Genomic DNA, 54,411 nt, shown 5'->3' on the forward strand with positions numbered 1-54,411 from the left:
AGCTCACGAACATCCTGCGGGACGTCGGCGAGGATCTCACGCGCGGCCGGGTGTACCTGCCCTCGGAGCTGCTGGCCGAATTCCACGTGAGCCGCGCCGATATCGAGCGCGGCGTGGTGACGCCCGAGTACCGCGCGCTGATGCGCCACCTGAGCGCCCTGGCCCGCGAGTGGTACGCCGAGGGCCGCCAGGGGATCCCCTGCCTGCACGGCAGCGCCCGGCTGGCCGTGGCGACCGCCGCCCGCGCGTACGAGGGGATCCTGGACGACCTTGCCCGGAACGACTTCGACAATTTTGGCCGCCGCGCGCACGTGAGCGGCCCCCGTAAACTGCTGATGCTGCCGCAGGCCTGGTGGGAACTGCGCACTGCGCCCGCGCCCCTCTCCTGAACCCATGCCCCCATACCGCGCCGCCCGCAGCACTGGGGCGGCGGGAGGTTGCCACGAATGACGCCTGACTCCACTCCCCTGCCCTCTGCCGCCCGCCGCAAGACAGCCCTGATCGTCGGGGCCGGAATCGGGGGCCTGTCCCTGGGTATCCGCCTGCAGTCGCTGGGTTTCGACACGACCATCGTCGAGCGCCTGGACCAGCCGGGCGGGCGCGCGTACCAGAAACGCACCCCGGACGGCTACGTGTTCGATATGGGCCCCACCGTGATCACCGTGCCGCACTTCATCGAGGAACTGTTCGCCCTGGAACGCGATAAAGGAATGCTGGGCGAGGCCGATTACCCCGCGCAGGTCCTCGCCCCGGACGCCCGCGTGCGTGAGGGCGAGAGCGGCGGCGAACGCACCCGCGACTACGTGAAGCTCGTGCCGATCCTGCCGTTCTACCGCATCTACTTCGATGACGGCACCTTCTTCGACTACGACGGCGATCCCCAGAGCACCCGGCGCCAGATCGCGGACCTCGCCCCGGAGGACCTTGCGGGTTACGAGCGTTTCCACGCGGACGCGCAGGCGATCTTCGAGCGCGGCTTCCTGGAACTGGGGTACACGCACTTCGGGGACATGCCGACCATGCTGCGGGTCGTGCCGGACCTGATGCGCCTGGACGCGGTCCGGACGCTGTTCTCGTTCACCAGCAAGTATTTCCAGAATCCCAAGATGCGGCAGGTGTTCTCGTTCGAGACGCTGCTGGTCGGCGGGAATCCCCTGAGTGTCCCGGCGATCTACGCGATGATTCACTTCGTGGAGAAGACCTGGGGCATTCACTACGCGATGGGCGGCACCGGCGCGCTCGTGGACGCCTTCGTGCGCAAGTTCGAGGAGCTGGGCGGCACGCTGCGCCTGAACGCCGGCGTGCAGGAGATCCTCGTGACCGACGACCGGGGCCGCCCGGTCCGCCGCCCCGGCGGGAAGCGCGTGGCGCGCGGCCTGCGTTTGGAGAGCGGTGAGGAGCTGCACGCGGACATCGTAGTCAGCAACGGCGACTGGGCGAACACGTACATCAAGCGCGTGCCGGCCGCCGCGCGCCTCGTGAACAGCGACGTGCGCGTGAAGGCCGCCCGCCAGAGCATGAGCCTGCTGGTGATCTACTTCGGGTTCCGCAAGGAGGGCCCGGCGCTGAACCTGCGCCACCACAACATCATCCTGGGGCCGCGCTACGAGGAGCTGCTCACGGAGATCTTCGGGAAGAAGGTGCTGGGCCGCGACTTCAGCCAGTACCTGCACGTCCCCACCCTGACCGACCCCACCCTGGCCCCCGAGGGGCATCACGCTGCGTACACCCTAGTGCCCGTGCCGCACAATGCCAGCGGCCTCGACTGGAACGTGGAAGGCCCGAAACTGGTGGAGCGCGTGTTCGACTTTCTGGAGGAACGCGGGTTCATTCCGAACCTGCGCGAGCGGCTGACCCACAGTGAGTTCATCACGCCCGACTACTTCGAGGGAACGCTCGACAGCTACCTCGGGAACGCCTTCGGACCCGAGCCAATCCTGGTGCAGAGCGCGTACTTCCGCCCGCACAACCGCAGCGAGGACGTCCGGAACCTCTACATGGTCGGCGCGGGCGCGCAGCCCGGCGGCGGGACACCCAGCGTCATGATGAGCGCAAAGATGACCGCCCGCCTGATCGCGCAGGACTTCGGCATTCACCCCAGCGTCCGTGACGGCGTCCCCGAACGGCACACGGCCGACCTGGCCGCCGACTGAGCCGGCCCACCCGCACCGCGCCGCCGCTGGGCTCCCCGGGCGGCGCGTGCGTTATGGTGGGCGCGCGATGACCCGACCCTCCGTCACCCCCGACTGGTCCTATGAACGCGAGCACTGGCGGCGCGGGTACTTCCGCGTGGCGGGCGTGGACGAAGCCGGGCGCGGCGCGTGGGCGGGTCCGGTGACGGTTGCGGCCGTGATCCTGCCAGGCACGGCGGCGGAGCACGCGTTCCGGGACAGCAAGCAGTTGAGCGCCGCGCAGCGTGAGGCGTTCGCGGCGCAGGTGCGCGAGGTCGCGGTGAGCTGGGCGGTGGAGCACGCCTGGCCGGACGAGATTGACCGCCTGAACATCCTGGGCGCGACGCACGCAGCGGCTCAGCGAGCCTTGGCGCGACTGGACCCGGCCCCGCAGGCGCTGGTCACGGACTACCTGAAGCTGCGCACGGACCTGCCCCTGACGGCCCCACCCCGGGCGGATGCGCTGAGTTACTCGGTGGCCGCCGCGAGCCTGCTGGCGAAAACGGAACGCGACCGGCTGATGCTGGACCTCGACGCGCAGCATCCCGGCTACGGTTTCGCGGGGCACAAGGGGTACGGCGCGCCCGCCCACCGCGCGGCGCTGCGCGACCTGGGCGTCAGTGAGGTGCACCGCCGGTCTTTCGCGCCGATCCGGGCGCTGTTGAACGAGCCCGAGCGGCTGCTGTAAAGCGCAGGGTACGCTCGGCGCATGACGATCCAGCAGCCTGAGGTCATCGCCGTCGCGCGGGACGGCACGCACCGCTTCAGCAAGACGCCGCAGCCGGGAATCACGCTGCTGACGGGGCTGGGTGTGCAGGGCGACGCGCACGCGGGCGTGACGGTGCAACACCGCTCGCGCGTGTGTGCGGACCCCACGCAGCCGAACCTGCGGCAGGTGCACCTGATTCACGCCGAACTGTTCGATCAGGTTGCGGCGGACGGCTTCCGGGTGCAACCGGCCGACCTCGGGGAGAACATCACCACGCGCGGACTGGACCTGCTGGCCCTGCCGCGCGGCACGCGGCTGACCTTCCCGTCCGGCGCGGCGGTCGAGGTGACCGGCCTGCGCAACCCCTGCGCGCAGATCGACGCGTTCCAGTCGGGCCTCATGCGCCGCCTGATCGGCACGGACGACGCGGGCGCCCCGGTGTTCCTAGCCGGGGTGATGGGCGTCGTGCTGGAGGGAGGCGAGGTGACGCCCGGTGACGCGATCCTCGTGACGCTGCCGCCGGAACCGCACGAGGCCTTACGGCGAGTGTAGTCACGCCGGAATCGCCCGTCTGAGGGTAATTCCCGGACGCGGCGCGGCTTCCTGCTGTGGATTGAGGTGAGGGTCAGGCGGTCAGGAACCCGCTGACCTGCTCCGGCAGGTCGCCCGCGTCCATCAGGAACGCGTCGTGCCCGTGGATGCTGTTCAGCTCTACGTACTGCGCGTGGGGGAGGAGCGCCGCGCTGGCCTGCACCTCGGCGGCCGGGTACAGCTGGTCACTGCTGATCCCGACGGCCAGGACGGGCGTGCGGATGGTCCGCAGTTCCGCGTCACTGGGCTGGAAGGCGTCCATCGCGCCCGTCAGGGCGACGTACGTGCGTTCGCAGAAGCGCGCCTGAAGCTTCTCGCCCTGGTGGTGCAGGTACGACGTGATGGCGGGGACGCCCGGGGCGCGCTGCCCGGCCTGGGTGGCGGCGAAACTCTCGGGGCTGCGGTAGGAGAGCATGGCGATCTGCCGCGCGACCTTCAGCCCCTCTCCGCCGGGCGCGGCGCGGATGGCGCTGCGGGCGGCGGTGTTCAGGCCGATGGCCCACGGGGAGTGGCGGGCCGGGGCGCCGATGATCACAGCCTTCTCGATGAGGTCCGGGCATTCGAGCAGCCACGCGTACGCGAGCATGCCGCCCATGCTGCCGCCCACGATCCGCACACGCTTCACGCCCAGCTGCTCCAGCAGGGCGCGGCCCGCGCGGGCCAGGTCGCGCAGGGTCAGCGGGGCGTCCTGGCCACCCAGGGGGGGCAGGTCGGCGGGGCCGCTGCTGCCCGCGCAGCCGCCCAGAACGTTCGCGCAGATCACGTAGTCCCGGGTGGGGTCCAGGGGTTTCCCGTCACCCAGAAAGTCCGGCCACCACTCGTGCACGGCGCTCGTGCCGGTCAGGGCGTGCAGGACCAGCGTGGCGGTGTCCTGCGGCGTCCCATAGGTGTGGTAAGCGAGGCGCACGTCACTGACGGGCACGCCGCAGTCGAGCAGCAGCGGCTGGGTGCGGAACAGCCGCGCGACCCGCAGGCGGGGGCGCTCCGGCACCTGACATCGTTCGGGCGTGTCGTCCGGCGCGGTCAGCAGGAAGGGGGTGGGGGCGGGGTGCGTCAGGGCGGTCACGCGTCCTCTCCGACGGTGTCGCCTGCTTCAACCAGCGCGGCAGCCAGGGCCTGCGCGAAATCCTCGCGGATGTCGTCGATGTGCTCGATGCCTACCGACACGCGCACTAGTCCCGGCGTGACCCCGGCGGCGCGCTGCGCGGCCTCCTCCAGCTGGCTGTGCGTGGTGCTGACCGGGTGGATGACCAGCGTGCGGGTGTCCCCCACGTTCGCCACGTGCTGCGCCAGCGCGACCGAGCGGATGAACGCCTCGCCCGCCGCGCTCCCGCCGCGCAGTTCGAAGGTCAGCACGGCGCCCCCACCGCGCGGCAGGTAATGCTGCGCGCGGTCGTAGTGCGGATGGTTGCTCAGCCCGGGGTAGGTGACGCGGGCCACGTCCGGATGCGACGCCAGCCAGGAGGCCAGCGCGAGCGCATTGTGCGCGTGCCGCTCGGCGCGCAGGCTCAGGGTTTCCAGGCCCTGCAGGAACTGCCATGCCTGCTGCGGCGCCAGCGTGGGGCCCAGGTCACGCAGGCCCTCGGTGCGCGCGCGGATGATGAAGGCCACGTTTGGCAATCCCAGCGCGTTGCCCGCGCCGAAGGTCTCCCAGAAGTTCAGGCCGTGGTAGCTGGGGCTGGGTTCGGTCATCAGCGGGTAGCGGCCGTTCCCCCAGTCGAAGGTGCCGCCGTCCACGATCACGCCGCCGATCCCGTTGCCGTGCCCGCCGATCCACTTGCTCGCCGAGTGCAGCACCACGTCCGCGCCGTGCCTGAGGGGCTGGCAGTAGTACCCGCCGGCGCCGAAGGTGTTGTCCACGATCACCGCGACGCCCTGCGCGTGCGCGGCGGCCGCGATCGCCTCGAAGTCCGGGATGTTCAGCGCCGGGTTTCCGATGGTTTCCAGGTACAGGGCGCGGGTGCGGTCATCGATCAGTGCAGCGAACTCCTCGGGCCGCTCGTCGCGGCTGGTGAAGCGCACCTCGATACCCAGGCGTTTTAGGGTCACGCGGAACTGGTTCACGGTCCCGCCGTACAGGTTCGGGCTGGACACGATGTTGTCCCCCGCCTGCGCGACGTTCGTGATCGCCAGGAACTGCGCGGCGTGCCCACTGGCGACCGCCAGCGCCCCTACGCCGCCCTCCAGCGCCGCCACGCGCTCCTCAAACACGGCGTTCGTGGGATTCATGATGCGGCTGTAGATGTTCCCGAACTGCCGCAGACCGAACAGATCCGCCGCGTGCTCCGGCGACTGGAACACGTAACTGTTCGTGGGGTAGATGGGCGTCTGCTGCGCGCCCGTGGTGGGATCGGGCTTCTGCCCCGCGTGAACCTGCAACGTCTCGAATTTGTGCGCCATGACTGCGCCTCCTCAGTGGGGTGCGTCGGTGGGGCGCGCAAAAGAAAGCGCCCCTGCTCGGATGGACTCGAGAAGGGGCGCTGACATATCACCGCGTGACCTTCCCTCTTGCTCCCCGGCGGCGGTCATCGTCGACCCGCCTGCGGGGCTGGCCTTGGCACCGTGACGTGATGAGGTCCGGTTGCCGCGCCGTCAACGAGCCAGGTCTCTCGGGCGCTCTGAAGTGGGTCACTCCACGCGGGAGCTGCCTCGAAGGGTAGCGCGCACTGGCAAGCAGGGTCAAGGCAGCTGTCCAGACCCGGGCACGGGCTTATCTGCACACCCAATCAGGGGATAAGGGCTAAGATGTGGAAGTCATCCCAGATTGATGTGTCACTCCCAGAACGGGACGGGCATGACTCTGTTTCCCTTGATCCTGCGCAGATCGCCCTTTCACCTCGCACCCTCAGGAGTTTCATGAACACGAAGCTTGTTGCCACTGCGCTGCTGGGCGCGGCTCTCCTCGCCGGCTGCACCAAACCCAACATCACCCCCACGCCCACCCCGGGCACGCAGACCGAATTCGGCCGCCTGCAGACCCTGAAGCCCGGCACGCAGGACACCATCAACACCAAGCTCAAGGTGAACATTGTGTTCGTCGGGTACCGCCAGACCCTTCCCGGTCAGGTGGCCACCGCACGCCAGGTCAGCACGGACGACTTCAACCAGATCCTGCCGGCCACATACGACGCCGTGAACCGCATTCCCAGCGCGTACGGCCGCACCGAGAAGACCGGCACCTCCTTCGACTTCGATTACAACTACGTGTTCGCCAACCAGAGCTTCGAGGATGACTTCTTCAAGTTCGTACAGACCGAGGGCGTCAGCCAGAAGGCGCCCCTGACCAGCCGCGAGAAGTTCTTCAACTGTCAGGGTGCCCCGACCTGCACCGTCCCAGCCGGCAACATCACGCGCGCCATAGACGCTAACAACAACATCGTCGTTGACGCGCTACGAACCGAGAACTGGCTGGCGGACAACGTGTCGCGTGTCGGCGTGAAACCCGGCGAGTACACGATTTACTTCGTGAACTGGTATGACCGGCCAGACTTCAAATTCCACAGTTATGCCCGACTTGATGCCAAGGACACTGATACTGGCGCGCCGTTCGGTACCTACTCCTCGCGGCGCCTGATCGCCTGGGGCGGCAGCGCCCGCCAGAATGCCCCCGCGCAGCGCGTGTGGTTCTATGACCTGTCGGCCAACCCCGACCCCTGGACGGACGCTATCGACGTCACGAATCCTGACGTAGACGGTGACGGTACCCCCGACTACCGCATGCCCCCCATCTGGGAATACGGCACTCGCAAGGCGAACATTGGCTACGGTCGCAAAGTCAGCCCAGACCTCGCGTTGGTCGCCCGCTACACCGCAATCAACCTGCTGTTCACGCCCAGCCCGATCTACCGCGCGGCCCTCACGCCGCCCGACATGCCCGAGAAGATCAACCTAGATGTTCATGTGGAGCAGGGGGACGGAGCCGCCGATCCAACCAAACTGCTGAAGCCCGCGCTCCTCCAGGACCGTGTGAAGGTTCTGCAACCCTTCACCGCCTTCACCCAAACCGTCAAGCAGACGGCCCTGGACGGCAACTTGGCCGACGTCTACAAATGCTTCTTCCCTGTCGAGGCCGAGGACATCTGCTCGCCGGACTACGCGGACTTCAGTGGTGAGCAGCTCTTCCAGTTCGGCGTCAAGGAACTGCGTGCAGAGTACAAGACCACCCCTGCCGGAACATACCAGCTGCCCATCTACGCGTTCAATGACAACGCCAACAGCCAAGGTGGCCTGCTCGGCGTCGCCTATGATGACGGCGAGACCGGCACCCAGAGTTTTGTGTACTCCTTCCTAACTCCTGACCTGATCGGTGACGCTGACGTCCCGGGCTACGGTTTCACAGACACCACCGTGCACGAAACCGGACACCACCTCAGCCTGAGTCATCCGCACGACGGATACGACAGCGAACAGAATATCTCCTACGGTCCTAGCGGCGACTTCCACTTCGTGAACACTGGAGATGAGAGCGCCACGATCATGGCCTACAACGACCTCTCCCGCGAGTTTGGACAGTTTAACCTGGACAGCCAGTACCGGTACCTGACAGCCGCGTACCTGAACAACACCAACGCCGTTCTAGAACTCGTGCGCCACGCGCAGAAGGCGGGCAGCGTCAGCAGCGCCGCGCAGAGCGCCGACAGCAAGTTCGGGCAGGCCAAGGCCAAGTACGACGCTCTGGACTACCTGGGTGCCGCGCAGCTGGCCCATGACGGCTACCGCAGCGTGCTGAACGCCGCAAAGGCCGCGGGCGTGCCTGTCACCGCGTACAAGTGGTACGAGAATCTCAATGGCCTGGACGGCCTGAGCGTCACGCCCGGCGCGAAGATGCGCTTCAGCCCCACCTTCAAGGCCCAGACGGGCGTCGTGGTATTCCCCGAGGAAACTGCTTACCAGCGCAAACTGCGCCTGTCGAAGTAAAGTTTCGCGTACCAGAACCCGGTCCATGCGGCCGGGATCTGCACTGTTGCGGCTGTTCAGGTCTGCTTCTGCCGGAGCAGTTCCATCAGGCGCAGGTAGGCCTGCGCGGTGACCTGCACGTCCCCGAAGGAGCGGTGCCGGCCGCCGGGCGCGAAATTCAGGCCCAGCCGCTCGGCCAGCACGGTCAGGTTGTGCGCGCGTTCTTTCGGGAAGGCGCGGCGGGAGAGTTGCACAGTGCAGTACTCCGCCTGCGGGTTCCAGTTCAGGCCGCTGCGGGCAGCGTTGGCGCGCATGAATCCGGCGTCGAAGCCGATGTTGTGCGCCACGACCGGCCAGCCGTTCACGAACTCCAGGAATTCGGGCAGGACTTCCTGGATGGTGGGCGCGGCGCGGACCATCGCGTTGCTGATGCCGTGGACCTGCTCAGCGCGCCAGGGGATCAGCATCGCGTCGCCGCCCGCGGTGGTGGGGCGCACCAGCGTCTCGTAGCGCTGCGTTTCGTCCACCTGACCGTCCACGATGCGCACCGCGCCGATCTCGACGATGCCGTCTCGTTCCGGCGAGAGGCCCGTGGTTTCCAGGTCGAACACAACAACATTCACGCCCCGCAGGGTAGCGCGTGCGGGGCGTGGGCAGCGTGGGGACCTACCGGACGAGCAGGGGCTCGTACGCGGTTTTCACGGCGCCGTTCGCGAAGGTCAGGCGCGCAATGGTGTTCACGCTGGTCACGGTGCGGCCCGGGACCTTCTTCACGGCGAGGCTGACGTTCAGGTCGATCACGCGGCCCTGCTGACTCAGGCGCGGGGCGAGCGGGCCGGGTGTGCGTCCGGGCAGCCACACTTCCTTGTCCGGCAGGAGCTTCTTGACGTACTGTCCGCCCTGCACGTATTCAATCTCGTACTGAAGCTCAGCTTTCACGACCGCGCTCTGCTCGCCCTTGGTGGTGACGCGCAGAGTGCAGCGCGCGGCCTCGCCCATGGTCAGGTAGCTGTTCGTGCCGCCCGAGCCCACGCAGGTGGTGAAGGCCCAGGTGTTCAGCTTGGTGGGTCCGCTGCTGATCGTCATGGGGGCGGGCGCGGTGCGGGTCAGGTAGGCCGGGTCAGCCCTGACCGTGAAATCGGTGGTGCTGTCCCAGAGTTCGCAGTTGACGTCCGAAGCGCGTTCGTCCGGAGCTCTGACCAGGGTGCGGGTGCTCATGGCGGCGTAGCAGGGTTCGACCGGGCCGGTGTACGGCACGTAGCCCAGAGCGAGTTTCTGCATCTGCTGGAAGGCCTGCCGGTCAGAGGCGGCGTTCAGGCCGTCGTTCCGGACCCACAGTTGCACGCTGACGACGCGGCTGCCCGGTTCGCCGGATTCGCGCGTGACCGTCAGTCCCTGGTATCGGGTGAACGGGTACTGCCAGTCGCGACCCCGCACGAACGGTTCGCCGCAGCTGTACTGCTGGCAGAAGGCCGACTGCTGAATCTGGGTGGTGGTGACGCTGCTGCCGATGATGCCGGCGGCGCTGGCGGGGGCGAGCAGCAGGGAGGGGAGGAACCTCAGGAGTCGCGGCATGTCCGCAGCGTAGGTCGCGGGGTCAGGCGGCGCTGCCTCAGGTGACCTTGAGTGCGGTAAGGGCGTGTGCTAGGAGCTGTTCGGGGGTGTCGCCGGGCGTGACCGAGAGGATGTGGAGGTCGTGCTCATCGGCCTGCGGGGGCTCCAGCGTGGCCAGCTGGGAGGGCAGCAGGTCCGCGCCCGCGTAGTGCCCGGCGCGGTGCACGAGGCGTTCACGCAGGAGGGGCTCAGGGACATTCAGGTACAGGAAGTGCGTGCCGGGTGCGCGGAGCGTGTCGCGGTAGGTGCGCTTCAGGGCGGAGCAGGCCAGCACGACGCGGCTATGCTCATCAAGCTGGGCGCGCAGGGTCCGCAGCCAGGGCGCGCGCTCCTCGTCGGTCAGGCCGTGTCCGGCGTGCATGCGGGCGCGGGCTGCGGGGGTGTGGTAGTCATCGCCGTCCAGGAATGGGGCGTGCAGCGCGGCGCCCAGCGCGCGGCCGAGGGTGCTCTTGCCGCTGCCGGACACACCCATGACGACCACGCGCAGGGGAATGGGGTGCAGGGTCACCCGGTCAGTGTAGGCGTGCAGGCGCCCAGGCCGGCCAGGGCTTCTTCCTTACCCTTGGCTTCCACTTCGATCCACGGGACGTCGTGGTAGGCGCTGGGCACCTGGTCGATCAGCCAGCTGTGGCGGCGGTCCTGCGGGCCGTCCAGGCCGTTGCTGAGGTGAACGACCTGCCACTCCGGGGGGGTCCAGGTACGGCGGGCGGCGAGGACCCACTGGCGCACGCTGGGGTCCTCCTGGTCGGGCAGGCGGTCGTGCACGACGTGGTGGTGCGCGTCGAAGATCAGTGGGGTGCCGGTGGCCTCGCAGACGGGCAGCAGGTCGCGGGGGCTGTAGGCGCGCTCGTCGTTTTCCAGGCCCAGGCGCAGGCGGACGCTGTCGGGCAGGTCGGGGATGATGGCTTGGAGTTCCTGGGCGCGGCCGCCCTTGCCGCCGTGCAGGAGAAGGAGGTTCCAGGTGCTGCGCTGTAGGTGCAGGGCGTCCATGACCTGCGCGTGGCTCAGGATGGCGTTCAGGCTGCGGGCGCGTACGTCAGGGGAGTCGCTGTTCAGCACGATGAACTGTTCGGGGTGCATCAGCACGCGGATGCCGTGGTCCTGGAAGGCGTGCCCGGCCTCACGCAGTTGCGGGGCGAGGTGCGTGAGGACCAGCGCGCCGGTGTCGTCGCCTTCAAGGTCGAGCATGGGAAAGAGGCTGGAGCTGAGCCGGTAGAGGCGGATGCCGCGCGCGGCGCAGTAGTCGGCGGCGCGGCGCACGCGAGCGACGTTGTCCGCGTAGAGTTCGAGGAGTTTCTCGGCGCGCTGGTCTGGGGTCAGGGCGCGGTAGCGGGTGAGGGTAATGGTGCGGAAGCGGATCTCGGGTCCGGTGGTCAGGCACACGAGGCCGTAGGCGGGCGTCCTCACTCGCGGGCCCGTTTGGCGGCGGCGCGGCAGCGGTCCGAGCAGTATTTGACGGTCTCCCAGTCGCGCTCCCATTTCTTGCGCCACATGAAGGGGAGGCCGCACTGGGCGCAGGTTTTGCTGGGGCGCTGGCTGGGCGGGCGTCCGCCTCCGAAGGTGCGTTCCTGGCGGGGCATGGGGTTCAGCATGGACTGGCTGGCGGCGGGGTTCCGTAAGCCGGGGTGAAGTTCCCTTCACGGGAACCCTGACTGCCTTTTGGTTTTTTAAGAAAACGTATTCAGAATGACGCGGCGTGAAATGAATTCATGGCTTGCCGAGCGTCGCACCCTATCAGCAACTGTAGAGACCACCACCATGCCGTGCAGCAGGGCCTTCTGATCGGTTGCACCCCCTGGCAACGTGATCTGACACCCTGAGGGAGAGTCAACTGTCCGATCGGCCGGTCCGTCCAATAGGGGCGCCACCAGCACAAATTGAGTGACCATCTCATCCTTGACAGCGCTTTCAGCTTGTCTTACGCTCCGGCTAACCCAAGGTCCGCCGACCCCACCCAGCCGGGGTCTCCCCTCCCGTCACGCCCCACCGGGCGCGGCGCGCCCTGTCCCTGCGCCTGCGTGCGCCAAGGAGTTCCCATGCCCCGCTTCGCCATGCCCCTCCTGCTTCCCCTGACCCTGCTGCTCGGCGCGTGCAACCTCACCAACGCCAGCACCACCAGCCCCGTGTGGCAGGACGAATTCAGCGGCTCCAGCCTCGACCCCAGCAAGTGGAGCCACCAGACGGGCAACGGCTTCATCGCCGGACCTGATTACATCGCCGGATGGGGCAACAACGAACTCGAGTACTACACCGACCGGCCCAGCAACGTCACGGTGCAGGGCGGCAACCTCGTCATCACCGCCAGGAAGGAGACCTTCACCGGCCCGGCCGGGACCACCACGGGCACCTTCGACTGGACATCCGGCCGCGTCCGCACCGCCGGGAAGTTCAGCCGCACATACGGCCGCTTCGAGATCCGCGCCAAGTTCCCCAGGGGCCGCGGCCTGTGGCCCGCCATCTGGATGCTGCCCGAGGAACCCAGCCCCTACGCCAGCTGGGCGGCGAACGGCGAGATCGACATTGCCGAGGGCTGGGGCAGCAAACCCACCGAACTGGCGCACACCATCCACTACGGCGGCGTGTGGCCCAACAACGTGTACGCCAGTCAGGCGGTGAACTACCCGAACGGCGGCACGATGGACCAGTGGCACACCTACGCCCTGGAGTGGACGCCCGGCAAGATCCAGTGGTTCATTGACGGGCAGCTCACCAGTGAGCGCAGCCAGTGGTGGAGCGCGAAGAACAACCCACCCAGCAGCGATGCGGACCTGAACGCCTGGCCCGCGCCCTTCGACCGGCCCTTCTACCTGCTGCTGAACCTCGCCGTGGGCGGCAACTTCGACGGCAACCCGGACGCGACGACCCCGGCCCAGGCGCAGATGCTGGTCGATTACGTCCGCGTGTACGGCATGCAGAACGAGACCGGCAGCGCCGGGCCGCGCCCCGACATGACCTACCCCTGGACGCCCAAACCGGCCCGGGCCGCGCTGCCCGACGGGAACCTCGTGTACAACGGTTCGTTCGACTGGGTGGACAGCGATCCGCACGTGACGCCCGACACGAGCTCACTGCCCGGCGTGACCAGCAGCAAGTTCTGGACGATGTATACCGGCGGCGGCGAGGCGACCTTGAGCAACGACACCACGCAGGGGAACGCCCTGAAAGCGGACGTCACGAACCCAGGCAACGTCAACTACGCCGTGCAGGTGCGGCAGGATGGCCTGAACATCGAGCAGGGCGGCAAGTACGAGGTGTCGTTCGATACCTGGGCGCAGGCGGCCCGGCCCATGATGCTCAAGGTGGGCGGCGGGCCGGACCGCGGGTACGCCGCGTACTCCGGCGAGCAGACCGTGCAGATCGGCACTACTAAGGAACGCAAGACCGTCACCTTCGACATGAAGGCCACGACGGACGCCGCCGCCCGCCTGGAATTCAACCTGGGCAACGCCGGCACCGGCCCGGTCTGGATTGACAACGTGGTCGTCCGGCGCCTCGGGAACGCCGCGGGCGCGCGCCCACCCGCCCCGGACGGCAACCTGCTGTACAACGCGGCGTTCACGCAGGACGCCACAGCCACCACTCCGGGCATTGCGGGCGTGCCCGGCACGGCCTACTGGACCACCTGGAGCAACGACGCGACCGGCCTGAACACCAGCGTCAGCAGCGGCGCGGTCACGCTGAACGTCACGCACGTGGACCCCGCGAACAACTGGCACGTGCAGCTGAACCAGACCGAGGTGCCGCTGACCGCCGGGAAGTCCTACACCCTGACGTTCAAGGGCCGCGCCAGCGACGCCCGCGAGGTCGCCGTGGTCATCGGCGAGAACGGCGGCAGCTTCGCCCGTTACCTGGACGCCAAGGCCGCCCTGGGCACCACAGAGCAGCCCTTCACATACACGTTCACGGCACCCGTCTCGAACGTCGCCGCGCAGTTCCAGATTCTGGGCGCGGTGGGCGCCACGGGCAGCGACTACAGCCTGAGCTTCCGGGACTTCCGCCTCGTGCAGAACAACTGATCGGGTAGGCCGCTCTCCCCCGCCCCAGCCTATGGCCGGGGCGGGGCTGAACATGTCGCGTCAGCGTCTGGCCCCCTGGGCGGCCCCATCCACGCCCGCGGCTCAGCCGCTGACGGTCTCGCGGCCCAGCGCGGCGTGCGCTTCGAGCAGCAGGGCCTCGGTTTCGTCCCAACCGACGCAGGCGTCGGTGACGCTCAGGCCGGGCACGAGGGTGCTGAGGTCCTTGGGGATGCCCTGCTTGCCGGGGCGGAGGGTGCTTTCGATCATGAGGCCCTTGACGGCGCGCTGCCCGGCGGCGCGCTGGTGCAGGACGTCGCGCCACACGAGGCTCTGGCGGGTGTGGTCCGAGCCGCTGTTGGCGTGCGAGCAGTCCACCATGACGGCCGGGGTGAGTCCGGCTGCGGTCATGAGCCCCGCGGCTTCCTGCACGAACTGCGGGGCGTAGTTGGGTCCGCCGCGGCCGCCGCGGAGGATGACGTGCCCGTCGGGGTTGCCCAGGGTGTGGACAATACAGGCCTGCCCGTCGTCGTCGATGGTGAAGAACGCGTGCGAGGCGCGGGCGGCGACAATGGCGTCCACGGCGAGTTTGATGCCGCCGCCGGTGCCATTCTTGAAGCCCATGGGGGCGGACACGGCGCTGCTCATGACGCGGTGCGTCTGGCTTTCGGTGGTGCGGGCGCCCAGGCAGGCCCAGGCGACCGCGTCGAACACGTACTGCGGCGCGAACGGGTCGAGGAGTTCGGTGGCGACGGGCAGACCCAGCTCGCTGACCTGGACCATGAGTTTGCGGGTGAGTTCGAGGCCCTTGTTGATGTCGTTCGTGCCGTTCATGTCCGGGTCGAGCAGGTAGCCGCGCCAGCCGACGGTGGTGCGGGGTTTGTCCACGTACACCCGCATGTGCACTTCCAGGCGGTCTTTCACGCGTTCACGCAGATCCGCGAGGCGGCGGGCGTAGTCGAGCGCCTGCTCGTGGTCGTGGATGGAGCAGGGGCCCACGACCACGAGCAGCCGGTCGTCGCGGCCGTGCAGGATATCCTGCGCCGCGCGGCGTCCGGCGAGCACGGTCGCTTCGGCCTGCGGGGTCAGGGGGTGCAGGGCTTTCAGGGCGCGGGGGGTGATCAGGGGCGTGAAACCGCTGACGTTCAGGTTCTCGGTGCGGCCAGCGTGGATGGTGGGCTCGGGGTGCGTCATGGCGGGGCTCCTGGGGTGTAAGGCAGCGCCCGGTGGCTTGTGGGCTCACCGGGCGTCGGGGGGTGGGATGCAAACGCGACTAGGCCCGGTGGGAACCGAACCAATAAAAGAAGCCGCGCGTCGTCATGGGGTGAAGTGTAAGCCGGTATACCCGGGGGGGCGGGCCGGGCGGTCTAGGGCACCGGCAGACAGGCAGCCCGGGGCGCGAGTTGTGCGCCGGGTGGCGCGTGGGCGGCCGTCCTGCCCTGACGGTGGGGCGCCTGGGGTGGGCTGATCCGCTCAGCTGGCGTCTGGTTCAGGCGTCGGCGATGCGGCGCAGGTTCTCGACGCGGGTGGCCAGGTCGGGCAGTTCAAGGGCGCGCAGGGCTTTGGTGGTGCGGGTCAGTCCGGCGTCGTCCACGCGGCCCTGGTTCCAGCCGGCGATCAGCATGGCGCAACCCTGGAGGGCGTCTGTGACGGTTTCCTTGTGGAACATGGCGGCCAGAGTGCCGCTTTGGGATGGGGCGGTCTGCTGGGCCTGGGCCTGGACGTCCAGCACGACCTGCATGAACACCTGGTCCAGGCGGGCGCGGTCGTCGGGGGCGATGGGGGTTCCGGTCATGGGGGGCAGTGTAGCCCGGGGCATGCGCGTTTCTTCACGTCCGCTCTCATGTCGCGTGGCGGCATGTCGCTTCAGGGGCGGTTTCCGTATCTTGGTTCATCTCAAGGGATGCATGGGAGCGTGGAACGCGATGGAGTATGAGCCCGGGAGCAGGTTTTTCGATGAGATGTTCACCGCTGATCGCGCCGCCCGTCCGCATTACGCGGGCGTCAAGGCGTATCTGGATCAGCTGGGCGTGGCGGAGTTTGAGCGTCGGCATCAGTTGCTGGACCTGGCGTTCCGGAATCAGGGCATCACGTTCACGGTGTACGGGGACGCGCAGGGAACCGAGCGGACCTTTCCGTTCGATCCGGTGCCGCGCATCATCCCGGCGTCCGAGTGGGCGCACATTGAGTCGGGGCTGACGCAGCGGGTGCGGGCGCTGAACGCGTTCCTGACGGACATCTACAGTGGCGCGCAGATTCTGGGGGACGGCGTCATCCCGCCGGAACTGGTGTACACCAGCGCGCACTTCCGGCGCGAGGTGCACGGCGTGCTGCCTCCGGGCGGGGTGTTCACGCATGTGGTCGGCACGGACCTGATCCGGAACGAGCAGGGCGAGTACCTGGTGCTGGAGGACAATCTGCGGTCCCCGAGTGGCGTGTCGTACCTGCTGGCGAACCGGCAGGCGATGACGCGGGTGTACCCGGGGATGTTCGAGGGTCAGGGCGTGCGGCCCGTGCAGCATTACGCGTCGGCGCTGCTGCGCCTGCTGCTGGCCAGCAGCCCGCGCGAGAATGGGACGGTGGTGGTCCTGACGCCCGGCATGTACAACAGTGCGTACTTCGAGCATGCGTACCTCGCGCAGCAGATGGGTGTGGAGCTCGTGGAGGGCCGGGACCTGTTCGTGGATGGGGGGCGCGTGTGGATGCGCACGACCGGTGGGCGGCAGCAGGTGGACGTCATCTACCGCCGTGTGGACGACGATTTCCTGGATCCGCTGGCGTTCCGGCGGGACAGTGCGCTCGGCGTGGCGGGGCTGGTGGAGGTCTACCGGCAGGGGCGGGTGGCGATTGCGAACGCCATCGGGACGGGCGTCGCGGATGACAAGGCCGTGTACGCGTACGTCCCGGACATGATCCGGTACTACCTGAACGAGTCACCGATCCTGAACAACGTGCCCACGTACCTGGGCTGGAATGCCGAGCATCTGGAGTACATGCTGGCGAACGCGGCTCAGCTGGTGTTCAAGTCGGTGGGCGAGGCGGGTGGCTACGGCATGCTGATCGGTCCGGAAGCCACGGCGGATGAGATCACCACGTACCTGCACCGGGTGCGGCAGGACCCGCGGGAGTTCATTGCGCAGCCGGTGGTGGGCCTGTCGCGGCACCCAACGTTCTACCCGGACAGCAGTGGGTTCGAGGCGGCGCACGTGGACCTGCGGCCGTACATCCTGTTCGGGGAGGACGTGACGATCGTGCCGGGCGGGTTGACGCGGGTGGCGCTGCGGCGCGGCAGCCTCGTGGTGAACAGTTCGCAGGGGGGCGGCAGCAAGGACACCTGGGTTCTGGATCACGATGGGCCCAGCGCGCCGCTGGGCATGACGCAGCTCCTGCATGGGGACGCGGCGCCCGGTGGACAGGGGCAGCGGCAGGGGCAGCGGCAGGAGCAGTCGGCTGGTGGGCAGAGTCAGTCGCAGTGGCAGAGTCAGTCCCCGTCGCAGGGGCAGGCTCAGTGGCAGGGCGGCTTCGGCGCGGTACCACTGGATGCCGGGCCGCTGACAGAGTCGGTGCGCCGCGAGTTGGACGAACGGGACTGGCAGGTGCGGGCGCGCGCGGCCGACGACGCGCAGGTCGCGGCGTACGGTGAGAGTCAGGCGCCGAGCGCCGCGCCGGCCGATGGGACACCCGGGCCGGAGGATGGGCCGGGACCGCATTCCTTCCAGCAGCAACTTGAAAAACAGCAGCTTGAGGGGGGTGAGCGCTGATGCTTCTTCTGTCGCGACTGGCCGAGAACCTGTTCTGGATGGGCCGCTACATGGAGCGGGCGGAGAACACGGCGCGGCTCCTGAGCGTGAATTACTACGCGACGCTGGAGTCCGCCGGAAGCACGCGTGATCACTGGCGGCCGCTGCTGGACCTCACGGGGGGTGAGGGGGCGCTGCGGGAGCGCTACGGCCGGGTGGATGCGCGCAGCGTGGGGTCGTGGCTGGCGTTCGACCGGGAGAACCCGTCCAGTATTGCCAGCAGTCTGGCGTTCGCACGGTCCAATGCGCGGGGCCTGCGCGACCGGATCCCGAGTGAGATGTGGGAGGCGATCAACCGCGCGTACCTGAACCTGTGCTTCGAGACCGGGTCGCTGCTCGACCGGGACGGGCTGTATGAGTTCTGCGTGTCGGCGCGGGACGCGTCGCAGTTCTTCTTCGGCATTGCGTTCGCGACCCTGCCGCGCGATGAGGGGTGGTCGTTCATGCGGGCCGGGCAGATGCTGGAACGCACCGACAACACGCTGCGGGTGTTACAGGGGCGCCTGACGCCGGAGGCGCTGCGGCCGTCGATAGATCCGGCGCGTTCCATGCTGCTTGAGCAGCGCTGGGTGCAGGTGCTCAAGGGGGCAAGCGCCTACGAGGCGTTCCGCAAGCGCCGGCATGAGGGGATCGAGCCGCGCAGCATCGCGGCGTTCCTGCTGCTGGATGAGTATTTTCCGCGCAGCGTGCGGTACGGGGCGCAGAACCTGCATGAGGCGCTGGAACAGATTGACCGCTGGCATCCGGGGGATCATCAGGACGTGACGCGCCTGTCGCGGTGGCTGGTGGCCCGGCTGGAGTACGCCCGAATTGAGGACATCCTGGACCGGCAGGACCCAGCGCTGCCGGACCTGCTGGTGGACGTGAACCGGGTCGGCGCGGCGATCACGGCGGCGTTCTTCGAGAAGGAATGAACAGGCCCGCGTGGTGCTCGGCGGCCGGGAGGGCGCGGCATGCGGTGTGAGATCCGGCACATCACGGAATACCACTACTCGCAGCCGGCGTGGGATTCGTTCAATCAGGTAAGGCTGCACCCGACGCAGGAGGCGCGGCAGTCGGTGCGGTCGTTCCACCTGCATGTCGTGCCGGAGGCGCAGGTCTCGTCTCACAAGGATTATTTCGGGGCGCTGGTGCATCAGGTGCATGTGCACGCGCACCACACGCACCTGCGGATTGAGGCGCAGGCGATGGTGGACACGCACGCCCTGCCGGATCCGGGTCCGGTGCTGGTTGCGGCGCTGGAGGGCGCGCGGTCGTCCCTGACGGAATTTCTGGTGCCCTGTCCGCGAGTGCCGTCCGGGCCGTGGCCAGAGGTGTTCGGCGTCACCCGGCCCACGCCGCGGGATGATCTGGGCCAGTACCTGCAGAACCTGAATTCGTTCCTGTACAGCCAGTTCCAGTACGACACCGAGGCGACGTCGGTGAATACGCCTCTGGCGGAGTTCGCGCAGAGTGGGCGGGGGGTCTGTCAGGATTTCACGCACGCGATGCTGGGCGTGACCCGGCAGCTGGGCATTCCGTCCCGGTACGTGAGCGGCTACCTGTACAGCGGTGGGGAGATGCGCGGTGCGGAGGCCACGCACGCGTGGGTGGAATGCTTCATTCCGGGGTACGGGTGGCTGGGTCTGGATCCCACGAACAACTGCGTGGCGCGCGAGAAGCACATCAAGATTGCGCACGGGCGGGAGTACAGCGACGTCTCCCCGGTGCGCGGCACCTACTACGGGGGCGGTCAGGGGAGCATGTCGGTTGCGGTGTACGTGTACCGCCAGGACTGACGGTCCGGCTGAGTCGCGGTGATGCGTCCTCCGCGCAGACAACAGAGCCGTGCGCCTGATCTGACTTCCGATCAGGCGCACGTTCAGGGAGCGTTCAGTTGCCGCTGATGACGCGCCCGGCGACGAAGAGACCGCCGATGATACTGCCGATCACGCCGGCCACGACCAGCTGGGCGATCCACGCGAGGACCAGCGTGACGATGGCCTGGGTCTGGTCGCGCAGGTTCATGCTGCTCTGGACGGCCAGGAAGCCGAAGTAGATCATGATCAGGCTGACGGCCAGCATGATGAGCCAGCCCAGGATGGGAATGATGCCCAGGAGGGTGCTGACGATACTGAGGGGCACGTAGAACAGCGCGAAGCTGTAGGCGACTTCAGGGTACGTGCCGGTGCCCTTGAAGAGGCCGCGGCCGATCAGGTAGACCGCGCCGGTGAAGGCCGCGAAGCCCAGGGGGATGGTGATCAGGCGGCTGAACAGCTGACCGAAGAAGGTCACGTCACTGTGCAGAAACGAGAAGAGTGCGGCGATCACGGCAGACACCACGGCCGCGATCATGACGTAGGTCAGGGCGCTGGTGAGGCCGCCTCGGCGCTCGAAGCGTTCGAAGGTGGCGGGGCTGGGTCGGCTCAGGACGGCGACGCTCTGGGCGAACATGTCCTGCACGTTGCTTTCGGGACCGCTGGTCACGGGGCTTCTCATGGCACGGAGTACGGGGGGCCTGCCAGCGGAGTTGCCCGGCAGGACCTTCATGCTTTCTTCATGTCTTCCCAGGCGTGCGGCACCTTTGTATCAGCCGGGGCGTGTCACAATGCGGCGCGATGACGGAACCTTCACAGACCTCCGGCGAGCAGACCCACTCTGGCTTTGTGGCCATCGTGGGAAAGCCCAACGTCGGCAAAAGCACCCTTCTCAACGCCTTCCTGGGCACCAAGGTCGCCCCGACCAGCCCGCGCCCCCAGACGACGCGGCGGGGCGTGCGCGGCATTCACACCAGCGGCGAACGCCAGATCGTGTTTGTGGACACCCCGGGCCTGCACCGGCCCAAGGACGCGCTGGGCAAGTACATGAACCATGAGGTGCACAGCGCCCTGGCCGACGTGGACGCGGTCGTGTGGGTCGTGGACCTGCGCCACCCCCCCACCGATGAGGACCAGCTGGTCGCGCGTCAGGTGCGGGAGCTGCCCAAACCGCTGTTCCTGGTAGGCAACAAGACCGACGCCGCGAAGTACCCGGACGAGGCCATGAAGCTGTACCGCGCGCTGCTTGAGGGCCGCGAGGGTGACCTGAGCGAGACGATGCTCAGCGCGCAGAACAACCCGAACGCCGTGGCCACCCTGCGCGAGCAGCTGCTTGAGGGGCTGCCCGAGGGGCCCTTCTTCTTCCCGGTTGGGCCCGCCAGTGACCAGAGCCGCGAGCAGTGGGCGGCCGAGATCATCCGCGAGGAGGCCATGAAGAAACTGCGGGACGAGCTGCCCTACGCAGTCGCAACCCGCGTGAACCGCTGGAGCGAGCGCGAGGACGGCCTGCAACGCATCGAGGGCGAGATCGTCGTGGAGAAGAACGCGCACAAGGGCATGGTGATCGGCGCGGGCGGCAAGCAGCTCAAGGAGATCGGGCAGGCGGCCCGCAAGCAGCTGGAAGTCTTCCTGGACCGCAAGGTGTACCTGGGTCTGGAAGTCATCGTGATTCCCGGCTGGCGCGAGGATGAGGAAGCGCTGCGCGAACTCGGCTACGAGTAAAGCACCCAGAGTGAGCGCCGCCCCCACCATCCAGGGTGGGGGCGGCGTTGTCCCTGCGTTCAGCTCGCCTGGGCGCAGGCCGGGCACTGGCCGTACAGGGTAACCTCGTGCGCCTCGACGATGAATCCGCCGGGGTACACGGTGCCGCTGGGCAGCGCGACCGGGCAGGTGTGCAGCGTGAACACGCGCTGGCAGCGGGTGCAGGCAAAGTGGTGGTGGTGCCCCTTGCCGCTGGCCTCGTACAGGGTTTCGCCGTCCAGGGTGACGGGGTGAATGCGGCCCTGGTCGGTCAGGAGTTTCAGGGTGCGGTACACGGTGGCTATGCCCAGGGCGGGCAGGTCGCCGCGGGCGCGGTCCAGCACGTCAGCCACGCCCAGGGGTCCCTCGGCGTCGTGCAGGACGCGGGTGATCACGTCACGCTGGCGGGTGCTGCGGGTGGCGGTCATACCCGTCAGTCTACCACTTCTTGAGAGTGGCCGATCAATAGTGACCGTGTCTCACTTCATGTCCGCCCGAACGGAACTCAGACAGACCCCACCCCCTACACTGAACGGTACCGGACGAGACCCGCTCCGCCCCCGGGGGACCCATGCTGCGCGAACTGTTCATCAACCTGTGCCTGCTGATCAGCATTCACTACGTCCTGCGGTTCACGTTCCGGTCCTGGCCCACACCCCGCCGCGGTCTGCCGCACGCCGCGCGCCTGGCAGCGTTCGCCGCGGCCTCGCTGCTGCTGCTGCTCTTCCCAGCCCATCCGGCTCCCGGCGTCGTGGTGGACCTGAGGGCGGTGCCGGTCGCCTTCGTGACCCTGTACTTCGGCGGCTGGGCGGGCCTCATCACGGCCCTGCCCGTCATTGCCTACCGCGTGTGGCTGGGGGGCGTCGGCGTGTACGCCGCCGTGCCCAGCCTACTGGCCGTGATCGCCGTGGCCGCCCTGCTGCGCCGGCGCCTCCCGGCGGTCGGGCCGCTGTTCTGGCCGCACTGGCCAGGCCTCATCCTGATCTTCGGGGTCAACGGCCTGCCCCTGCTGCTGCTGCCCGGCGGCCCCCAGCTGTTTGCACAGGTCTACCCGCTCCTACTGCTCACAAACGTGCTGGGCGCCCTGATCGCCTGGGGCATCCTCAGCGAACGCTTTCACGTGCTCCGGCTCACCAGTCAGTGGCAGTCGGCAGCCATGACCGACCCATTGACGCACCTGGGCAACCGCCGGCAGTTCGACCTGGACCTGACCGCCATGGGCCCGGGTGACGCCCTGCTCCTCGTGGACATCGATCACTTCAAGCGCGTGAATGACACGTTCGGGCACCCGGTGGGCGACGAGGTGCTCCAAGAGGTCGCGCAGGTGCTGCAACGTGAAGGGCGCGGCCGGGACCGGGCGTACCGTTACGGGGGTGAGGAGTTCGCGGTGATCCTGCGCGACGTCCCCGAGACCAGCCTGACGCGCGTGGCGGAGCGGCTCCGGCTGGCCGTGCAGCAGCTGCCCCTGCCGGTCATCAACCACCCGGTGACCGTGTCGATCGGCGCAGCCAGCTGGCGGCCCATCAGCCCGGCGCAGCTGGTCGAGCGGGCCGACGAGGCGCTGTACCGCGCCAAGGCGGGCGGGCGCAACGCAGTGTGCCTCTGGACCCCCGCGGCTGCTGCGCCCACGCCCACCGAGACGCGCGCCGTTCAGGGCTGAGCCGGAGGCGCTCCGGCGTCCTGCCCCCGCAGAGCCGTGGCCCACGCGCGCCGCCGCCGTGGGCCACTGGTGAAGCGCCGAGCGGGAACTCAGCTGTCCTTGTCGGCGTCTCCCATGTTGGTGCTGGGGGGGTCGCTGGCGTCCATGCTCTGGGTCATGGCGACGTCCTGCTTGTCGAGCCCTTCCCGGCGGTACTCGCTGGGCGCCTTGTTCTCGGCGTGCACGGCGGCATTCAGTTCCGCTTCGGGGTTGGGTTTGCCCATGAACTGCAGGTCGACGTTGCTGATCTCGTCCTCGGTCTTGATCTGGTCGCGTTTGTCGTCGGTCATGGGGTCACGCTACCGCCCGGGCGTGGGGCGCGCCTGAACGCGCCCTTCATGTCAGCTGGAGGTTCGTGCCACGCCGGTCAGATGCTCAGGGTCTTGGCGCAGCGGTACAGGTCGCGGCTGACGTCCTTGCGTTTCTCCCAGGTGTCGGCCAGGGGCGTAAAGCTGGTGCCGTGGTTCTGGCGGCCCACCATGACGTCACTCTTGCCTTCCATCAGGGCGTACACGGCGGCCTCGCCCAGGCGGCTGGCCAGGATGCGGTCCGAGGAGACCGGGCTGCCGCCGCGCTGGATGTGCCCCAGGATGCTCACGCGGGTTTCCATGCCGGTGCCGTCCTCGATGGCCTTGGCCACGCCGGTCGCGCCGCCGGGGTAGCCCTCGGCCACGATGATGATGCTGCCCATCTTGCCCTTCTTCACGGACGCCTTGACGATGTCCAGCACGCCCGCGACCTCCTTGGCGTCCTCGGGGATGAAGACCTCCTCGGCGCCGCCCGCCACGGCCACGTCCAGGGCGATGTGGCCGGCGTGGCGGCCCATGACCTCGATCACGAAGATGCGTTCGTGGCTGGCGCCCGTGTCGCGCAGTTTATCCACGGCGTCCAGGGCGGTCTCGACGGCCGTGAAGTAGCCGATGGTGTGGTCGGTGCCGTACAGGTCGTTGTCGATGGTCCCGGGCAGGCCGATCACGGGAATGCCGTGTTCTTCCTGGAGGAAGTGCGCGCCGTGGAAGCTGCCGTCCCCGCCGATGACGATCAGGGCGTCCACGTCGTGGGCGCGCAGGTGGCGGGCGCCGCGGGCGCGGCCTTCGGGGGTGCGCCAGGTGTGGCTGCGTGCCGAGAGCAGGATGGTGCCGCCGCGCTGGAGGGTGTTGGCCACGTCGCGCGGCCCCAGGGTGATGAAGTCGCCGCGGTGCAGGCCCGAGAAGCCGCGCCGGACGCCGATGACCTCGATGCCCTGGGACGTGGCGGTGCGCACGACGGCGCGGATGGCGGCGTTCATGCCCGGGGCGTCGCCGCCGCTGGTGAGCACGGCGACGCGCTTGATGTTGGCGGGGTTGGGTTGGGGATCGCAGTGGGGTTCGGTCATGCTGGGCCTCGCAGTCGGGGAGTCAGTGGGGTCGCACGGTGGAAGCACTTCCAGCGCGGCTCGCCAACCGCGACGGGCCAGCTGGGAACGCGCGTTCAGGCTCAGGCGTCTGCCGTTGCCTGGAGTGCCAGTGCATAAGCGTCATTCTTACGCAAACCCTCCCGGATGAGAAGATCACGTATATCCCGAGTGCTCAGCCCCTGCGCCGCCAGTTCCTGCGCGCGCGCCGCGTAATCCACCGCCGCGCCTGCTGGCTCGCCCGCCGGGCGGCCCGCGACGACCAGCACGATCTCGCCGCGCACCCCCGCCTCGAAGTGCGCGCCCAGGTCCGTCAGGGTGCCCCGCACCGTCTCCTCGAAGCGCTTGGACAGTTCCCGCGTGACACTCGCCGCGCGCTCTGCCCCGCAGGCCTCCCGCAGGTCCACCAGCGTCGCGTGCAGGCGGTGCGGACTCTCGTACAGCACGCTCGTCTCGGCCCGGGCCGCCACTGCCGCCAGCCGCTCCTTGCGGTCCCGGCCCGAGCGGGGCAGGAAGCCCTCGAAGGTGAAGCGCCCGGTCGGCAGGGCTGACAGCACCAGCGCCGGCACGAACGCCGTCGCGCCCGGCAGGGCCTCGACCGGCACGTCCGCGGCCAGGGCCGCCGCGACCAGTTCCGCGCCCGGGTCGCTGATCCCCGGCGTGCCCGCGTCACTCACGTACGCCAGCCGCGCGTACCGTTCGAGCACCTGGGGCGCGCGGCCCATCGTGTGCGCGTCCAGCCGCACCAGCGGCTTGCGGATCCCCAGGTGGGTCAGCAGCGCCCCGGTGCGGCGCGTATCCTCGCAGGCCACCGCGTCGGCGGCCCGCAGGACCTCCAGCGCCCGCAGCGTGATGTCCCCCAGGTTCCCCACCGGGGTGGGCACCAGCCACACCCGCGCGCCCTCCGGAATGGACACCGGACTCAGTTCGGGCTGGGGGGCGTCCGTGAATTCCGGCTCAGTCATCGCCGCCGAGTATGCCGCCTGCGGCGCTGCCCCCCAGGCCTTCCATGGCCAGGCCGGGCGTGGGCTTGAGCCGCACCCGCACCTTCCGGGGGCGCTTGAGCACGTTCGTGATCCGCGCACGCAGCAGTTCACCCTCACCGACCGTCACGGTCACGACCGTGCCCTCGGGCAGGCGGCCACCCACGACCACCACCACGCCATTTTCAACCACGCCCTTGTAGGCCTTCATGCTTCCCTCCCCTGCGCGCGGTGCCAGCGGCGCTCCGCGGCTGACAGCGCCTCGCGCAGCGCCACGATCTCCGATTCCCGCGCGCCGCCCAGCCGCGCGTACCGGTCGATGACCTCGGCCGCCTCGCGCCGCCGGTCCAGCCGCAGCAGCAGCATGCCCAGGTGTTCGCCCCCCACAAAGTACGCGCGGGGGTTTTCCGGATCGGCCGCCACCTGCGCGCGAGCCGCCTCCAGACGGTCGAGGCGCGCCCGGTGCCGGTTGACCTGCCAGCGCACCGTGAACACCGCCAGTCCGAAGATCACCAGCGCCCCCAGCAGGGACAGCACCACGGCCTCCGGCACGCCCACCTGCGCGGCCAGCTGCACCGTCAGCGGGAAGCTGAACGCCAGCACGACCAGCACCGCCAGGGTCGCCGCGTAGTTCACGCGGCCCGCCTGGCCCACTGGGGCGTCACACCACTCATGCGCCACAGTTTAGCGGCACAGCCCCCCGCCGCGCCGTTCATCCGGTCATAAAGTCAGGTAGGGTGCGGGACGTGCGACTGCACCTGATCACCGTGGGGGAACCGAAGCTGGCGTACGCGCGCGCCGGCTGGGACGAGTACGAGAAGCGTCTGCGCCGCTACCACAAGGTGCAGGTGTCACGCGTGACCGGCAAGACCCAGGCACAGGAGAGCGAGGCGGTGCGCCGCGCGGCACGCCGGGCGCCACTGGTGCTGCTGGACCCGCGGGGGCGGCAGTTCACGTCCGAGGGCCTGAGCGCGTACCTGGACGCGCAGGCGGTCGCGGGCGTGGGTGAACTGGCCTTTGCGATCGGCGGGCCGGACGGGCATACGGACGACCTGCGGGCCGGAGCGCACCTGATGTGGAGCCTCGGGCAGCTGACGCTGCCGCACGACCTGGCAATGGTGGTGCTGGCCGAGGCGCTGTACCGGGCGAGCACGATCAGCGCGGGCGAGCCGTACCACCGGGGCTGACGGCGCCCAGGGCGTAGGGTGGAGGCATGAGTGACGAGAGTGCCCCCGCCCCGGCCGAGCAGTGGTTCGACACGCCCGAGTTGCGCGGGCAGCTGGTGACGCTGGAGGGCCTGCGCGCCGAGCACGGCGCGGACCTGAGTACGGGCGCGACCCAGGCGACGGTGCAGTTCCTGGCGCGCGGCGGCCCGGAAGAAAACACCGCGCCGGCCTGGGCGGCGTACGTGGAACGCCTGAACGCCCTGCCCCACCGGGTGAATTTCGCGGTGCGGTCGCGGGCGTCGGGGCGGGTGGTGGGGCGCATCAGTTACAGCGAGGTGAACGTCAGTGACCGCTGGGTGGAGGTGGGGACGATGCTGCTGCCCGCGGCGCAGGGCACGGGCGTGAACACGGACGCGAAACTGCTGGTCCTGGAGCGGGCGTTCGGGGTGCTGGGCGTGAACCGGGTGCAATTCAAGGTGGACGCCCTCAATGAGCGCAGCCTGCGGGCCATGCGGCGCCTGGGAGCCACTGAGGAGGGGGTGTTGCGCGCGTACCAGGTGCGGCCGGACGGGCGGGCGCGGGACTCGGTGATGTTTAGTGTGCTGCGTGACGAGTGGCCGGCGGTGCGTGAGGGCCTGCGGGCCCGCCTGGATGGCTGGGCCGCAGCCGGGTGGACCTGAGCCGCACTTCATGAGAAATTGGACAAGTTTGCCATAAAGTCTCCGGTAGACTGCGCCGCGTGACCCGCCGTTCTGCTGCCCGACTCGTCGCCGTGCTGGGCGCACTGCTGTGCTCCGCGCAGGCGCTGATCGTTCCCCTGACCGGATGGACGCCCTTGAACGGCGACGCCAACTACTGGACTGACCCCAGCGGCGCGTGCCTGATGCGGGAAGAGCGCTCCGGGCAGGCCTTCCCGACCTTCAGCACCGCCGAGGACGCCCGCACCTTCGCGCTGAAGTTGCAGGGCAGCCTGGGCCGCAGCATGCGCGCCGTGGTAACCCAGCCCGTGGACCGCGCCGGCGCCTGGGGCGTGCTGGCCGCGTACGACTTTCAGGAGGCGGGTGTCACGTACCGCATCAGCCAGCTGTACCTGAGTGACCGCGGTGTCCTGAGAACCGTGACTGGCAGCGCCGCCGCGAAGGACGCGGGCGCGTGCGTGAACGAGATGCGCGACTTCATCCGCTACCTGGCGAACTGACCCGACCCCAGCCCCGTGCGCTACAACGGGGCATGACCGATCAGGAACCCACCACACGCCTGCTGCGCCGCCTGGATGACATCGCCGCTGGCCTGGACGCGTCCGGCCGGGCCCTGGCGCTGCTGGGACTGGGTTCGGTCGGTGCGGAACTGGACCGCCTGGACCGCCACTCGGACCTGGATTTCTTCGTGGTGGCCCGCGAAGGTCAGGTTGGGGCGCTGCTGGACGACCTGAGCTGGCTGGGGGACGGGCTGACCTGCGCCTTCCGGAACACGGGGGACGGCTTCAAGGTGCTCTTCGAGGGAGGCGTGTACGGCGAGTTCGCGGTGTTCAGTGAGGCGCAGCTGAGATCAGCGGCCTTCATAAACGCCCGGGTGATCTGGCTGGCGCCGGACGCGCCCACCGACCTGCCCCTGCACGTCCGGCCGCCCGGGTCAGCTGGTCGGCTCAGCGCGGCGCAGCGCACGCATCACCTGGGCGAGGCCCTGACGAACCTGCTTGTGGGCGTGCGGCGCTTCGAGCGGGGCGAGCGGCTGTCGGCGTGGCAGTTCACGCAGGTCTACGCCCTGGGTCACGCGCTGGCCCTGGCGGCCGACGCGGCGCCCGCCGCGCCCGGCCACGCCGACCCGTTCAGCGTGGAACGCCGCTTCGAGCAGCGTTACCCGGCCCTCGCCGGGCGCCTCGCGGCCTGCCTGCCGGGCGTGGCGGGCACGCCGGGCGCGGCCCTGGCGACCTTGCAGTGGCTTGAGGACCTGAAACTGCCCGGCTGGCCCGACGTGCAGGCGCTGGCCGAGCAGGTGCGCGGTGAGGCTCACGCGGCGCTGGAGCGGGCGGCCCCGTGAGGCCCGCGTGGTAGGCTCCGCGGTTGAGATGTCAAGAGTCTGTGCGTTCCGGGCGGTGCGGCCATGATGGTCGTCACGGCGCTGCTGTCGTGGTTTCTGGTGGGGCTGTTCATCCGGGTCAGCAAGGCGCGCGGCTGGGGCCAGCCGATCCGCAAGGACGGTCCCGCGCACCAGCAGAAGGAGGGGACGCCCACGGCGGGCGGCGTGCCGTTCGTGCTGGCCATGGCGGCCGTGTTCTTCCCGCTGTACTTCACGGGTCACGCGGGCGGGCCGCGGGAACTACTGATCATGGTTGCGGCGCTGGGCATGGGCCTGATCGGCGGGGTGGATGACCTGCTGAAGATCCGTTCCCGCATGGTGGGCGGCAAGAAGGAACTGCTGGCCCGCGAGAAGTTTCCTTTGCAGATCATCGTGGCTCTGGCTTTCGCGTACTTCGCGGCGCCGCTGGCCTCGCATGAACTGGTGCCTGGGCTGGGCCCGGTCGGGGACGTGATCCTGCTGACGCTGGTCTTGGTGGGCAGCGTGAACGCGTTCAACTTCACCGACGGGCTGGACGGGCTGCTGGGCGGCGTGGCGATCATCGTGCTGCTGCCCCTGCTGGCGCTGTCCCCGGTGAGTGCGCTGCTGGTCGCGGCGCTGCTGGGCTTCCTGTGGTTCAACGCGCACCCGGCGCGGGTGTTCATGGGGGACATGGGCAGTCACGCGATCGGGGCGATTGCGGCGGGCGCGTACGTACTGTACGCGGACGTGTGGCTGCTGCCCATCGCGGCGATCATTCCGGTTGTGGCGGTCCTGAGCGTCGTGATTCAGGTGGCGTCGTTCCGCCTGCGCGGGAAACGGGTGTTCAAGATGTCCCCCATCCAGCATCACTTTGAGCACAAGGACATCGGCTGGCCGGAAACGCACGTCACGGTGCGCTTCTGGATGGTGTCGGCCGTGGCGACGGCGCTGGTGTGGTGGCTGCTGGGCGGCCGGCCCTGAAGCGCCGCGGGCGGGCGGGGTGAGGGGACGACCTCTCCCCCGCCTGCCCGCGTTCCGGGGCGGGGCGGCTAGACTCGGGTGTGACCGAGTTCCACCCGCTGCACCTGCCTGACCTTGGCCGCCTGTTCGCCGCGCGCGCCGCGCTGCCCGCGTCGGGCACGACCGTGTACCGCGCCGCCCACCTGACCGAGACGGCCGGGCAGTTCACGCTGGACGTCGCCGGGACCGCCGGGATCCTGAGCCTGTACGTGCCGCTGAGCGCGCCTGACGAGGCAGCACTGGCCGCGTGCTGCGGCGAGGCGGCCGGGCTGGCCGGGGTGTACCTGAAGCGGCGCCCCGTGGAGGCCCGTCACGCGGCGAACGTGGCCCGCGAGGCACTGTCCCCCCCGGACCCGGTGTGGGGCGAGGCGCAGCCTGAGCTGACGGCGCTGGAGGCTGGGGTGCCGCTGCTGATCCGGCCGGGCGCGGACCTGAGCATCGGGGTGTTCACCGACGCCCGCCCCGCGCGGGCCTGGGTGCGCGGGCACGCGGCGGGGCGGCGGGTGCTGAACACCTTCGCGTACACCTGCGGCTTCGGCCTGAGCGCGGCGCTGGGCGGCGCGGCCGCCGTGAAGAACGTGGACCTGTCGCGCAAGGTGCTCGCGTGGGGGCAGGAGAACTACGCCCTGAGCGGCCTGGGTGCGCCCGACACTGACTTCCTGTTCGGGGACGTGTTCGAGTGGCTGTCGCGCCTGGAGCGCCGGGGGGACACCTTTGATCTGGTGGTGCTGGACCCGCCTAGCTTCGCGCGCGGCAAGGGAGGCGTGTGGCGTTCGGAGCGGGACTACGCCCGCCTGATGGCGCAGGCGGCGCGCGTCACGGCGCCGGGCGGGCAGGTGCTGGCGCTGCTGAATCACGCAGGCGTGAACGGCGCGGCGTTCGAGCGGATGGCCGCGGCCGGCCTGGAGGCTGCCGGGCGGCGCGGCGCGGTGCAGGAGCGGCTGGGCGCGGGCGAGGATTACCCGGGGGCGCGGCATCTGAAGGTACACGCCTGGGCCCTGGACTGAAGCGCTGAACTGCGTGGACGGTGGGCCGCTTGTGCTCCGCCTCACTTCGTTTTCTAAAGCGGGCGCTATGCTGGGGGTATGACGCAAGCTGCTCAGAACGAAGCGCAGGTGCTGGTGCCCCTGACCACCCCGGAGGAAGTCGATCAGTTCCTCACCGAGTACCCGCTGGCCGCCGTGTTCAAGGCCGGCACGTGCCACAAGACCATGCAGGGCTTCGGGGTGCTGGAGACCTTCCTGCAACGCCACGACCTGCCGGTGGGCTTCATCCGCGTGGTGGACTGGCGCCCCGCGAGCAACCACGTCGCGCAGCTCACGGGCATTCAGCACCACAGCCCGCAGCTGATCCTGTTCCGTGACGGTCAGCCGCAGTTCGAGGTGAACAACTGGGACATCACCCCGCAGGCGCTGGGCCCGGTGTTCGAGGCGCAGGTGCCGGTCCGCGAGGGTGTGGCGAGCGTGGCGACCGACGACAATGTCGAACCCTACCGCCGCCTGATGCGCGCCTTCCTGGACGGGCAGCTGAGCGACTGGGCCTTCCAGGATCAGTACGTGAACATGTTCCGTGACGACGCCAGCCTGCGCAGCCAGCGGGAGTTCGAGCTGCTGTCCCGCCTGTTCGGTGACCCGGACGCTTATCACGGTGGGCTGCACCAGCTGGGCGCCCCGCAGGGCCGCGGTGACCTGAAGGCCCGCGTGCAGGAGCTGCTGACCGAACTGGGCTGAAGCCGCTGCTGTGCGGGAAACCTCACGCCTCAACCCTGGACACCGGGGTTGAGGCGTGAGGTTTCTCACAGATGTAAGCGGCGCGTAAGAGCCCACAGGGTGTCATGATGGGGTATCCCTTAAGGAGCTCCACTCCAGCCCAGCCTGACGCCTCATCCTGACCTCACCCGGAACCCGAATGTCTGATCCCACTGCCCCCACCGCGCTCCCGAAACTCATGCACCCGGTCACCGTGCCGCAGGACGCGGCGATCTACACCGGACTGAGCACCGATCACTACGCCTGGACGGACGTCACGGCCGACCTCGCCCTGCGGCAGGCCCAGCAGTTCACGGGCGCCCTCGACGCCTGGCAGGGCAACCGCTGGGCCCGCTTCCTGCTCAGCCAGGGCAACCTGCTGGGCGGCTACACCCACGCCGGGCAGCCGGTCGGCTGGAACACCGCCATGCAGGGCCTACCCCGCGCCCGCGTCAGCCTGACCGAACTCTCCCCCCGCCTCGTGGACCTGCTCTGGACGACCCGCGACGTGGAGGGCCAGCCCGCCCCGGCCCCCTGGCCCGCCGCGCGGGACGCACTGGAACGCCGTCACTTCCACGGGCTGATGCTCAGCGGCGCGGCGTGCAGCTACTGGGTGGCGGGCCGCCTGGTCACGGGGACCCTCCCGGCCGACGGAGCCGGCGCGTGGCTGTTCAGCCCGCACTCCGAGGCCAACCGCGCCGAACTGATCAGCTTCTGGCAGGAGCTGCTAAGTACCACGCACCGCTCGCAGCCGATCGACGCGGCGTGGCAGGAGGTGACCATGCGGCTCGCGGACGATCACCCCTGCCTGGACCCGTTCGCGCAGGACGTGACCTTCCAGAATGGCCAGCTGACCATCGAGGACGACGTGCCGGTCGACGAGTTCCGCCCCGCCCTGACGGCCGCGCTGCGCGCCGTCCTGGCGCGGCTGGGCCTGCGCCTGGTGGACTTGCCGGTCACGAACCTGCGGGACCGGCCTGAATGGGCCGCGTCCGGCCTGGAGACCCGGTGACCGCCCCGACCTGGCCCGACGGCCTGCAGGACAACACGCCCCTGCCGTTCACGGTCTGGCGCGTCCTGCATCACGTGGACGGCCAGCGGGACATCGCCGAGGTGGCCCGCCTGTCGGGCATGACCGTGCCCGACGTTCAGGAACACCTGCGGGCCGCGGCGGCCTGGGTGGCGCGCGCCACCCAGCGGGACCTGCCCATCAGTGACGAGCTGGCCGACCGGATCATCCAGTGCCTGACTGGCGTGGTCGGCCCGGTGGCCGCCGTCATGGTTGACGAGGTCCTGGATGACCTGGGAGACCACGCGACCCTGAACGCCACCCTGGCCACCCTGGCCAAGCAACTCACCCCGGAACGGGTTCAGCTGTTCGCCCGCCTGCTGCGCGAGCGGGGCGTGACATGACCCCGCCCGCCTGGCCCCGCACCCTCTCGCCCCTCACCGCGCAGTTCAACGGCGCACCGGCCCCTGGAGCACAGTCATGAAGTACACGGTTCTCATCCGACAGCCCGTCCAACCCGAACGTAAACCGGAACTGGAGCAGCAGCTGCGCGAACGTTTTGGCCTGACCAGCGAACAAGCCCAGCGTCTGGGTGACCGCCGCACCGGCCGGCTGATGAAACCCACGGGCCGCGCCCGCGCCGAACTGCTGCTGAGCATGTTCCAGTCTGTTGGTGCGGACGTCAGCCTGGAAGAGGTGCGCGACGAGACCAGCGTCATCAGCGAACCCTTCCAGGCGCTTGGCGCCTCCCGCACCGCCGTGGCGGCCCCCCAGGACGACGCGCCCCTCGCGCCCGACCGGTCCGCCACGTCCGTGTCCGGCCTGTGGCCGGAGGTGGACTTCCCGCAGGCACCGGGCGCGCTGCCTGACCCCTTTGCCGCGCCGGTCGGCCAGCCCAGCCCGTTTGACCGCGCGCCCGACGCGCTGCCCAGCGAGTTCATGCCCGCCTGGAACGCCGCCGGGAGCGCCCCGACCAGCCCGTTCGGCGCGGATACGGCCACCGCCCTGATGCCCCCCCCGCAGCCCAGCGCGGACCCGGACCCCTTCGCCACGGCCTTCGGCGCGCCCCTCGTTCCGGAACCGGCCGCCAAGCCCGCCGATCCGGCCGCGGACGTCTGGTCGGACTTCACGGGCGCCCTGACCATCACGGACGCCACGCCCACCCCCGCCCCCGAGGTCTCGGCCGTGCCCAGCGCGCCCGGCGGGGAACCCCTGGTGGCCCCCCTGCCGGACAGTGACGGGGCGCCGCAACTGCCCCGCCGCAGCCTGCGCAGCCGCATGACCGTGGGCGCCCTGGTGCCGCTGGGGGTGTCCAGCGCCCTGACGCTGGGCGTGCTGGCCCTGACGCTCCCTGGCCTGCAACAGGGTCTCGTGCAGCGCAACGCACAGGCCGTGGCGGTCGCGGTGGCCAGCAACATTGACCCCACCCGCGGCGGGCAGAACATCACGCCGCAGCTGGAGGCGCTGGTGAAGAACTCCAGCGTGGGCTTCGTGCAGGTCGAGCTGCGCGACGGCTCGCGGTACTTCTCCAGCCAGATGCCCAAGATCAGTGACCTGCTGAACGCGCAGGTGAGCAACTGGATAGTGGACAACCCCAACCGGGCCGTGTACCGCGACCGCATCTCGCCCGCGAAGGTGTACCGCGATCAGGCGAACGAGATGCGCACCATGGGCGGTACCGCAAACGACGTGGAGAAACTGGAGAAGCTGGCGAACGACCCCGCGAACCAGTCGGTCACGCCCGTGAACTACATCGTGCAGCAGATCACCGTGCTGGACGAGAACGGCCAGCGTAACGTGACCGATCAGCGCGTCAGCGACGCCGACGCGGACAAGGTGCTGTACACCGTCGCGGTCGGCGTGGAGAACGGCCAGCAGGAGTCCGCGCTGCGCCGCACGCTGTTCATCGTGGGCTTCGTGTCCCTGCTGGCGCTGGCCATCGCCGCGTACCTCGCGCTGCGCGCCGCCCGCGCGGTCGTGCAGCCCATTGAGGAACTCGTGCGGGTGGCCGACGCGATCAGCATGGGTGACCTGAGCCGCCCCGTGCGCGCCGAGCGCAACGACGAGATCGGTGACCTCGCGCAGGCGCTGGAACGCATGCGTCTGAGCCTGGACTCCGCGATGGAACGCCTGCGCCGCCGCCGCCGCAGCTGAGCGCCCACCCCCAATGAGTGACCCCCGCCTGTCCGGCGGGGGTCACTCATTGGGGGTCCGGCTGGGTTCAGCGGGCTTCCATGCTGTGCTTCATGTCACGGATCTGGTCGTGGCTGGCCTTGACCTTGCTGAACTGGCCCTCCACGAAGCTGCGCACGTCGGCGGGCAGGCCCTCAGCCTTCAGCACATCCTGGTAGTTCTCGACGGCAACGTCCTCGCCCCGCTCGGCTTCAGCCACGACCGCGGTGTCGTCCCGGCCGGTCAGGGCGTCACGGACGTTCAACCAGGTGCGGTGCAGGGCGGCGCCCACACTGCCTCCTTCGCGGGGCTTGTCGCCCAGTCGGGCGATGTGCGCCTCGACTTCACTGGCCATCTGGGCGCGCTGGGCGCTGCGCTCACTGAACAGGCTCTTGAGGCTGGGGTCAGTGGCGTGATCGGCGGCGTCCGCGAAGCCCTTCTGGCCGTCGCGCAGGGTGCCGAGGAGGTACTGGAGCTTGTCGAGGACGTTCTCGTTGGTCATGGTCATGGCGGTGCCTCCTGATGAAAAAAGGACGTGAGGGGTGAGGAAACCCGCTCCTGCTGAGCGGGCGTCACGGAACAGACGACGTCAGGTTAGAAGCTGGGCGTGCTTCTCACCTGATAGCAGGACCAAGGCGGCATTTACCCACAGTTGGGCTGCGCTTGGGGGAGTTCACATGCTCAGCGCGTCCCGTGCAGCGGCGGGTGGAATGTGCTGCACTGCGGTCATGACGCCCTGGGTACTGCGGATGCGCTGGCTGGACCTCTGTTTCATGCACTGGGAGGTGCCGCCGGCGCTCGTGCAGGCCACACTGCCGCGCGGGGTGGATGTTGACATGCGTGCGGGCCGCGCCTACGTGGGCGCAGTGCCGTTCCGGATGGAGGACGTCGCGCCGCGCCTGACGCCCGCCGTGCCGGGCCTCAGTGCCTTCCCCGAACTGAACCTGCGCACCTACGTCCGCGTGAACGGCGAGCCGGGCGTGTGGTTCTACTCGCTGGACGTCACGCAGCCGCTGGCCGCGGCCCTGGCGCGCACGTTCTTTCACCTGCCGTACCGGCGGGCCCGCATGTGGGTGGACCGCCAGGAGGACGTGACGCGCTACGCCAGCGTCCGCACGGACCTGCGCACCGGGCCGGGCGCGTTCGCGGGCGCGTACCGGCCCGTCGGGGCTCCCCTTTCCCCCGACCCGGACAGCCTGGAGGCGTGGCTGACCGACCGCCTGCTGCTGTTCAGTGCGGACCGGGCCGGGCGGGTGTACCGGGGCCGCATTCATCACGTGGCGTGGCCGCTGCGGCGCGCGCAGGCGCAGGTGCGGGTGAACACGCTGGGCGCCCCCCTGGGCTTTGACCTGAGCGGCCCGCCGCACCTGCTGCACGCCGAGCGGCTGGACGTCCGGGCGTGGTGGCTGGACCGGGTGCGCTAGGCCCCCCGGCCCACCCGCCTCAGGTCAGCGCGAGGATGAACGGCTCGCGCAGGCCGGCCTGCGCCGCGTCCCGCGCGACCCCGGGGGCGTAGCTCAGGGCCAGCACGGCGCGGTAGGTGCGCTGCGCGAGCTCCCGGTCTCCCAGCGCGTCCCGCACCTGACCCAGGCGCGCCAGGACCAGGCCCGCCAGGCTGCGCGGCAGGTCGTCTGTCAGGCCGTGCGCGGCGCGCTCCAGTTCCGTGCGGGCGCCCTCCAGGTCCCCCACGGCCAGGTAAATGCTGGCGGCGGCGGCGTCCAGTTCCGCGCGGGGCGTGACCCGGTCCCCGGTCTCGCGGCGCAGGGCGGCCAGCAGGGGGTTCAGGTCGTCCTCCTCGCGCAGCTGCCACGCGCGGTCGGCCAGGGCGCGCACGCGGCTCACCTCGCCCGCCTGGAAGCCGCTCAGGTCGGGCAGGGCCGCGCCAGGGAGGCGGGCCAGCAGGTCGGGCAGGTCGTCCAGCGGCACCAGGGCCACGCCGCGCTGATCCGCCAGCCGCGCGGCGAGTTCAGTGAGGCGCCGCTCGCGCCAGCGGGTGCCGGGGCCCTCGTCCAGCGCGGCGCGCAGGGCGTCCCGCGTCGCCTGCACCTCGGCCAGGAAGTCGGGGTGCAGGGCGCGGGCGGCGTCCAGCGGCGCGGTCACCAGTTCAGCCAGCGCCGCGTCGGCCTGCTGCGCCTGCTGCAGGCGCTCGCGGCCCTGCGGGTACTGGTTCAGGAAGCCCGTCAGCTGCCCGTGCTCGGCGTCCGCCCAGGCCCAGTCGGCGCTGAAGCCGTCCCGGAGGCTCACACCCGCGGCGGGCAGCGCGTCCCGCAGTGGGTGATCCTCGTCCGGCCCGGACGCCCACAGCACCTCGCGCGCCCCCAGATGCGCGAGCAGCTCGGCGACGGTGCCTGCGTTGAACTGCGGATGCAGGCGCAGCAGGTCGCCCAGGTCCGGCAGGAGGGTCAGCGGGGCCGGGTGCGGGCCGGGCGGGATGGAAGACATGCGCGCAGTCTAGAGCAGCGCATTTCAGCGGAGCGGCACAGCGGGGCCCGAGCTTCAGCGGTCCAGAAGCCCAGAGCCACGCAACCTGGGGTCAGGCGCTGGCGCCGTTGCGTTTGCGGCCACCTACGCGGATGACGTCCTGCACGCCGGGCACGGTCAGGATCGCGCGGCGGATGACCTCCAGGTCACCGTGCCCGGCGACGTTCAGGCGCAGGTGAATCACGGCGATCTCCTCCTGCCCGACCACGGCCTCGACCTTGGTGGGGCTGTGTTTCCCGCGCGCCAGGACGCCCAGCACGTCGGCCAGCAGGCCGGCGCGGTCGGGGGCGATCACGTCCACATCCACCAGGACGCTGCCGGGCGTGCCCGCGTCCCAGGAGGCGGCAACGCAGCGTTCCGGTTCGTCCTTGAGCAGGCGGATCATGTTCGGGCAGTCGATGCGGTGCACGCTCACGCCGCGCCCGCGCGTCAGGTATCCCATGACCTGATCCCCACGGATGGGGTTGCAGCACTGACTGAGTTTGGTGTTCGTGCTGAACCCCTCTACATACACGCCGCCCGGCTCGGGTGCTTTCGGGACGGGCGCGCGGCGGCTGGGACCAGACGCCTGCTCCTGCGCCAGCTGTGGAGAGAGGACCTTGCCCACGGCGCTGGGCGTGAGTTTCCCGGCGTGCAACGCCAGGTACAGGTCGTCCGGATTGCGGGAGCCCATGAGTTTCAGCGCAGCGTCCTCCAGCAGTTTGGTGCGCATCAGCTGCCGCACGGCCAGCTGCCGCTTGCGCAGATAGCGTTCCAGCAGGTCGTGCCCGTGCTGGAGGGCCTCGCTGCGTTCCTGCGCGCGGAAGTGATGGCGGATCTTGCTGCGCGCCGAGCGGGTCACCGTGAAGTTCAGCCAGTCCTTGCTGGGGTGGCCGTTCTTGCTGGTCACGATCTCGACCATGTCGCCGTTGCCCAGCCGGTGCGACAGGGGCACGATACTGCCGTTCACGCGCGCGCCCACGGTCGTCTCGCCAATGCGGGTGTGAATGTGGTACGCGAAGTCCACCGGGGTGCTCCCCGCCGGGAGGCTGATGGCCAGGCCCTTGGGCGTGAAGACCCGCACCCGCTGCGACAGGATGTCCACCTTCACGGCGTCCATGTAGTCGGAGGCGTCGTTGATCTCGTTCTGGAGTTCGCGCAGCTGCGCAATCCAGTTCTCGCGGTCACGCTGCGCGAGCTGACGGCCCTGCTTGTACATCCAGTGCGCGGCGATCCCGAACTCCGCGACCTCGTGCATGCGCCGCGAGCGGATCTGCACCTCGATGGGTTGCCCGCTGGGGCTGATCACGGTCGTGTGCAGCGACTGGTACCCGTTGGGTTTGGGCACCGCGATGTAATCCTTGAACCGGCCGGGCAGCGGCGTCCAGACGCTGTGCACGATGCTGACCGTGTGGTAGCAGATGCGTTTCTCGCGGGTCTCCTCGGCCCGCTCGCGGCGTTTCTCATCCGTGCCGGGCGGCACCACGAGGTCGCGGGGCGTGAGGATCACGCGGATGGCCAGCAGGTCGAAGATCTGCTCCAGGCCCTTGCCCTCGCGCTGCATCTTGTTGTGAATGCTCCAGAGGTGCTTGCTGCGCCCCGCGATGTCGATGTCCGACACCCACTCCGGCAGCTCCAGATCGTCGGTCAGGGAATCGTGCAGCTGCTGCACAGCATTCTCGATCAGGGTCTGGCGTTCCTCCTGGCGGGTGCGCAGCCGCGACTGAAGGTACGCGTATTCATCCGGGTAGAGGTACTGGAAGCTCAGGTCCTCCAGTTCCCACTTGATCTGCCCGATCCCCAGGCGGTGCGCGAGCGGCGCAAAGATGTCCATGGTTTCCCGCGCGATCCGCTGCTGCTTTTCCGGCTTCATGCTGCCCAGGGTGCGCATGTTGTGCAGCCGGTCGGCCAGCTTCACCACGATGATGCGGATGTCACTGGTCATGGCGATCAGCATCTGGCGGAGGTTCTCGGCCTGCACGTCCCGGCCCGACTCGCGCACCTCAGCCGCCTGCGAGCCCTGCTTGCTGAGCTTGCTGACCTTCGTCTCGCCTTCCACGATGCGGCGCACGTCCGGCCCGAATTCCCGTTCGATCAGCTCGAAGGTCACGCCGTCCACATCCTCGACCGTGTCGTGCAGCAGCCCGGCCATGAGGCTGTCCGTGTCCATGCCCAGGCGCGCCAGGATGATGGCCACCGCCACCGGGTGCGTGATGTACGGCTCGCCACTCTTGCGGTTCACGCCCGCGTGCGCGTCCCGCGCGAACCTGAAGGCCGCCTCCACCCGTTCCTGGTCCTCTGCGGGGCGGGACGCCATCAGCGTCCTGAGTTCCCCCATTCCATACTCGCCGTCCGCTGCGCCTGCCTGCACGCCCCGCAGCATAGCGTCCCCTGACCCGGTCAACCTGACGGACCCCTCAATGCCGCTTAGGGCGTCCGCAGAACACCCACCCGGAGTGGGTGGGCGGGAAGGTGACCAGTCAGAGAGGAAGGTTCTGGAGGCCCGTTAGCGGCGGTTGGGCACGCGCACGGGAACCGGCACCGGCTGGGGTTGCGGGCTGCCGGTCAGCACCTCGCGCAGCCAGTCGATGAATTCACGCAGGCCTTTCATGCCCCCAGTGTACTGACCTGCCCCTGACAGAGATGGCACGAACCTTACTATGAGTTCACGCTTGAGCTGCGTCCCGCGTCTCCCCGCCGGGGACAGCGGAACTCACGAACGCTCATACTGGCGGGCATGACCGCGCCCCGCCCCGTCATCCTGGACCTCGACCCCGGACACGACGACGCCGTGAACATCCTGCTGGCCCTGGCCAGCCCCGAACTGCGCGTGATTGGCCTGACCACCGTGTTCGGCAACGTAGGCCTGGACCGCACCACCCGCAACGCCCTGATCACCCGGCAGATCGCCCGCTCAGACGTGCCCGTCTACGCCGGCGCGGACCGGCCCCTCGTGCAGGAGCGGATCAGCGCCGAGGCCGTGCACGGCGAGAGCGGCCTGGACGGCCCGCACCTGCCCGCGCCCACGCGCGGCACCGAGGCGGAACACGCGGCCGCGTTCATCATCCGCACCGTCCGCGAGAAGCCCGGGGAGGTCACGCTGCTCCCCACGGGTCCGCTGACGAACGTCGCGCTGGCCTTCCGCCTCGCGCCGGACATCGTGCCGCTGGTGCGGGAGGTCGTGTGGATGGGCGGCAGCACCGACACCGGCAACTGGACGCCCGCCGCCGAGTTCAACGCCCTGGCCGACCCGCACGCCGCGCACGTGGTCTTCAGCAGTGGCGTGCCGCTGACCATGATCGGCCTGAACGCCAGTCATCAGGCCATCGCGCACCCGGCCCGCGTGCAGCTGTTCCGCGACCTGGGCACGCCCACCGGCGCGTTCGTGGCGGACCTGCTGGCCTTCTTCGCCGAGCACCACCGTGAACGCTACGGCTGGGACGGCGGGGCGCTGCATGATCCCCTGACGGCCGCGTGGCTGCTGTGCCCCGACCTGTTCACCGTGCAGCCCATGCACGTCCAGATTGACCTGTCGGGCGGTCCCAGCCACGGCCGCACCGTGGCCGACGTGTGGCACGTCACCGGGCAGACCCCGAACGCGCAGGTCATGACCCACGTGAACGCCGACGGCTTCTTCGAGCTGCTGCGCGACCGGATCGCCACGTACACCCACTAACGAACCGCGACCCCGGCGCTACCCGAGGGCCCGCAGGCGCCGCGCCACCCCGTCCGGCACCGGGTGGCGCGCACCGGATAGCGGATACAGCTGCCCCGCGAACTCGCCTGACTGCACGGAGCTCAGCAGCACCCCACTCAGTCGCGCGCGCTCCCGGGCGAAGCGCCGCCCATCTACTCCCGCCGGGCCACCCTCCGATGCCTGTGAGGCGCGCGCCAATAGCCCCAGGGCCTCAGCCAGCAGCGGCGCGCCCGGTTCAGCCACCGGGAGAAGAACCGCCAGCACGGTCACCGCGCCCGGCGGCCCCTGACCCGCCTTGCCTGCCAGCACCCGCGCCAGCCGCAGCGGCAGGTGTGCGGCCGGGTCGCGCAGGCGGGTTACCTCCACGAACCACGCGCCCGACCCGTCCAGCGCAGCCACCCGGAAGTCCGGGCTGCGGCCGCCCGACGCGGCCAGAGGCTCGAACGTCAGCGTCCAGCGGCGCTCGCGCAGCAGCCACGCCGCTACCGCGAGCTCTGCGCCCACGTCCGCCAGGGCCTCCGGGTCCGGCACCCGCAGCTTGCGGCGCACCTTCGCCGCATGTGCCGCCAGGAACGCCGCAAGTGGCCGCGAGCCGCGCAGCTGCCCCAGCAGCAGGGGCCGGAGCGGGTGCCCATCCGGCACGCCCAGATCATCCAGCAGGGCTTCTGCGCGGCCGTTCACTCCCGCATCATGACCGGCCCTGCCCCCCGGAGCCTGCGAGAATAAATGGGCCATGAACGCCCTTCAGCCTCCCTTCTTCCGTGAACTTCAGGCCTCGCGCCGCGTCATGATCGCCGGGATGGGCGGCGGCTTCGATGTGTTCTGCGGCCTCCCGCTGTACTTCGCCCTGAAAGCCGAGGGGAAGGAAGTGTTCCTGGCGAACTACTCGTTCACGAGCCTGGGACTGGGCCCGAACGGCCCGCTGCCGCCCGCGGTGGTCCCCGTGACCCCGGACCTGATCGTCACGCCCGGCGAGTACTTCCCCGAGTACTGGCTGTCGCGGTGGCTGGTCACGCAGGGCGAGCCGGGCACCGTGTACGCCTTCCGGAAGGTGGGCGTGCAGCCCCTGAAGACCGCGTACGAGGCGCTCGTGCGGCACCTGAACCTCGACACGATCATTCTCGTGGACGGCGGCACGGACTCCCTGATGCGCGGCGACGAGTCCGGCCTGGGCACCCCCCACGAGGACGCCACCAGCCTCGTCGCAGTCAACGAGCTCAGCGGGCCCAAAACACTACTCGCGTGCCTGGGCTTCGGTGTGGACCACTTCCACGGCGTCAGCCACGCCGACTATCTGGAAGCCACCGCTGACCTTACCCGCAGCGGCGCGTACCTGGGCGCATTCAGCCTCACGCCCGACCTGCCGCCCGTACAGAAGTACAGAGACGCCTGCGAGGCCGCATTTCAGATGATGCCCCGGTACACCAGCATCGTGAACAGCAGCATTCTCAGCGCTATTGACGGTCACTACGGCGACCATCACGTGACCAGCCGTACGCACGGCAGCGAACTGTGGATCAATCCGCTTATGGGCCTGTACTGGACGTATCAGTTGCCTCCCGTCGCGCGGCGCCTCGGGTACTACGGGCCCCTGCTGCAGACCACTACCCTCACCGACGTGGGCCTGGTGATCGAACGGCACCGCGAGCAGGTCCCGATCAGGCCCAGGGTGAACATCCCGGTGTGAGGGCGTCCGGGCAGCCAGTCAGACGCTGGGGCGTCCACACGGCCCGTCAAAAACGGCCTGACTGGGCCTGCACCTGAGGTCGGGGCACGCCGCCGCGCCGACCTCAGGCTCCATTGTTTTCTCATGCTGGGGCGGACTGGCTGTCACTGTCCGCGCCCCACCAGCGCCTGAACAGGCATGAGGGCTGTACAGGCGCTCTCATGTCTGAACGGGCAGTTCAGGGACAGCTCTCAAACGGTCACCATCAGGGCCCTTTACGCTGACCTTCACCACCAAGGAGGTCATCATGAACGCCCGTTCCCTCACCACCTTGATCGCCCTGAGCTTCACGGGGCTGGCCGGCGCACAATGCGTCAAGACGCCCACCCACGCCTTCAACGGCCTGGTGCGAATCACGTACCCGTCCGGCAGCAGCGCCCTACTCCAGCAGGCCTGCGACGCCGGGGCCCAGCAGCTCAAGGCAGACATCATGGCCAACGCCCGCGCCAAGGGGATCCCCGTGAAGTGGGTCGAGATCTACGGAGCGCGCAACTGGGGCTCAACCTTCCATGACCTGATCTACAAGACGCGCCCGCTGGGCTACAGCCAGGCGGCCTACAGCAAGTACAACGTGCTCCCCGCCTCCCGCATGAGCGGCGCGGAACTCCTCGTGTACGCCAACAAAAGCGGCAAGTACATCGCCATGAGCTCCCAGCGCGAAGGCAGCAGCAGCGCCAAGACCACGGACGTGTTCGTGGTGTACGGCAACTGAGCCCAGCGGTGCTGCCGCAGGTGAATAGAGTCAGAGCAGACGATTTTGAGCCCCCCAGGGCCAGTCACACTGGACCTCTCAGGGGGCCTTCCCTTACCTGTTTGTAACCCACACGGTCCTGCCTGGGCTTACGGCGATCAGTCAAGCCTCAGGCCGCGCCGCAGGGCGGCCAGGGCACTCTGCCTGAACTCACCCGCAACGGCCGTGTTTGGCGCGAAGCGTTCAAACGCGTGGTACGCGCCGGGCACCTCCACGTACTCGCACGGCACACCCGCCGCCCGCAGTCGCCGCGCGTACGTCCGGTCCTCATCGTGAAACAGGTCCAGGGTGCCCACCCCGATCCACGCGGGCGGCAGGCCGCTCAGGTCCGCCCGCCGGGCTGGCGCGGCGTACGCCGTGGCCCCGTCCAGCTGGGGTGGGCCGCCCAGGTACGCCGTCCAGCCCACCAGGTTGGAGGTTGGCCGCCAGATGAACTCGCCGCGCCGGGCGTGATCGGCCCGCAGCGCCGTGCGGTCATCCAGCATCGGGTAGTACAGCAGCTGGAAGGCGGGCGTGACCTCACCCCGGTCATGCGCGAGCTGCGCCAGCGCGGCTGCCAGCCCACCCCCAGCACTGTCCCCTACCAGCGCGATGCGGGCCGGTTCAAGGCCCAGCGACGCCGCCTCGCGCGCTATCCACGTCAGGGCGGCGTAACAGTCCTCCAGCGGCCCCGGGAACGGCGTGCCCGGCGCAAGGCGGTACTCGACCCCCACGACCACCACCCCAAGTTCCAGGGCGTACGCGGCGCTCTGCGCGTGGTACGCCGCGGCCGACCCGGTCACGTACCCGCCCCCGTGAATGTTCAGAATTGCGGCCGCGCCCGCCGGGAGGTTCGGCGGCCGGTACACGAACACCGTCACGTCCGGCGCGCCCGGCGGACCGGGAATGCGGCACTCCTCCACGCGGACACCGTTAGGCAGCGCCGGTGCCTTCGTGTGGGCTTGCACCGCCTGCATGAGGCGCACCACACCCGGCGTGAACGGCGGCGAACGGAAACGCAGCAGCGGCGAACGCAGCTCAGCGTGCAGGTGCGGGAAAGAGGCCGCGCGGCGCGACCACACGAACCACGCGCCCAGCACTGCCCCTACCGCCAGAAACCGTCCGGACTTCATGACTGATTCTGGCATCCCGGCGCACGTCATCCGCCAGCCACGCCCCTCCTCTTACCCTCAGCGGACGGAGGAGCACCCCATGCACAGACCTGCCCAGGCCGCCCTGATCGCCACCATCCTCGCCGCTACGCTGACCGGAGCGGACGCCACCACGCCCGTCAAGGGCTTCATCACCGGCACCGTCGTGAACGAACAGGGCGCGCCCCTGGCTGGTGTGGAGATTGATGTGGACAACACCCTCTCGTACGACAGCAACCTCGTCACGTATACCGACGCGAAAGGCCAGTACCGCGTGGATGTGCGCAAACTGCCCTTCACCTTCCAGGTGTACGCCAAGCTGAAGGTGAAGTACGAGGGCTACACCACCGCCATTGAACTCGTGCCCCGCACGCCCAACGCGGTGGCCGGCGTGGTCGGGGGCGTCCGGGACTTCGTGCTGCGCCCCAAACCCATCACGCCAGAGGACCCATACGGCAACCAGGGGTGCGTGTTCATTGAGCGGGCCATCGGCGAGTACGACATCGACGAAGCTCAGGTGCTCGTGACCCTCACGCCCGTGGGCAAACTCGCCGACGGGTCCACCGGGAAACCCCGAACCGTGCACCTGCTGCGCAGCGGAAGCGGGCCCGTCATACCGAACGTCATGTGGGGCCGCTACACCGTCACCGCCACCTACCAGGGCCAGCCGCTGGAACTGCGCCGCCGCACCAGCCCCAATAACAACCCCTGGAACACCAGTTACACCGGCGGCTTCGTCCGCGAGTACAACATCACGCAGCTGAACATGTACGTCGAGATGCGCCTCCCGAACAAGAGCAACTGAGAAGAGAGGAGCGGCCGCCCTGAACCTCGGCGGCCGCTCCTCTCTTCTCGTTGGCTTCAGTCGGCGAAGCGTTTGAGGACGTCGCGGCTGATGACGAGGCGCTGCACCTCGTCGGTGCCCTCGCCGATGCGGGTGAGGCGGTTGTCGCGCCACATGCGTTCCACGGGGTACTCCTTGATGTAGCCGTACCCGCCGAGCATCTGAATGGCCTCGTCGCAGGCTTCGACGCCGACGGTGGTGGCGAATAGTTTGGCGCGGGCGACGGGCACGGTGAAGTTCATGCCCGCGTCCTTGAGGTCGGCAGCCTTGCGGATCAGGAGGCGCGCGGCCTCCAGCTTGGTGTCCATGTCCGCGAGGCGGAAGGCGAGGTTCTGGTTGTGCCCGATGGGTTTGCCGAACTGTTCGCGCTGGGTGGTGTAGCGGGCGGCGTACTCGAACGCGGCGCGGCCCAGGCCGAGGCCCATGGCGGCGATGCCGACGCGCCCGCCGTCGAGGACTTTCATAACGTCCTTGAAGGCGTTGCCCCGCTCACCCAGCAGCGCGTCGGCGGGCAGGTGGATGTCCTCGAAGATCAGCTGCGCGGTGTCGCTGCTGCGCAGACCGAGTTTGTCTTCCTTGCGGCCGATGCTGAAGCCCTGCACCTCGTCGCGGTTGAACACGAACGCGCTGATGCCGTCGTTCTTGCCCTTGCCGGGGCGGGCGGCGTCCGTGCGGGCCAGGATGACGTACGTGCCGCCGACGCTGCCCTGCGTGATGAAGTTCTTGCTGCCGTTCAGGATCCAGCTGCCGTCCGCCTGTTCCTTGGCGTTGCTCTGCATGCCGCCGCTGTCACTGCCGCTGCCGGGTTCGGTGAGGCCCCACGCGCCCAGTTTCTCGGCGCTGGCCAGGGCGGGCAGGAACTTCTGCTTTTGCGCCTCGGTCCCGCCGATCAGGATGTGCCCCTGGCACAGGCTGTTGTGGGACGCCACGGTCAGGCACAGGCTGCCGTCCACCGCGGCGATCTCCTCGATGATCTGCGCGAACGTCGCTGTGTCCAGCCCGGCCCCGCCGTACTCCTCGGGCGTCTGCGCGCCCATGATGCCCATCTCGCCCAGTTCGCGCACGATCTGCATGGGGAACTCGCTCGTCTGGTCGCGCTCGGCCGCGCCCGGCTCGACCTTGTTCTTCAGGAACGACTTCAGCGCGCTGATGATCGTACGCTGGTCGTCATTCATGGGCTGCGTGTTCGGGTTCATGGATTCGGGACGGTTCAGGGTGCTGGTCATGGGGGGCTCCTTCGGAGGGGGTGATGGTTGATGGTTGAGAGGTGATGGAGGAAGGGCGTAGATCTTTCGACCATCGACCTTCAACCATCGACGGACTTACACCTGGAAGACGCCGACGCGGAATTCGTCCTGGTGGGGGTTCTGGGCGCAGGCTTCGAGGGCGCGGATGAGGCGCTCGCGCGTGTCGTTGGGGGGGATGATCTCGTCCACCCAGAGGCGGGCGGCGGCGTAGCGAGGGTCGAGTTCGGTGTCGTATTTGCTCTTGACCTCGTCGTAGAGCTTCTGGAGTTCCTCGTCGTCGGGCTGGTGGCCGCTGCGTTTGAGGGCGGCGAGCTGGATGTCCAGCAGGGTCTTGGCGGCGGCGTTGCCGCTCATGACGGCGTACTTGGCGCTGGGCCACGCGAACAGGAAGCGGGGGGCGTAGGCCTTGCCGTTCATGGCGTAGTTCCCGGCGCCGAAGGATCCGCCGGTGATGATGGTGATCTTGGGGACGACGGTGTTGCTCACGGCGTTGACGAGTTTCGCACCGCGGCGGATGATGCCTTCCTGTTCGCTGTCGCGGCCGACCATGAAGCCGGTCACGTCGCTGAGGAACACGAGGGGCACGCCGGCCTGGTTGGCGTCCATGATGAAGCGGGCGGCCTTGTCGGCACTGTCGCCGTAAATGACGCCGCCGACCTCGATGCGGGTGCGCAGGCCGGGTTCGCCGCCGCTCTTGAGTTTCTTCTTGATCACGGTGCGCTGGTTCGCGACGAACGCCACGGGGTATCCGCCGGCGCGGGCGAAGCCGCACACGAGGGTCTCGCCGTACTCGGGTTTGAACTCGTGGAATTCGCCTCCATCGACCAGGGCGGTGATGAGGTCGCGCACGTCGTACGTCTTGCTGCCGTCGAAGCCGACGAGGTCGGTGAGGTCGCGTTCCGGGGCGGGCAGTGTCTCCTTGCGGCGTCTGGCAAAGGGGGCGCTGTCACCCTGCGCGTACAGGTCGGCCAGCGCGCGGATGCGCCTCAGTGCGGCGGCATCGTCGGGTTCCTTGTAGTCCACGGTCCCCGCGATGGAGGCGTGCATGCTGGCCCCGCCGAGGTCTTCCGAGTCCACGACCTGTCCGATGGCGGCCTTCACCAGCGCGGGCCCGGCGAGGTACAGCCCGGAGCCTTCAGTCATGATCAGGGTGTCGCACATGACGGGCAGGTACGCGCCGCCCGCAACGCAGTTACCCATGATCGCGGCGATCTGCGGGATGCCGCGCGCACTCATGCGGGCGTTGAGGTAGAACACGCGGCCGAAGTCATCCTGATCGGGGAAGATCTCATCCTGCATGGGCAGGTACACGCCCGCACTGTCCACGAGGTACACGACGGGGAGGTGGTTTTCGAGCGCGATGGTCTGCGCGCGGATGACCTTCTTCGCGGTGATGGGGAAGAACGCCCCGGCCTTCACGGTGGCGTCGTTGGCGATGATCATCCAGGGGCGGCCCTGGATCTGGCCGATGCCGGTGACGGTCCCGCCGGACGGGCAGCCGCCGACGTCCTGGTACATCTCCCAGCCGGCGAAGGTCATGAGTTCGTCGAAGGGCGTGCCGTCGTCGATGAGCTGGCGGATGCGTTCGCGGGCGGTGAGGCGGTTCTTGTCGTGCTGGCGCTGCTGGGCTTTGGCGCCGCCGCCGGCGTGGACGCGGGCGCGGTCGGTGTCCAGGCGGGCCAGGGCGTCGGTCCAGGGGGTGTGGGTGGGGGGCGCCGGGGGGGCGCTGGTGTCGGGCTGGGTCATTGTTCCCATCAGTCTAACAAACGCTCGTTAGGGCTGTATGGGATGCCCGGACGCGGCGCAGCGGGAAGTGCAACGGCGGCGCAACGGCGCGGGGCGCACCCTGGGTGGCAGAAGCGCACCCGGAGCGTTCCGGCGTTTTCCAAGGAGTTCACCATGCGTACCCTGACCCTGCTGGCCCTGACCGCCCTGTCCACCGCCGTCGCCGCGCCCGTCACCCTGACCCTGAACAGTCAGCCCACCACCCTGAGCACCAGCGTCATCGGGGGCGTGACGTACATCAAACTGGCCGACCTGCAAAAGGCCCTGGCCGCGCAGGGCGGCGCGAACGCGAAAGCCAGCGTCACCGGCTGCGTGAACGAGTGGCTGTTCAACGGCATCTGGCGCATGCGGGTCACGAAGGTCGCCCCCTTCCACAACGACCCGTACGGGGACGGGTACGCCGTGACGGTCGAGATCAAGAACGGCACCACGCAGACGCTGGAACTTGATGAGGCGGGGGTGCACTACAACAGTGCCCGCAACCTGACCTTCGCGGATGGGGACAGCTGGGCGAAGATGACCCTGGGCGTGGGGGCGTGGCAGGACAAGACGTACACGAAACTCCAGCAGGGCACGGGCACGGTGTACACCTTCCAGATCTTCCCGGAGGAGCATCTGGACGCGGCGGCGGTCGCGGCGGCCACGCCGCAGAAGTTCCTGTTCGAAGTGGACCCGAAACTGGCCAGCAGCGTCAAGGCGCGCTTCTCGGTGCCCGATCCGAGCTTCCGGGTCGACCTGACCTGCCGGAAGTGACGCCCGCCGGGGCAACGCAGCCCCCCACACGCCCAGGCTGACACAGTGTCAGAATGGGGGGACCGTGACCACCACTTCTGCCCCGCCCCTGCGCCCCCGCGTCTCGCCGCTGCGTTCCGCCCTGGAACTGCGCCGGGACGCGCTGTCGTACCTGCGCCACCTGCGCGCCGCGTACGGCGACGCCTTCACCCTGCGGATCGGGCCGCGCGACGTGCTGATGGTCACGCACCCGGACGCCGCGCGCGAGGTCCTGGTCACACAGGCCGCTCACTTCCGCAAGGGCCGCGGCATTCAGAAGATGCAGGACTTCCTAGGCACCGGCCTCCTGACCGCCGAGGGGCAGACCTGGCGCACGCACCGCCGCCTGATGCAGCCGTCCTTTCACCGCTCGGCCCTGAGCGGCATGGCGCAGGACATCGTGCAGGCCGCCCGGCCCACCCACACGGCCCTCCTGCACGCCGCGCAGACCGGAGAGGCGCTGGAGGTGGGCGGCGAGATGCTGCGCGTCACGCTGCGCGCCGTGGCGTCCGTGCTGTTCGGCACCGGCCTGACCGACGAGGAACTGCGCGTCGTGGAGGCCGAACTGCCGCCGCTGCTGGACCACACCGCCAGCCGCGCGCGCGCCGTGGTGGACCTGCCCCGCTGGCTGCCCACGCCCGCCGGTCAGCGGTCCGCTGCGGCCGGCCGCGCCCTGGACAGCATCGTGGCGCGCATCATCGCCGCCCGCCGGGCCGAGCAGGAGGCTGGCGCGCCCGGCGGTGACCTGCTGGGCCTGCTGCTGGCCGCCCGGGACGAGCAGGGCGCCGGGCTGAGCGACCAGGAACTGCGCGACGAGGTCATGACCCTGTTCCTGGCGGGTCACGAGACGACCGCGAACACCCTGACGTTCCTGCTGCTGCTGCTGGCCCGCCACCCGGACGTGCAGGCGCGCGTGCAGGAGGAACTGCGTGGGGTGCTGGCGGACCGTGACCCCACCGCCGCCGACCTCCCGCGCCTGCCGCTGCTGAACGCCTGCATTCAGGAGACGCTGCGGCTGTACCCACCCGCGTGGCTGGTCCCGCGGCAGGCCACGGCGCCCGTGCGCGTGGCGGGCCTTGACCTGCCCGAGGGCGCGGCCGTGTCGGTGTGCATCTACCTGCTGCAGCGGCACGCGGCGTTCTGGCCGGACCCGCACGCCTTCGTGCCGGACCGCTGGTTGCGCGGTGAGCGCACCCCGGAGGCGTTCATGCCGTTCGGGCTGGGACCGCGCATGTGCATCGGGAACAACCTCGCGCTGATGGAGGCCGGGCTGATCGCGGCGCTGCTGCTGCGCGACGTGCGCGTGACCGTCCCGGACGGTGGCCCGACGGGCCTGCACGCGGGCGTGACGCTGCGCCCGGACGGCCCGGTGACCGCCGTGTTCCAGCGGGCCTGAACGAACACCGGCCCCAGCGTCACGCCGGGGCCGGAGCTCAGACGGGCTCAGGCGTGGATGGGCGCGCCGGTCTTCGCCTGCAACTCGTCCAGGGTCACGCCGGGCGCGAGTTCCACCAGTTTCAGGCCATTGGGCGTGACGTCCAGCACGCCCAGGTCCGTGATGATGCGGTTCACGACCCCCTGCCCGGTCAGCGGCAGGGTGCATTCGGGCAGGATCTTGTGCGCGTCGCCCTTGGCCACGTGCTCCATGAGGACCACGACGCGCTGCACGCCTGCCACGAGGTCCATGGCGCCGCCCATGCCCTTGACCATCTTGCCGGGAATCATCCAGTTCGCCAGGTCGCCCCGTTCACTGACCTGCATGGCGCCCAGGATCGCGAGGTTCACGTGCCCGCCGCGGATCATGGCGAACGAGTCCGCGCTGGAGAAGAAGCTCGCGCCGGGCAGGGCCGTGACGGTCTGCTTCCCGGCGTTGATCAGGTCCGGGTCCACCTGGTCCTCGGTGGGGAACGGGCCGATGCCGAGCAGGCCGTTCTCGCTTTGCAGCATGACGCTCACGCCGCCTGGGATGTGGTTGGCGACCAGGGTGGGCAGGCCGATGCCCAGGTTCACGTAGTAGCCGTCCTGCAGTTCACGGGCCGCGCGGGCGGCCATCTCGTCTCGGGTCCAGGGCATGAAGTCTCCTTGAATGTGGGGGCAGTGGGTGGGCTGTGGAAGTCAGGCGCAGCTTGCGGCCCGGCCCGCCGGGGTGTCAAGCGGCGTGACCTACCGAACCGGACAGGGTCATCATGCCCGGCGCGCATCACAGGCGCGTTTCACGGCGTGAACCGTGACGGGGCGGGCGACCGCTCAAGTCGGCGGCGTCAGGCGGCGCAGGATGACGTGGTGATCCTCGAAGAACTGGCGCGGGCGGGCCAGGGCGTGCGCCAGGGGAACGGGGCGCGTGCCGGAGGGCGGCGTTGCCGTGCGGACCACGTGCGCGGTGGTCGGGACGCCCAGCGACCGCGCCGGGTGCGGGAACACCGCGGCCCCGGCGGGCAGCGCCCTGGACCCGAGGGCCGTGGCGGGCAGCGTCCACAGGCCCGAGCCGACCGGGCCGGGGCGGCGGGCGAGCCATACGTGCGGCCCGGTGGGGCCGCGCGACAGGTGCAGGTCGAGGCGCTCGTGGCGGGGCGTGCCGTCCCAGGCGGCCAGCTCGGCCTGAAGGGCGAACCACTCGGCCCTCAGGCGGGTGTAGGTCCCGGTGTCCTGAAACCGGGTCAGGGCGGCGGCGACCGCCGGGGGCAGGAGCGCGGGCACCTCGCCCAGCTCGAACAGCGCGCGGCGCAGGTCCGTGGCGTTCAACACCCCCTCCCCCACCCGCAGCGGCCGGCTGGGGTCCAGCGTCCAGTCGGGAAACCAGTGCAGGTAGCGGCTGCTGGCGTCCTTGTCGAAGCCGGTCAGGCTGACCAGAGTGTCGCCCGCCACGTCCCGCGCCGCCTGGCGGACGTACGCCGCCCAGCGGTCCGCGTCAAACTCGTCTGGCAGGGGCCGCAGGGTCACGCGCCGGGCCGGGACGCCCGCGTCACGCAGCGCGGCGCGGATCATGCCGGCCCGCTCGCGCGGCGTGAAGGGATTGCGGGCGCTGCGGGCCAGGTTCGCGCTGCCCAGCAGGACCAGCAGGCGCCAGTGCCGGTCCAGGGCGTCCAGCATGGCGCGCAGGTGCCCGGCATGCAGCGGCTGGAAGCGGCCCACGTACACGGCCAGCGCGGCCCGCGTCACAGGCCGTGCAGGTCACGCAGCGCGGCGATCAGCGCGTCCCGGCGGGCCTGAAGGGGCGCGCCCAGGCTCACGTGGTAGCGGTGGGGGTTCAGGAGGCGGCGCGTGCCGTCAGGCAGCGCGGCCAGGTCCTCACGCGCGCGCGCCTGGAGGTCACCCAGGGCCTCGGGCGGCTGCTGGCGCACGCCGCCGTCCATGACGGTCACGCGCGGGTCCGTCCAGGTCAGGCCGCCGGGCACGCGGCGGGACCCGAGGGGATTGGTGGGGTCACTGACGCGCTCGCCGGGCTGCGGCGCGGCGTCATTCAGGCCGGTGATGACGTCCATGACCAGCTGGCCCTGGGCGTCGCGGGCGCGCCAGACGCGCTTGTCGCCGGGCACGCTGGCCTTGGCGGGGTCCCCGGTGAGTTTCATGCGGCCCTCGCCGTTCAGAGCAACGAGTTTGAACACGCCGCCCAGCGCGCCGCCCCCGTCGCCGCCGCCCGTGGCGAGCTGCGTGCCGACGCCGTACACGTCCACGCGGCCGCCCTCCCGGATCACGCTCTCGATCACGAATTCGGACAGGTCGTTGCTGGCGACGATCTGCACCTCGGGGAAGCCCGCGCCGTCCAGCGCCTCACGCACCCGCGCGGACAGGTACGCGAGGTCCCCGCTGTCCAGGCGCACGCCGCGCAGTTCGTGCCCGGCCACGCGCAGTTCCCGCGCGACGGTCAGGGCGTTCGGAAGGCCGCTGCGCAGCGTGTCGAAGGTGTCCAGCAGCAGGGTCGTGGCGTCCGGGTACAGCCGGGCGTAGGCGCGGAAGGCGTCCAGTTCGGTCGGGAACGCCTCGACCCAGGCGTGCGCGTGCGTGCCCGTGGCGGGCAGGCCGTAGCGGGCAGCCGCCTCGACGTTGCTGGTGCCGGTGGCCCCGCCGATCACGGCGGCGCGCGTGGCGCCCAGCGCGCCGTCGGGGCCCTGCGCGCGGCGGGCGCCGAATTCCACGACCTGCCCCCCGTGCGGGCTGGCCTGCGCGGCACTGACCAGCCGCGCGGCCTTCGTGGCGATCAGGGTCTGGAAGTTCAGGACGTTCAGCAGCGCCGTCTCGACCAGCTGCGCCTCCCACAGCGGGCCGCGCACGGTCAGCAGCGGCTCGTGCGGGAACACCACGCGGCCCTCCGGGAAGGCCGTCACCTGCCCCGTGAAGCGCCAGTCGCGCAGGGCCGACAGGAACGCCGGGCGGAACAGTCCAGTGCCCGCCAGGTACGTCAGGTCGCGCTCCGTGAAGCGTAGGCCCTCCAGGGCGCTCAGGGCGGGGTCCAGTCCCGCCCAGACGGCGTACCCGCCCCGGAAGGGCGCGCGGCGGAAGTACAGGTCGAACGTGGCCGTCTGGGTGTGCAGACCCGCCTCCTGGTAGCCCTGCATCATGGTCAGCTGGTACAGGTCCGTGAACAGCGCCGAGCCCAGCGGGGACGTGTCATTCATCCGTGTTCTCCCTCGGGGATGGGCTGGCCGCGCAGGTCCAGGCCGGTCGCCCAGACGCACCCGGCTGAGATGATGAACGACGCCGCGAACACCGTCAGCGCCTGCCCGAGGTTCCCGCTGAGCAGCAGCGCGCCCGCCGCCGGGGACACCAGGCTGCCCAGGCGCGCGGCGGCACTGACCGTGCCCAGACCCGTGGCGCGCAGCGTGGTGGGAAACACCTCGGCGGTGAAGGCGTACAGCGCACCCCAGGTGCCCAGTAGCGCGAAGGCCAGCAGCCCGGAGGCCATCACGGCCCACTGCGGCGTGCTGGCCATCAGGAACAGGTACGCGCCCGCCGCGCTGGTCAGCATGAACGCGGTCAGGGTCACGCGCCGCCCCAGCCACTCGATGAGCAGGCTGGCGAGCAGGTACCCGGGCACCTGCGCCAGCGCGAGAATCATGGTCACCCGGTACGCTTCAGGCAGGTCCACGCCCTGCGTGCGCAGGTACGTGGGCAGCCACGAGAAGATGCCGTAATACCCGAGGCTCATGCCGAACCACGTGATGCCCAGCAGCAGCGTCCGGTCCCGCAGGTGCGCGGAAAACAGCGCCGACCAGCGTGGCGGGCGGACCGGGACGCGCGTGGGCACCTGGAGTGGCTCGGGGGGCAGGGGGCGCCTGTTGAGCAGCGCGACGCGCGCCAGGGCCTGCCGCGCGTCGTCCACGCGCCCGCGTGAGAGCAGCCAGCGCGGCGAGTCCGGTACGCCCGTGCGGACGAGCAGGCCCACCACGCCCGGCAGGGCCGCGAGCAGCACCAGCATGCGCCAGCCGTCCTGCGGCGGCAG

At 69.6% G+C, this 54,411-nt stretch carries 55 protein-coding genes and 1 riboswitch (2 of these 56 only partly in view); of the genes, 28 read left to right on the top strand and 27 right to left on the bottom strand.

What is annotated here, in order from left to right; genetic code table 11:
• The 4 genes from IEY63_RS04395 to IEY63_RS04410 all read left to right on the top strand — a co-directional run.
• Window positions 1-389 carry the final stretch of a phytoene/squalene synthase family protein gene (locus tag IEY63_RS04395; protein WP_229784513.1) on the top strand. Its footprint begins 505 nt before the window's first position, so only the last 389 of its 894 coding nucleotides appear in the window; its start codon lies beyond the left edge, outside the window; the stop codon is at window positions 387-389.
• A gap of 57 nt (window positions 390-446) precedes the next feature.
• A complete protein-coding gene (gene crtI, locus IEY63_RS04400) occupies window positions 447-2,153 on the top strand; it encodes a phytoene desaturase family protein (RefSeq protein WP_189067713.1) in 1,707 nt (568 codons plus the stop codon).
• A 67-nt stretch (window positions 2,154-2,220) separates the two neighbouring features.
• A complete protein-coding gene (gene rnhB, locus IEY63_RS04405; RefSeq protein ID WP_189067714.1) occupies window positions 2,221-2,859 on the top strand; it encodes a ribonuclease HII in 639 nt (212 codons plus the stop codon).
• A gap of 21 nt (window positions 2,860-2,880) precedes the next feature.
• Window positions 2,881-3,432, top strand: a complete 552-nt coding sequence (locus IEY63_RS04410; protein ID WP_189067715.1) for an MOSC domain-containing protein — start codon at window positions 2,881-2,883, stop codon at window positions 3,430-3,432.
• A 73-nt stretch (window positions 3,433-3,505) separates the two neighbouring features.
• On the opposite strand, the gene IEY63_RS04415 is transcribed toward IEY63_RS04410, so the two are convergent.
• Window positions 3,506-4,537, bottom strand: coding sequence for a homoserine O-acetyltransferase family protein (locus tag IEY63_RS04415; protein ID WP_189067716.1), 1,032 nt, complete (start codon window positions 4,535-4,537; stop codon window positions 3,506-3,508).
• Window positions 4,534-5,871: an O-acetylhomoserine aminocarboxypropyltransferase/cysteine synthase family protein gene (locus IEY63_RS04420; RefSeq protein WP_189067717.1), complete on the bottom strand. Its 1,338-nt coding sequence runs from the start codon at window positions 5,869-5,871 to the stop codon at window positions 4,534-4,536. The genes IEY63_RS04415 and IEY63_RS04420 overlap by 4 nt, the downstream gene beginning before the upstream one ends.
• A 134-nt stretch (window positions 5,872-6,005) precedes the next feature.
• Window positions 6,006-6,100: riboswitch (SAM riboswitch) on the bottom strand.
• Window positions 6,101-6,327: 227 nt separating this feature from the next.
• Here IEY63_RS04420 and IEY63_RS04425 point away from each other — a divergent pair.
• Window positions 6,328-8,388 (top strand): zinc metalloprotease, encoded by a 2,061-nt coding sequence (locus tag IEY63_RS04425; protein WP_189067718.1) that lies wholly within the window; start codon window positions 6,328-6,330, stop codon window positions 8,386-8,388.
• A 56-nt stretch (window positions 8,389-8,444) separates the two neighbouring features.
• Here the strand turns inward: IEY63_RS04425 and IEY63_RS04430 are convergent, their stop codons facing one another.
• From IEY63_RS04430 to IEY63_RS04450, 5 genes are read right to left on the bottom strand one after another with little or no spacing between them, the layout of a single operon-like run.
• Window positions 8,445-8,990: a 3'-5' exonuclease gene (locus IEY63_RS04430; protein ID WP_189067719.1), complete on the bottom strand. Its 546-nt coding sequence runs from the start codon at window positions 8,988-8,990 to the stop codon at window positions 8,445-8,447.
• 43 nt (window positions 8,991-9,033) lie between these two features.
• Window positions 9,034-9,942, bottom strand: coding sequence for a hypothetical protein (locus IEY63_RS04435; RefSeq protein WP_189067720.1), 909 nt, complete (start codon window positions 9,940-9,942; stop codon window positions 9,034-9,036).
• 37 nt (window positions 9,943-9,979) lie between these two features.
• Window positions 9,980-10,489 (bottom strand): gluconokinase, encoded by a 510-nt coding sequence (locus tag IEY63_RS04440; protein WP_229784466.1) that lies wholly within the window; start codon window positions 10,487-10,489, stop codon window positions 9,980-9,982.
• Window positions 10,486-11,388 (bottom strand): UV DNA damage repair endonuclease UvsE, encoded by a 903-nt coding sequence (gene uvsE, locus IEY63_RS04445; protein ID WP_229784467.1) that lies wholly within the window; start codon window positions 11,386-11,388, stop codon window positions 10,486-10,488. The genes IEY63_RS04440 and uvsE overlap by 4 nt, the downstream gene beginning before the upstream one ends.
• Window positions 11,385-11,561: a DUF2256 domain-containing protein gene (locus IEY63_RS04450; RefSeq protein ID WP_229784468.1), complete on the bottom strand. Its 177-nt coding sequence runs from the start codon at window positions 11,559-11,561 to the stop codon at window positions 11,385-11,387. Before IEY63_RS04450 ends, uvsE begins: the two co-directional genes overlap by 4 nt.
• A gap of 456 nt (window positions 11,562-12,017) precedes the next feature.
• Here IEY63_RS04450 and IEY63_RS04455 point away from each other — a divergent pair, with 456 nt between their 5' ends.
• Complete coding sequence (locus IEY63_RS04455; RefSeq protein WP_189067723.1) at window positions 12,018-13,997, top strand: family 16 glycosylhydrolase; 1,980 nt, start codon at window positions 12,018-12,020, stop codon at window positions 13,995-13,997.
• Window positions 13,998-14,099: 102 nt separating this feature from the next.
• On the opposite strand, the gene IEY63_RS04460 is transcribed toward IEY63_RS04455, so the two are convergent.
• Both IEY63_RS04460 and IEY63_RS04465 read right to left on the bottom strand, forming a co-directional pair.
• Complete coding sequence (locus tag IEY63_RS04460; protein ID WP_189067724.1) at window positions 14,100-15,188, bottom strand: 3-deoxy-7-phosphoheptulonate synthase; 1,089 nt, start codon at window positions 15,186-15,188, stop codon at window positions 14,100-14,102.
• Between the two features lie 295 nt (window positions 15,189-15,483).
• Window positions 15,484-15,789 carry a hypothetical protein gene (locus IEY63_RS04465; RefSeq protein ID WP_189067725.1) on the bottom strand — a complete coding sequence of 102 codons (306 nt, stop codon included), beginning with the start codon at window positions 15,787-15,789 and terminating at the stop codon, window positions 15,484-15,486.
• A gap of 166 nt (window positions 15,790-15,955) precedes the next feature.
• Here IEY63_RS04465 and IEY63_RS04470 point away from each other — a divergent pair, with 166 nt between their 5' ends.
• From IEY63_RS04470 to IEY63_RS04480, 3 genes are read left to right on the top strand one after another with little or no spacing between them, the layout of a single operon-like run.
• The gene (locus IEY63_RS04470) at window positions 15,956-17,755 is read left to right on the top strand and encodes a circularly permuted type 2 ATP-grasp protein (RefSeq protein ID WP_373290883.1); all 1,800 of its coding nucleotides are present in this window, start codon (window positions 15,956-15,958) and stop codon (window positions 17,753-17,755) included.
• Window positions 17,755-18,708 carry an alpha-E domain-containing protein gene (locus IEY63_RS04475; RefSeq protein WP_189067726.1) on the top strand — a complete coding sequence of 318 codons (954 nt, stop codon included), beginning with the start codon at window positions 17,755-17,757 and terminating at the stop codon, window positions 18,706-18,708. Before IEY63_RS04470 ends, IEY63_RS04475 begins: the two co-directional genes overlap by 1 nt.
• 39 nt (window positions 18,709-18,747) lie before the next feature.
• Complete coding sequence (locus IEY63_RS04480; RefSeq protein WP_189067727.1) at window positions 18,748-19,572, top strand: transglutaminase family protein; 825 nt, start codon at window positions 18,748-18,750, stop codon at window positions 19,570-19,572.
• Window positions 19,573-19,666: 94 nt separating this feature from the next.
• Here IEY63_RS04480 and IEY63_RS04485 read toward each other — a convergent pair whose 3' ends face one another.
• Window positions 19,667-20,260 carry a YIP1 family protein gene (locus IEY63_RS04485; RefSeq protein WP_308425119.1) on the bottom strand — a complete coding sequence of 198 codons (594 nt, stop codon included), beginning with the start codon at window positions 20,258-20,260 and terminating at the stop codon, window positions 19,667-19,669.
• A 131-nt stretch (window positions 20,261-20,391) separates the two neighbouring features.
• On the opposite strand from IEY63_RS04485, the gene era reads away from it, so the two are divergent.
• Window positions 20,392-21,312, top strand: a complete 921-nt coding sequence (gene era, locus IEY63_RS04490; RefSeq protein WP_189067729.1) for a GTPase Era — start codon at window positions 20,392-20,394, stop codon at window positions 21,310-21,312.
• Between the two features lie 59 nt (window positions 21,313-21,371).
• Here era and IEY63_RS04495 read toward each other — a convergent pair whose 3' ends face one another.
• Complete coding sequence (locus tag IEY63_RS04495; protein WP_189067730.1) at window positions 21,372-21,758, bottom strand: Fur family transcriptional regulator; 387 nt, start codon at window positions 21,756-21,758, stop codon at window positions 21,372-21,374.
• Window positions 21,759-21,901: 143 nt separating this feature from the next.
• Between IEY63_RS04495 and IEY63_RS04500 the strand changes: the two genes are divergently transcribed.
• A complete protein-coding gene (locus IEY63_RS04500; RefSeq protein ID WP_189067731.1) occupies window positions 21,902-22,990 on the top strand; it encodes a GGDEF domain-containing protein in 1,089 nt (362 codons plus the stop codon).
• An 89-nt stretch (window positions 22,991-23,079) separates the two neighbouring features.
• On the opposite strand, the gene IEY63_RS04505 is transcribed toward IEY63_RS04500, so the two are convergent.
• The 5 genes from IEY63_RS04505 to IEY63_RS04525 form a co-directional block, all read right to left on the bottom strand.
• The gene (locus IEY63_RS04505) at window positions 23,080-23,319 is read right to left on the bottom strand and encodes an M-like protein (RefSeq protein WP_189067732.1); all 240 of its coding nucleotides are present in this window, start codon (window positions 23,317-23,319) and stop codon (window positions 23,080-23,082) included.
• 77 nt (window positions 23,320-23,396) lie between these two features.
• Complete coding sequence (gene pfkA, locus IEY63_RS04510) at window positions 23,397-24,404, bottom strand: 6-phosphofructokinase (protein WP_189067733.1); 1,008 nt, start codon at window positions 24,402-24,404, stop codon at window positions 23,397-23,399.
• A gap of 101 nt (window positions 24,405-24,505) precedes the next feature.
• On the bottom strand, window positions 24,506-25,387 hold the full coding sequence (rsmI, locus tag IEY63_RS04515; protein ID WP_189067734.1) for a 16S rRNA (cytidine(1402)-2'-O)-methyltransferase: 882 nt from the start codon (window positions 25,385-25,387) through the stop codon (window positions 24,506-24,508).
• Entirely contained in the window at window positions 25,380-25,616 is a 237-nt protein-coding gene (locus IEY63_RS04520) for a hypothetical protein (protein ID WP_189067735.1), read from the bottom strand. Before IEY63_RS04520 ends, rsmI begins: the two co-directional genes overlap by 8 nt.
• Complete coding sequence (locus tag IEY63_RS04525) at window positions 25,613-26,041, bottom strand: hypothetical protein (RefSeq protein ID WP_189067736.1); 429 nt, start codon at window positions 26,039-26,041, stop codon at window positions 25,613-25,615. Before IEY63_RS04525 ends, IEY63_RS04520 begins: the two co-directional genes overlap by 4 nt.
• 110 nt (window positions 26,042-26,151) lie before the next feature.
• On the opposite strand from IEY63_RS04525, the gene IEY63_RS04530 reads away from it, so the two are divergent.
• The 10 genes from IEY63_RS04530 (at window position 26,152) to IEY63_RS04575 (ending at window position 34,542) form a co-directional block, all read left to right on the top strand.
• Window positions 26,152-26,592, top strand: coding sequence for a 23S rRNA (pseudouridine(1915)-N(3))-methyltransferase RlmH (locus IEY63_RS04530; RefSeq protein ID WP_189067737.1), 441 nt, complete (start codon window positions 26,152-26,154; stop codon window positions 26,590-26,592).
• Between the two features lie 26 nt (window positions 26,593-26,618).
• Window positions 26,619-27,251 (top strand): GNAT family N-acetyltransferase, encoded by a 633-nt coding sequence (locus IEY63_RS04535; protein ID WP_189067738.1) that lies wholly within the window; start codon window positions 26,619-26,621, stop codon window positions 27,249-27,251.
• A gap of 59 nt (window positions 27,252-27,310) precedes the next feature.
• Complete coding sequence (locus IEY63_RS04540; protein WP_229784469.1) at window positions 27,311-27,769, top strand: hypothetical protein; 459 nt, start codon at window positions 27,311-27,313, stop codon at window positions 27,767-27,769.
• A 32-nt stretch (window positions 27,770-27,801) separates the two neighbouring features.
• Window positions 27,802-28,611, top strand: a complete 810-nt coding sequence (locus IEY63_RS04545; RefSeq protein ID WP_189067739.1) for a hypothetical protein — start codon at window positions 27,802-27,804, stop codon at window positions 28,609-28,611.
• A 63-nt stretch (window positions 28,612-28,674) separates the two neighbouring features.
• Window positions 28,675-29,592, top strand: a complete 918-nt coding sequence (locus IEY63_RS04550; protein WP_189067740.1) for a phospho-N-acetylmuramoyl-pentapeptide-transferase — start codon at window positions 28,675-28,677, stop codon at window positions 29,590-29,592.
• A gap of 80 nt (window positions 29,593-29,672) precedes the next feature.
• Entirely contained in the window at window positions 29,673-30,638 is a 966-nt protein-coding gene (locus IEY63_RS04555; RefSeq protein ID WP_229784470.1) for a class I SAM-dependent methyltransferase, read from the top strand.
• A 78-nt stretch (window positions 30,639-30,716) separates the two neighbouring features.
• A complete protein-coding gene (abxC, locus tag IEY63_RS04560) occupies window positions 30,717-31,361 on the top strand; it encodes a monothiol bacilliredoxin AbxC (protein WP_189067741.1) in 645 nt (214 codons plus the stop codon).
• A gap of 178 nt (window positions 31,362-31,539) precedes the next feature.
• Window positions 31,540-32,391, top strand: coding sequence for a hypothetical protein (locus IEY63_RS04565; RefSeq protein ID WP_229784471.1), 852 nt, complete (start codon window positions 31,540-31,542; stop codon window positions 32,389-32,391).
• A complete protein-coding gene (locus IEY63_RS04570; protein WP_229784472.1) occupies window positions 32,388-32,792 on the top strand; it encodes a hypothetical protein in 405 nt (134 codons plus the stop codon). The genes IEY63_RS04565 and IEY63_RS04570 overlap by 4 nt, the downstream gene beginning before the upstream one ends.
• 76 nt (window positions 32,793-32,868) lie before the next feature.
• On the top strand, window positions 32,869-34,542 hold the full coding sequence (locus IEY63_RS04575) for a HAMP domain-containing protein (RefSeq protein WP_189067743.1): 1,674 nt from the start codon (window positions 32,869-32,871) through the stop codon (window positions 34,540-34,542).
• A 67-nt stretch (window positions 34,543-34,609) separates the two neighbouring features.
• Here the strand turns inward: IEY63_RS04575 and IEY63_RS04580 are convergent, their stop codons facing one another.
• Entirely contained in the window at window positions 34,610-35,068 is a 459-nt protein-coding gene (locus tag IEY63_RS04580; protein ID WP_189067744.1) for a PA2169 family four-helix-bundle protein, read from the bottom strand.
• Window positions 35,069-35,288: 220 nt separating this feature from the next.
• On the opposite strand from IEY63_RS04580, the gene IEY63_RS04585 reads away from it, so the two are divergent.
• Complete coding sequence (locus IEY63_RS04585; protein WP_229784473.1) at window positions 35,289-35,984, top strand: YqjF family protein; 696 nt, start codon at window positions 35,289-35,291, stop codon at window positions 35,982-35,984.
• A 19-nt stretch (window positions 35,985-36,003) separates the two neighbouring features.
• Here IEY63_RS04585 and IEY63_RS04590 read toward each other — a convergent pair whose 3' ends face one another.
• On the bottom strand, window positions 36,004-37,002 hold the full coding sequence (locus IEY63_RS04590; protein ID WP_189067745.1) for a hypothetical protein: 999 nt from the start codon (window positions 37,000-37,002) through the stop codon (window positions 36,004-36,006).
• A gap of 91 nt (window positions 37,003-37,093) precedes the next feature.
• Complete coding sequence (locus IEY63_RS04595; protein WP_189068063.1) at window positions 37,094-39,358, bottom strand: RelA/SpoT family protein; 2,265 nt, start codon at window positions 39,356-39,358, stop codon at window positions 37,094-37,096.
• Between the two features lie 399 nt (window positions 39,359-39,757).
• Between IEY63_RS04595 and IEY63_RS04600 the strand changes: the two genes are divergently transcribed.
• Window positions 39,758-40,696: a nucleoside hydrolase gene (locus tag IEY63_RS04600; protein ID WP_189067746.1), complete on the top strand. Its 939-nt coding sequence runs from the start codon at window positions 39,758-39,760 to the stop codon at window positions 40,694-40,696.
• 18 nt (window positions 40,697-40,714) lie between these two features.
• Here IEY63_RS04600 and IEY63_RS04605 read toward each other — a convergent pair whose 3' ends face one another.
• Window positions 40,715-41,398 carry a hypothetical protein gene (locus IEY63_RS04605; protein ID WP_189067747.1) on the bottom strand — a complete coding sequence of 228 codons (684 nt, stop codon included), beginning with the start codon at window positions 41,396-41,398 and terminating at the stop codon, window positions 40,715-40,717.
• 52 nt (window positions 41,399-41,450) lie between these two features.
• On the opposite strand from IEY63_RS04605, the gene IEY63_RS04610 reads away from it, so the two are divergent.
• Window positions 41,451-42,404 carry a DUF1152 domain-containing protein gene (locus IEY63_RS04610; protein ID WP_189067748.1) on the top strand — a complete coding sequence of 318 codons (954 nt, stop codon included), beginning with the start codon at window positions 41,451-41,453 and terminating at the stop codon, window positions 42,402-42,404.
• A gap of 286 nt (window positions 42,405-42,690) precedes the next feature.
• Entirely contained in the window at window positions 42,691-43,155 is a 465-nt protein-coding gene (locus IEY63_RS04615) for a hypothetical protein (RefSeq protein WP_189067749.1), read from the top strand.
• 137 nt (window positions 43,156-43,292) lie between these two features.
• Here the strand turns inward: IEY63_RS04615 and IEY63_RS04620 are convergent, their stop codons facing one another.
• A complete protein-coding gene (locus IEY63_RS04620; protein WP_189067750.1) occupies window positions 43,293-44,306 on the bottom strand; it encodes an alpha/beta hydrolase in 1,014 nt (337 codons plus the stop codon).
• A 79-nt stretch (window positions 44,307-44,385) separates the two neighbouring features.
• On the opposite strand from IEY63_RS04620, the gene IEY63_RS04625 reads away from it, so the two are divergent.
• Complete coding sequence (locus tag IEY63_RS04625; protein WP_189067751.1) at window positions 44,386-45,129, top strand: carboxypeptidase-like regulatory domain-containing protein; 744 nt, start codon at window positions 44,386-44,388, stop codon at window positions 45,127-45,129.
• Window positions 45,130-45,185: 56 nt separating this feature from the next.
• Here the strand turns inward: IEY63_RS04625 and IEY63_RS04630 are convergent, their stop codons facing one another.
• A complete protein-coding gene (locus IEY63_RS04630) occupies window positions 45,186-46,394 on the bottom strand; it encodes an acyl-CoA dehydrogenase family protein (RefSeq protein ID WP_189067752.1) in 1,209 nt (402 codons plus the stop codon).
• Between the two features lie 96 nt (window positions 46,395-46,490).
• Window positions 46,491-48,161, bottom strand: coding sequence for an acyl-CoA carboxylase subunit beta (locus IEY63_RS04635; protein ID WP_189067753.1), 1,671 nt, complete (start codon window positions 48,159-48,161; stop codon window positions 46,491-46,493).
• 153 nt (window positions 48,162-48,314) lie between these two features.
• Between IEY63_RS04635 and IEY63_RS04640 the strand changes: the two genes are divergently transcribed.
• Window positions 48,315-48,953 (top strand): hypothetical protein, encoded by a 639-nt coding sequence (locus tag IEY63_RS04640; RefSeq protein WP_189067754.1) that lies wholly within the window; start codon window positions 48,315-48,317, stop codon window positions 48,951-48,953.
• 64 nt (window positions 48,954-49,017) lie between these two features.
• Window positions 49,018-50,367, top strand: a complete 1,350-nt coding sequence (locus tag IEY63_RS04645; protein WP_189067755.1) for a cytochrome P450 — start codon at window positions 49,018-49,020, stop codon at window positions 50,365-50,367.
• Window positions 50,368-50,414: 47 nt separating this feature from the next.
• On the opposite strand, the gene IEY63_RS04650 is transcribed toward IEY63_RS04645, so the two are convergent.
• The 4 genes from IEY63_RS04650 to IEY63_RS04665 all read right to left on the bottom strand — a co-directional run.
• The gene (locus IEY63_RS04650) at window positions 50,415-51,044 is read right to left on the bottom strand and encodes a CoA transferase subunit B (protein ID WP_189067756.1); all 630 of its coding nucleotides are present in this window, start codon (window positions 51,042-51,044) and stop codon (window positions 50,415-50,417) included.
• Between the two features lie 174 nt (window positions 51,045-51,218).
• Window positions 51,219-52,130, bottom strand: coding sequence for an adenylyltransferase/cytidyltransferase family protein (locus IEY63_RS04655; RefSeq protein ID WP_189067757.1), 912 nt, complete (start codon window positions 52,128-52,130; stop codon window positions 51,219-51,221).
• Entirely contained in the window at window positions 52,127-53,587 is a 1,461-nt protein-coding gene (locus IEY63_RS04660; protein ID WP_189067758.1) for a nicotinate phosphoribosyltransferase, read from the bottom strand. The genes IEY63_RS04655 and IEY63_RS04660 overlap by 4 nt, the downstream gene beginning before the upstream one ends.
• Window positions 53,584-54,411, bottom strand: the 3' portion of a protein-coding gene (locus IEY63_RS04665) for an MFS transporter (protein WP_229784474.1). The gene runs 576 nt beyond the window's last position; only the last 828 of its 1,404 coding nucleotides appear in the window; the start codon falls outside the window, past its right edge; the stop codon is at window positions 53,584-53,586. The genes IEY63_RS04660 and IEY63_RS04665 overlap by 4 nt, the downstream gene beginning before the upstream one ends.

Origin of the sequence: Deinococcus radiotolerans, assembly GCF_014647435.1 — a bacterium.
GTDB classification, from domain to species: domain Bacteria; phylum Deinococcota; class Deinococci; order Deinococcales; family Deinococcaceae; genus Deinococcus; species Deinococcus radiotolerans.

What these genes read in the sequence shown, in the direction of transcription:
- crtI (WP_189067713.1), top strand. Translation starts at nt 447, where the DNA reads ATGACGCCTGACTCCACTCCCCTGCCCTCTGCCGCCCGCCGCAAGACA.
- rnhB (WP_189067714.1), top strand. Translation starts at nt 2,221, where the DNA reads ATGACCCGACCCTCCGTCACCCCCGACTGGTCCTATGAACGCGAGCAC.
- IEY63_RS04410 (WP_189067715.1), top strand. Translation starts at nt 2,881, where the DNA reads ATGACGATCCAGCAGCCTGAGGTCATCGCCGTCGCGCGGGACGGCACG.
- IEY63_RS04420 (WP_189067717.1), bottom strand. Translation starts at nt 5,871, where the DNA reads ATGGCGCACAAATTCGAGACGTTGCAGGTTCACGCGGGGCAGAAGCCC.
- IEY63_RS04425 (WP_189067718.1), top strand. Translation starts at nt 6,328, where the DNA reads ATGAACACGAAGCTTGTTGCCACTGCGCTGCTGGGCGCGGCTCTCCTC.
- IEY63_RS04435 (WP_189067720.1), bottom strand. Translation starts at nt 9,942, where the DNA reads ATGCCGCGACTCCTGAGGTTCCTCCCCTCCCTGCTGCTCGCCCCCGCC.
- IEY63_RS04450 (WP_229784468.1), bottom strand. Translation starts at nt 11,561, where the DNA reads ATGCCCCGCCAGGAACGCACCTTCGGAGGCGGACGCCCGCCCAGCCAG.
- IEY63_RS04455 (WP_189067723.1), top strand. Translation starts at nt 12,018, where the DNA reads ATGCCCCGCTTCGCCATGCCCCTCCTGCTTCCCCTGACCCTGCTGCTC.
- IEY63_RS04460 (WP_189067724.1), bottom strand. Translation starts at nt 15,188, where the DNA reads ATGACGCACCCCGAGCCCACCATCCACGCTGGCCGCACCGAGAACCTG.
- IEY63_RS04465 (WP_189067725.1), bottom strand. Translation starts at nt 15,789, where the DNA reads ATGACCGGAACCCCCATCGCCCCCGACGACCGCGCCCGCCTGGACCAG.
- IEY63_RS04470 (WP_373290883.1), top strand. Translation starts at nt 15,956, where the DNA reads ATGTTCACCGCTGATCGCGCCGCCCGTCCGCATTACGCGGGCGTCAAG.
- IEY63_RS04475 (WP_189067726.1), top strand. Translation starts at nt 17,755, where the DNA reads ATGCTTCTTCTGTCGCGACTGGCCGAGAACCTGTTCTGGATGGGCCGC.
- IEY63_RS04480 (WP_189067727.1), top strand. Translation starts at nt 18,748, where the DNA reads ATGCGGTGTGAGATCCGGCACATCACGGAATACCACTACTCGCAGCCG.
- era (WP_189067729.1), top strand. Translation starts at nt 20,392, where the DNA reads ATGACGGAACCTTCACAGACCTCCGGCGAGCAGACCCACTCTGGCTTT.
- IEY63_RS04495 (WP_189067730.1), bottom strand. Translation starts at nt 21,758, where the DNA reads ATGACCGCCACCCGCAGCACCCGCCAGCGTGACGTGATCACCCGCGTC.
- IEY63_RS04500 (WP_189067731.1), top strand. Translation starts at nt 21,902, where the DNA reads ATGCTGCGCGAACTGTTCATCAACCTGTGCCTGCTGATCAGCATTCAC.
- IEY63_RS04505 (WP_189067732.1), bottom strand. Translation starts at nt 23,319, where the DNA reads ATGACCGACGACAAACGCGACCAGATCAAGACCGAGGACGAGATCAGC.
- pfkA (WP_189067733.1), bottom strand. Translation starts at nt 24,404, where the DNA reads ATGACCGAACCCCACTGCGATCCCCAACCCAACCCCGCCAACATCAAG.
- rsmI (WP_189067734.1), bottom strand. Translation starts at nt 25,387, where the DNA reads ATGACTGAGCCGGAATTCACGGACGCCCCCCAGCCCGAACTGAGTCCG.
- IEY63_RS04520 (WP_189067735.1), bottom strand. Translation starts at nt 25,616, where the DNA reads ATGAAGGCCTACAAGGGCGTGGTTGAAAATGGCGTGGTGGTGGTCGTG.
- IEY63_RS04535 (WP_189067738.1), top strand. Translation starts at nt 26,619, where the DNA reads ATGAGTGACGAGAGTGCCCCCGCCCCGGCCGAGCAGTGGTTCGACACG.
- IEY63_RS04545 (WP_189067739.1), top strand. Translation starts at nt 27,802, where the DNA reads ATGACCGATCAGGAACCCACCACACGCCTGCTGCGCCGCCTGGATGAC.
- IEY63_RS04550 (WP_189067740.1), top strand. Translation starts at nt 28,675, where the DNA reads ATGATGGTCGTCACGGCGCTGCTGTCGTGGTTTCTGGTGGGGCTGTTC.
- abxC (WP_189067741.1), top strand. Translation starts at nt 30,717, where the DNA reads ATGACGCAAGCTGCTCAGAACGAAGCGCAGGTGCTGGTGCCCCTGACC.
- IEY63_RS04565 (WP_229784471.1), top strand. Translation starts at nt 31,540, where the DNA reads ATGTCTGATCCCACTGCCCCCACCGCGCTCCCGAAACTCATGCACCCG.
- IEY63_RS04575 (WP_189067743.1), top strand. Translation starts at nt 32,869, where the DNA reads ATGAAGTACACGGTTCTCATCCGACAGCCCGTCCAACCCGAACGTAAA.
- IEY63_RS04580 (WP_189067744.1), bottom strand. Translation starts at nt 35,068, where the DNA reads ATGACCATGACCAACGAGAACGTCCTCGACAAGCTCCAGTACCTCCTC.
- IEY63_RS04585 (WP_229784473.1), top strand. Translation starts at nt 35,289, where the DNA reads ATGACGCCCTGGGTACTGCGGATGCGCTGGCTGGACCTCTGTTTCATG.
- IEY63_RS04590 (WP_189067745.1), bottom strand. Translation starts at nt 37,002, where the DNA reads ATGTCTTCCATCCCGCCCGGCCCGCACCCGGCCCCGCTGACCCTCCTG.
- IEY63_RS04595 (WP_189068063.1), bottom strand. Translation starts at nt 39,358, where the DNA reads ATGGGGGAACTCAGGACGCTGATGGCGTCCCGCCCCGCAGAGGACCAG.
- IEY63_RS04600 (WP_189067746.1), top strand. Translation starts at nt 39,758, where the DNA reads ATGACCGCGCCCCGCCCCGTCATCCTGGACCTCGACCCCGGACACGAC.
- IEY63_RS04610 (WP_189067748.1), top strand. Translation starts at nt 41,451, where the DNA reads ATGAACGCCCTTCAGCCTCCCTTCTTCCGTGAACTTCAGGCCTCGCGC.
- IEY63_RS04615 (WP_189067749.1), top strand. Translation starts at nt 42,691, where the DNA reads ATGAACGCCCGTTCCCTCACCACCTTGATCGCCCTGAGCTTCACGGGG.
- IEY63_RS04620 (WP_189067750.1), bottom strand. Translation starts at nt 44,306, where the DNA reads ATGAAGTCCGGACGGTTTCTGGCGGTAGGGGCAGTGCTGGGCGCGTGG.
- IEY63_RS04625 (WP_189067751.1), top strand. Translation starts at nt 44,386, where the DNA reads ATGCACAGACCTGCCCAGGCCGCCCTGATCGCCACCATCCTCGCCGCT.
- IEY63_RS04630 (WP_189067752.1), bottom strand. Translation starts at nt 46,394, where the DNA reads ATGACCAGCACCCTGAACCGTCCCGAATCCATGAACCCGAACACGCAG.
- IEY63_RS04635 (WP_189067753.1), bottom strand. Translation starts at nt 48,161, where the DNA reads ATGACCCAGCCCGACACCAGCGCCCCCCCGGCGCCCCCCACCCACACC.
- IEY63_RS04640 (WP_189067754.1), top strand. Translation starts at nt 48,315, where the DNA reads ATGCGTACCCTGACCCTGCTGGCCCTGACCGCCCTGTCCACCGCCGTC.
- IEY63_RS04650 (WP_189067756.1), bottom strand. Translation starts at nt 51,044, where the DNA reads ATGCCCTGGACCCGAGACGAGATGGCCGCCCGCGCGGCCCGTGAACTG.
- IEY63_RS04660 (WP_189067758.1), bottom strand. Translation starts at nt 53,587, where the DNA reads ATGAATGACACGTCCCCGCTGGGCTCGGCGCTGTTCACGGACCTGTAC.